This is a genomic window from Candidatus Thermodiscus eudorianus (assembly GCA_015521085.1).
Lineage (GTDB): Archaea > Thermoproteota > Thermoprotei_A > Sulfolobales > Acidilobaceae > Thermodiscus > Thermodiscus eudorianus.
In genome coordinates this window covers 115344-173014 of the sequence record WAOW01000004.1, presented here as the reverse complement: position 1 = coordinate 173014, position 57671 = coordinate 115344, and the positions used below count along the sequence as shown (strand labels likewise).

At 56.6% G+C, this 57671-nt stretch carries 52 protein-coding genes and 4 pseudogenes (2 of these 56 cut by a window edge); 26 read left to right on the top strand and 30 right to left on the bottom strand.

Annotated elements, in window-relative coordinates; translation table 11 throughout:
• The 6 genes in view from F7C38_02565 to F7C38_02540 are tightly spaced (at most 21 nt apart) and all read left to right on the top strand, a layout consistent with a single transcriptional unit that may run on beyond the window.
• Window positions 1–723, top strand: the 3' portion of a protein-coding gene (locus F7C38_02565) for a shikimate kinase (GenBank protein ID MCE4600432.1). It extends 141 nt beyond the left edge of the window; only the last 723 of its 864 coding nucleotides appear in the window; the start codon falls outside the window, past its left edge; its stop codon occupies window positions 721–723.
• Window positions 720–1988, top strand: coding sequence for a 3-phosphoshikimate 1-carboxyvinyltransferase (aroA, locus tag F7C38_02560; protein ID MCE4600431.1), 1269 nt, complete (start codon window positions 720–722; stop codon window positions 1986–1988). The genes F7C38_02565 and aroA overlap by 4 nt, the downstream gene beginning before the upstream one ends.
• Window positions 1985–3088, top strand: a complete 1104-nt coding sequence (gene aroC / locus F7C38_02555) for a chorismate synthase (protein MCE4600430.1) — start codon at window positions 1985–1987, stop codon at window positions 3086–3088. Before aroA ends, aroC begins: the two co-directional genes overlap by 4 nt.
• A complete protein-coding gene (locus F7C38_02550) occupies window positions 3049–4383 on the top strand; it encodes an aminotransferase class I/II-fold pyridoxal phosphate-dependent enzyme (protein MCE4600429.1) in 1335 nt (444 codons plus the stop codon). The genes aroC and F7C38_02550 overlap by 40 nt, the downstream gene beginning before the upstream one ends.
• Window positions 4371–5228, top strand: coding sequence for a prephenate dehydrogenase (locus F7C38_02545; GenBank protein MCE4600428.1), 858 nt, complete (start codon window positions 4371–4373; stop codon window positions 5226–5228). The genes F7C38_02550 and F7C38_02545 overlap by 13 nt, the downstream gene beginning before the upstream one ends.
• A gap of 21 nt (window positions 5229–5249) precedes the next feature.
• Complete coding sequence (locus F7C38_02540) at window positions 5250–6581, top strand: APC family permease (GenBank protein MCE4600427.1); 1332 nt, start codon at window positions 5250–5252, stop codon at window positions 6579–6581.
• Window positions 6582–6701: 120 nt separating this feature from the next.
• Here F7C38_02540 and F7C38_02535 read toward each other — a convergent pair whose 3' ends face one another.
• Window positions 6702–7262 (bottom strand): flavin reductase family protein, encoded by a 561-nt coding sequence (locus F7C38_02535; protein ID MCE4600426.1) that lies wholly within the window; start codon window positions 7260–7262, stop codon window positions 6702–6704.
• An 82-nt stretch (window positions 7263–7344) separates the two neighbouring features.
• Window positions 7345–8541 carry a cation:proton antiporter gene (locus tag F7C38_02530; GenBank protein ID MCE4600425.1) on the bottom strand — a complete coding sequence of 399 codons (1197 nt, stop codon included), beginning with the start codon at window positions 8539–8541 and terminating at the stop codon, window positions 7345–7347.
• Between the two features lie 157 nt (window positions 8542–8698).
• On the opposite strand from F7C38_02530, the gene F7C38_02525 reads away from it, so the two are divergent.
• Window positions 8699–9013: a hypothetical protein gene (locus tag F7C38_02525; protein ID MCE4600424.1), complete on the top strand. Its 315-nt coding sequence runs from the start codon at window positions 8699–8701 to the stop codon at window positions 9011–9013.
• A 187-nt stretch (window positions 9014–9200) separates the two neighbouring features.
• Entirely contained in the window at window positions 9201–9575 is a 375-nt protein-coding gene (locus tag F7C38_02520; GenBank protein ID MCE4600423.1) for an SCP2 sterol-binding domain-containing protein, read from the top strand.
• Window positions 9576–9597: 22 nt separating this feature from the next.
• Here the strand turns inward: F7C38_02520 and ubiA are convergent, their stop codons facing one another.
• The gene (gene ubiA / locus F7C38_02515; protein ID MCE4600422.1) at window positions 9598–10536 is read right to left on the bottom strand and encodes a putative 4-hydroxybenzoate polyprenyltransferase; all 939 of its coding nucleotides are present in this window, start codon (window positions 10534–10536) and stop codon (window positions 9598–9600) included.
• A 22-nt stretch (window positions 10537–10558) separates the two neighbouring features.
• On the bottom strand, window positions 10559–12082 hold the full coding sequence (locus F7C38_02510) for a UbiD family decarboxylase (GenBank protein MCE4600421.1): 1524 nt from the start codon (window positions 12080–12082) through the stop codon (window positions 10559–10561).
• Between the two features lie 119 nt (window positions 12083–12201).
• On the opposite strand from F7C38_02510, the gene F7C38_02505 reads away from it, so the two are divergent.
• The 3 genes from F7C38_02505 (at window position 12202) to F7C38_02495 (ending at window position 15040) form a co-directional block, all read left to right on the top strand.
• On the top strand, window positions 12202–13377 hold the full coding sequence (locus F7C38_02505) for a radical SAM protein (protein ID MCE4600420.1): 1176 nt from the start codon (window positions 12202–12204) through the stop codon (window positions 13375–13377).
• Window positions 13378–13456: 79 nt separating this feature from the next.
• Window positions 13457–14287 (top strand): hypothetical protein, encoded by an 831-nt coding sequence (locus F7C38_02500; protein ID MCE4600419.1) that lies wholly within the window; start codon window positions 13457–13459, stop codon window positions 14285–14287.
• A gap of 3 nt (window positions 14288–14290) precedes the next feature.
• On the top strand, window positions 14291–15040 hold the full coding sequence (locus tag F7C38_02495; protein MCE4600418.1) for a hypothetical protein: 750 nt from the start codon (window positions 14291–14293) through the stop codon (window positions 15038–15040).
• A 154-nt stretch (window positions 15041–15194) separates the two neighbouring features.
• On the opposite strand, the gene F7C38_02490 is transcribed toward F7C38_02495, so the two are convergent.
• From F7C38_02490 to F7C38_02465, 6 genes are all read right to left on the bottom strand, one after another.
• On the bottom strand, window positions 15195–17150 hold the full coding sequence (locus F7C38_02490) for a KamA family radical SAM protein (protein MCE4600417.1): 1956 nt from the start codon (window positions 17148–17150) through the stop codon (window positions 15195–15197).
• Between the two features lie 192 nt (window positions 17151–17342).
• Window positions 17343–18431 (bottom strand): branched-chain amino acid ABC transporter permease, encoded by a 1089-nt coding sequence (locus tag F7C38_02485; GenBank protein ID MCE4600416.1) that lies wholly within the window; start codon window positions 18429–18431, stop codon window positions 17343–17345.
• A 3-nt stretch (window positions 18432–18434) separates the two neighbouring features.
• Window positions 18435–19373: a branched-chain amino acid ABC transporter permease gene (locus F7C38_02480; GenBank protein MCE4600415.1), complete on the bottom strand. Its 939-nt coding sequence runs from the start codon at window positions 19371–19373 to the stop codon at window positions 18435–18437.
• Window positions 19373–20122 carry an ABC transporter ATP-binding protein gene (locus F7C38_02475; protein ID MCE4600414.1) on the bottom strand — a complete coding sequence of 250 codons (750 nt, stop codon included), beginning with the start codon at window positions 20120–20122 and terminating at the stop codon, window positions 19373–19375. The genes F7C38_02480 and F7C38_02475 overlap by 1 nt, the downstream gene beginning before the upstream one ends.
• Before the next feature lie 7 nt (window positions 20123–20129).
• On the bottom strand, window positions 20130–20918 hold the full coding sequence (locus F7C38_02470; GenBank protein MCE4600413.1) for an ABC transporter ATP-binding protein: 789 nt from the start codon (window positions 20916–20918) through the stop codon (window positions 20130–20132).
• 333 nt (window positions 20919–21251) lie between these two features.
• Complete coding sequence (locus F7C38_02465) at window positions 21252–22556, bottom strand: ABC transporter substrate-binding protein (protein MCE4600412.1); 1305 nt, start codon at window positions 22554–22556, stop codon at window positions 21252–21254.
• 384 nt (window positions 22557–22940) lie between these two features.
• On the opposite strand from F7C38_02465, the gene F7C38_02460 reads away from it, so the two are divergent.
• Window positions 22941–24806: a hypothetical protein gene (locus F7C38_02460; protein ID MCE4600411.1), complete on the top strand. Its 1866-nt coding sequence runs from the start codon at window positions 22941–22943 to the stop codon at window positions 24804–24806.
• A 98-nt stretch (window positions 24807–24904) separates the two neighbouring features.
• Here F7C38_02460 and F7C38_02455 read toward each other — a convergent pair whose 3' ends face one another.
• Window positions 24905–25579 (bottom strand): Snf7 family protein, encoded by a 675-nt coding sequence (locus F7C38_02455; GenBank protein MCE4600410.1) that lies wholly within the window; start codon window positions 25577–25579, stop codon window positions 24905–24907.
• 126 nt (window positions 25580–25705) lie between these two features.
• On the opposite strand from F7C38_02455, the gene F7C38_02450 reads away from it, so the two are divergent.
• Window positions 25706–26401, top strand: a complete 696-nt coding sequence (locus tag F7C38_02450) for a CdvA-like protein (protein MCE4600409.1) — start codon at window positions 25706–25708, stop codon at window positions 26399–26401.
• Window positions 26402–26468: 67 nt separating this feature from the next.
• Here the strand turns inward: F7C38_02450 and F7C38_02445 are convergent, their stop codons facing one another.
• The 4 genes from F7C38_02445 to thrC form a co-directional block, all read right to left on the bottom strand.
• Window positions 26469–27533 carry a hypothetical protein gene (locus F7C38_02445; protein MCE4600408.1) on the bottom strand — a complete coding sequence of 355 codons (1065 nt, stop codon included), beginning with the start codon at window positions 27531–27533 and terminating at the stop codon, window positions 26469–26471.
• Between the two features lie 94 nt (window positions 27534–27627).
• Window positions 27628–28272 (bottom strand): LysE family translocator, encoded by a 645-nt coding sequence (locus F7C38_02440; protein ID MCE4600407.1) that lies wholly within the window; start codon window positions 28270–28272, stop codon window positions 27628–27630.
• Between the two features lie 60 nt (window positions 28273–28332).
• Window positions 28333–29301 carry a homoserine kinase gene (locus F7C38_02435; protein MCE4600406.1) on the bottom strand — a complete coding sequence of 323 codons (969 nt, stop codon included), beginning with the start codon at window positions 29299–29301 and terminating at the stop codon, window positions 28333–28335.
• Window positions 29298–30527, bottom strand: coding sequence for a threonine synthase (gene thrC, locus F7C38_02430; GenBank protein ID MCE4600405.1), 1230 nt, complete (start codon window positions 30525–30527; stop codon window positions 29298–29300). The genes F7C38_02435 and thrC overlap by 4 nt, the downstream gene beginning before the upstream one ends.
• Window positions 30528–30696: 169 nt before the next feature.
• Between thrC and F7C38_02425 the strand changes: the two genes are divergently transcribed.
• On the top strand, window positions 30697–32040 hold the full coding sequence (locus F7C38_02425) for a chloride channel protein (protein ID MCE4600404.1): 1344 nt from the start codon (window positions 30697–30699) through the stop codon (window positions 32038–32040).
• 78 nt (window positions 32041–32118) lie between these two features.
• On the opposite strand, the gene F7C38_02420 is transcribed toward F7C38_02425, so the two are convergent.
• The 6 genes and pseudogenes from F7C38_02420 to F7C38_02395 all read right to left on the bottom strand — a co-directional run bounded on the left by F7C38_02420 (window position 32119) and on the right by F7C38_02395 (window position 36074).
• Window positions 32119–32730, bottom strand: coding sequence for a hypothetical protein (locus F7C38_02420; protein MCE4600403.1), 612 nt, complete (start codon window positions 32728–32730; stop codon window positions 32119–32121).
• Window positions 32731–32895: 165 nt separating this feature from the next.
• Window positions 32896–34110 (bottom strand): FprA family A-type flavoprotein, encoded by a 1215-nt coding sequence (locus tag F7C38_02415; protein MCE4600402.1) that lies wholly within the window; start codon window positions 34108–34110, stop codon window positions 32896–32898.
• A gap of 297 nt (window positions 34111–34407) precedes the next feature.
• A pseudogene (locus F7C38_02410) lies at window positions 34408–34862 on the bottom strand (PIN domain-containing protein).
• Window positions 34859–35059, bottom strand: coding sequence for an antitoxin family protein (locus F7C38_02405; GenBank protein MCE4600401.1), 201 nt, complete (start codon window positions 35057–35059; stop codon window positions 34859–34861). Before F7C38_02405 ends, F7C38_02410 begins: the two are co-directional and overlap by 4 nt.
• 347 nt (window positions 35060–35406) lie before the next feature.
• Window positions 35407–35880, bottom strand: a complete 474-nt coding sequence (locus F7C38_02400; protein ID MCE4600400.1) for a type II toxin-antitoxin system VapC family toxin — start codon at window positions 35878–35880, stop codon at window positions 35407–35409.
• A complete protein-coding gene (locus F7C38_02395) occupies window positions 35871–36074 on the bottom strand; it encodes an antitoxin family protein (protein MCE4600399.1) in 204 nt (67 codons plus the stop codon). The genes F7C38_02400 and F7C38_02395 overlap by 10 nt, the downstream gene beginning before the upstream one ends.
• 557 nt (window positions 36075–36631) lie before the next feature.
• Between F7C38_02395 and F7C38_02390 the strand changes: the two genes are divergently transcribed.
• Window positions 36632–37072 carry a hypothetical protein gene (locus F7C38_02390; protein MCE4600398.1) on the top strand — a complete coding sequence of 147 codons (441 nt, stop codon included), beginning with the start codon at window positions 36632–36634 and terminating at the stop codon, window positions 37070–37072.
• A 290-nt stretch (window positions 37073–37362) separates the two neighbouring features.
• A complete protein-coding gene (locus F7C38_02385) occupies window positions 37363–37890 on the top strand; it encodes a hypothetical protein (protein ID MCE4600397.1) in 528 nt (175 codons plus the stop codon).
• A 33-nt stretch (window positions 37891–37923) separates the two neighbouring features.
• Here the strand turns inward: F7C38_02385 and F7C38_02380 are convergent, their stop codons facing one another.
• Both F7C38_02380 and F7C38_02375 read right to left on the bottom strand, forming a co-directional pair.
• Window positions 37924–38148 (bottom strand): PIN domain-containing protein, encoded by a 225-nt coding sequence (locus F7C38_02380; GenBank protein ID MCE4600396.1) that lies wholly within the window; start codon window positions 38146–38148, stop codon window positions 37924–37926.
• On the bottom strand, window positions 38126–38347 hold the full coding sequence (locus tag F7C38_02375) for an antitoxin family protein (GenBank protein ID MCE4600395.1): 222 nt from the start codon (window positions 38345–38347) through the stop codon (window positions 38126–38128). Before F7C38_02375 ends, F7C38_02380 begins: the two co-directional genes overlap by 23 nt.
• Before the next feature lie 362 nt (window positions 38348–38709).
• Here F7C38_02375 and F7C38_02370 point away from each other — a divergent pair, with 362 nt between their 5' ends.
• The 6 genes from F7C38_02370 to F7C38_02345 all read left to right on the top strand — a co-directional run bounded on the left by F7C38_02370 (window position 38710) and on the right by F7C38_02345 (window position 45078).
• On the top strand, window positions 38710–40383 hold the full coding sequence (locus F7C38_02370) for a glutathione ABC transporter substrate-binding protein (GenBank protein MCE4600394.1): 1674 nt from the start codon (window positions 38710–38712) through the stop codon (window positions 40381–40383).
• Between the two features lie 35 nt (window positions 40384–40418).
• Entirely contained in the window at window positions 40419–41366 is a 948-nt protein-coding gene (locus tag F7C38_02365; protein ID MCE4600393.1) for an ABC transporter permease, read from the top strand.
• A complete protein-coding gene (locus tag F7C38_02360) occupies window positions 41366–42220 on the top strand; it encodes an ABC transporter permease (GenBank protein MCE4600392.1) in 855 nt (284 codons plus the stop codon). The genes F7C38_02365 and F7C38_02360 overlap by 1 nt, the downstream gene beginning before the upstream one ends.
• A gap of 14 nt (window positions 42221–42234) precedes the next feature.
• Window positions 42235–43194, top strand: coding sequence for an ABC transporter ATP-binding protein (locus tag F7C38_02355; protein ID MCE4600391.1), 960 nt, complete (start codon window positions 42235–42237; stop codon window positions 43192–43194).
• Window position 43195: 1 nt separating this feature from the next.
• Window positions 43196–44200, top strand: a complete 1005-nt coding sequence (locus F7C38_02350) for an ABC transporter ATP-binding protein (GenBank protein ID MCE4600390.1) — start codon at window positions 43196–43198, stop codon at window positions 44198–44200.
• A 203-nt stretch (window positions 44201–44403) separates the two neighbouring features.
• Window positions 44404–45078, top strand: coding sequence for a hypothetical protein (locus F7C38_02345; protein MCE4600389.1), 675 nt, complete (start codon window positions 44404–44406; stop codon window positions 45076–45078).
• Between the two features lie 14 nt (window positions 45079–45092).
• Here F7C38_02345 and F7C38_02340 read toward each other — a convergent pair.
• The 7 genes and pseudogenes from F7C38_02340 to F7C38_02310 all read right to left on the bottom strand — a co-directional run bounded on the left by F7C38_02340 (window position 45093) and on the right by F7C38_02310 (window position 53718).
• Window positions 45093–45482 (bottom strand): annotated as a pseudogene (locus F7C38_02340) (DNA topoisomerase VI).
• A 57-nt stretch (window positions 45483–45539) separates the two neighbouring features.
• Window positions 45540–46802: pseudogene (locus F7C38_02335) on the bottom strand (hypothetical protein).
• Window positions 46803–46835: 33 nt separating this feature from the next.
• A pseudogene (locus F7C38_02330) lies at window positions 46836–47600 on the bottom strand (DNA topoisomerase IV subunit A).
• Between the two features lie 152 nt (window positions 47601–47752).
• Complete coding sequence (locus F7C38_02325; protein ID MCE4600388.1) at window positions 47753–49102, bottom strand: ATP-binding protein; 1350 nt, start codon at window positions 49100–49102, stop codon at window positions 47753–47755.
• Between the two features lie 131 nt (window positions 49103–49233).
• Window positions 49234–50943, bottom strand: coding sequence for a DNA topoisomerase VI subunit B (locus F7C38_02320; protein ID MCE4600387.1), 1710 nt, complete (start codon window positions 50941–50943; stop codon window positions 49234–49236).
• A gap of 62 nt (window positions 50944–51005) precedes the next feature.
• Complete coding sequence (locus F7C38_02315) at window positions 51006–52646, bottom strand: ABC-ATPase domain-containing protein (GenBank protein MCE4600386.1); 1641 nt, start codon at window positions 52644–52646, stop codon at window positions 51006–51008.
• Between the two features lie 208 nt (window positions 52647–52854).
• The gene (locus tag F7C38_02310; protein MCE4600385.1) at window positions 52855–53718 is read right to left on the bottom strand and encodes an aminopeptidase; all 864 of its coding nucleotides are present in this window, start codon (window positions 53716–53718) and stop codon (window positions 52855–52857) included.
• Window positions 53719–53862: 144 nt separating this feature from the next.
• Between F7C38_02310 and F7C38_02305 the strand changes: the two genes are divergently transcribed.
• The 4 genes in view from F7C38_02305 to F7C38_02290 are tightly spaced (at most 21 nt apart) and all read left to right on the top strand, a layout consistent with a single transcriptional unit that may run on beyond the window.
• Window positions 53863–55278, top strand: coding sequence for an FAD-binding protein (locus tag F7C38_02305; protein MCE4600384.1), 1416 nt, complete (start codon window positions 53863–53865; stop codon window positions 55276–55278).
• Window positions 55279–55299: 21 nt separating this feature from the next.
• The gene (locus F7C38_02300; GenBank protein ID MCE4600383.1) at window positions 55300–55596 is read left to right on the top strand and encodes a (Fe-S)-binding protein; all 297 of its coding nucleotides are present in this window, start codon (window positions 55300–55302) and stop codon (window positions 55594–55596) included.
• A gap of 13 nt (window positions 55597–55609) precedes the next feature.
• Entirely contained in the window at window positions 55610–56563 is a 954-nt protein-coding gene (locus tag F7C38_02295) for a (Fe-S)-binding protein (protein MCE4600382.1), read from the top strand.
• Window positions 56560–57671 carry the 5' portion of a lactate utilization protein gene (locus F7C38_02290; protein ID MCE4600381.1) on the top strand. Its footprint extends 103 nt past the window's final position, so only the first 1112 of its 1215 coding nucleotides appear in the window; its start codon is at window positions 56560–56562; the stop codon falls past the right edge of the window. The genes F7C38_02295 and F7C38_02290 overlap by 4 nt, the downstream gene beginning before the upstream one ends.

Sequence of the window (57671 nt, the reverse complement as noted above, 5' to 3'; positions counted from 1 at the left end):
GAGTCCAGGACTCCCTGGGGCCGGGTGACACCGCCCAGGGAGCTATCAACCGCGCTCCTGGAGCTCGCCAGGGAGATGGGCCACTCTGGGGGCCTGGAGGTGGAAGTCTACTCCAGGGTCCCTCCGGCCTCCGGCTTGAAGAGCAGTAGCGCCCTCGTCAACTCAATCACACTGGGGCTAGCCGACGCCCTGGGCGTGGAGATGAGCCTGGAGGAGGCAGCCCGCCTCGGAGTCACGGTTTCTAGGCGGGCTGGCCTCACGCTTACTGACGCCTACGACGACTCCCTGGCCACCCTCCTCCCAGGTGTATTCATTACAGACAACTGGGGTCTTCGAATCCTCAGGCGCTTCACATTCGACGAGACCCTCTACGCAGTGGCGGCCGTGCCTCCCACAGGGAGGCCGATCCAGGCAGTGGAGCCTGGGGTCTTCGAGTCACTGGGGAGGCACTACTCCAGGGCAGTGGATCTGGCTTTGGAGGGGAGGTGGATGGAGGCAATGGCTGTTAACGCGGTGCTCACGCTCGTGGCCACGGGCCTTGACGAGTGGAGTATAGGGCTCGTAGCTAGGGCCCTGGAGCACGAGGCAACCCTCCTGGCGGGGGTTTCGGGTAAGGGACCCTCCGTCTACGCCCTAACCACCGATCCCCGGGGCGTGGCCGATGCCTGGGGGGAGGCCGGTGTCGAGGTCATAGTGGCTAGGCTCCTGGGTGGTGGCAGGTGATACTCAGGGTATATCCCGTGGAGGGCGAAGTCAGGGGGACCCTCAGGGCACCCCCCTCCAAGAGCTATACCCATAGAGCGGTCTTCGCATCCCTCCTGGCCTGCGGTGTCTCCAGGATAGAGGATCCCCTGGTGGCTGGGGATACCCTGGCGTCCCTGGAGGCGGCTAGGCGTTTCGGAGCGGTCATAGAGGAGGGCGGTGGGTGGCTTAGGGTTGAGGGCGTGTGTGGCAGGGTAAAGCCTCCCATGTGGATTGACTGCCGGGGCTCCGGGACGACTCTCCGGATCGCGACCGCCATCGCAAGCCTCCTGGACGAGCCCGTGCTCCTCTACGGGGACTCCACGCTTAGGAGGAGGCCCATGGCCCCCCTGCTGGAGGCGCTATCCTCCCTCGGCGCCGGCACCCTGTCTAGAGATGGCTACCCGCCCGTGGCCGTGAAGGGCCCGATCTCCCCGGGTACTGTTAGGATTGACGCCTCCAGGAGTTCCCAGTTCGTCACTGGCCTCCTAACAATCGCCCCGCTGGCGGGGCTGAGGGTGGAGACCATGGGCCCCGTGGCCTCCAAGCCCTACGTAGACCTGACCCTGCGGGTCCTGGAGTGGTTTGGCGCCAGGTTCCATAGAGAGGGGTATAGGGTCTACGAGCCCCTATCCCACGGGTATAGGCCTGCCCATGTGAGGATCCCTGGAGACTACTCGTCGGCCTCGTTCATACTAGGCCTCGCCGCCGTGGCCGGGAGGGTTACTGTGGAGGGTTTGATTGAAGATGATGTCCAGGCTGATAGGAGGATCCTAGAGGTGCTCGGCGAGATGGGGGCTAGGGTTAGGGGGTACAGTGATAGGGTGGTCGTCGAGTCGACTGGCAGGCTTGAGGGGGTCGAGGTCAGCCTAAGGGACTCCCCCGACCTAGCCCCGGCCCTCGCCGCCGTGGCCGCCTACGCCGAGGGGAGGACTGTGCTCAGGGACGTGGGCCACCTGGCCTTCAAGGAATCCAACAGGATAGAGTCGATAACCTCGGCGCTCTCCTCCATAGGTGTGAGGGCCTACGCCTCCAACGGGTCGATCATAGTCGAGGGCGGGGGCGTCCGTGGGGGTAGGAGTAGCTCCTTCAACGACCATAGGATCGCCATGATGCTGGCCGTCGCGGCGGTTAAGGCCGATGGACCTGTCGAGATTGTTGGAGCCGAGCGCATAGGGGACTCCTACCCGGGCTTCCTAGAGCACCTAGCCCTGCTAGGGGTGGATACGGAGGTGATCGAGGGTTGATCGGCCGGCTGTTCCGGGTTTCTATATTCGGGGAGAGCCATGGGAAGGGTGTCGGGGCCCTCATAGAGGGGTGTCCCCCGGGGATCCCCGTGGACGAGTCGTACATAGCGGGGGAGCTTGCTAAAAGGAGGCCTGGATGGGGGCTCACCTCCCCCAGGAGGGAGGCCGACTGGCCCGAGATACTCTCCGGGGTGTTCAGGGGCAGGACTACGGGCGGCCCCATACTGGTGTTTATAAGGAATAGGGATGCGGATTCGAGCTTCTACGAGGAGATAAGGGATACTCCGAGGCCCGGGCACGCCGACTATACTGCCCGCGTCAAGTATTGGGGGTTCAACGACTACCGCGGTGGTGGGCACAACTCCGGCCGCCTGACTGCGGGCGTGGTGGCGGCTGGAGCGATCGCCAGGAGGCTGCTCGAAACCGTGGGGGTTAGAGTCTACGCCTACATAACCAGGATCGGGGACGTGGAGGCCCGCATCGACCCGGTTGACAGCGAATCCTTCAGGGAGAGGGTCTACTCAAGCCCAGTAAGGTGCCCCGACCCCGAGGCCTCCGAGAAGATGGCTAAGGCTGTGAGGAGGGTTATGGCGGAGGGAGACAGCCTGGGCGGGATAGTCGAGGCCGTAGCCTATAACCTGCCCGTGGGGCTTGGCGAGCCCCCGATGGACGGTCTCGACAGCGACATCGCCAAGGCCCTAGTCTCAATACCCGGAGTGAAGGGCGTCGAGTTCGGCGCCGGCTTCAGGCTGGCCGGGATGAGGGGGAGCGAGGCGAACGACCACTGGATCATGAGGGATGGCCGCGTCGCCACGGCCTCCAACAACATGGGCGGTGTCAACGGCGGCATAAGCAATGGGATGCCCCTCGTGGTGAGGGTGGTATTCAAGCCCACGTCAACTATCCGGAAGTCTCAGAGGAGCGTGAACCTAGCCACGGGGGAGGAGGCCGTGATTAGGGGGAGGGGGAGGCATGACCCCTGCATAGCGATCAGGGCCGTCCCGGTCGTTGAAGCCTATATGGCCATAGTCCTCGCAGACCATCTACTGAGGTGGATGGCGTGGCAACCCCTGAAATCGAGGATCTTAGAAGGCTCCTAGACAGGGTCGACGAGGAGATACTGAGGCTCCTAGACAAGAGGATGGACCTATGCCGCAGGATGGGCCGTGTGAAGAGGGCTTCGGGCACGCTATTCGTGACTGATAGGGAGAGGGAGAGGCGTGTAATCGAGAGGGCAGGCCCCTATGGGAGCATCTACAGGGCCATAGTCAAGCTATGTAAGCAGGCCCAGGCCGGGCCCCCGGAGAGCGAGTCGTGGTTCGACGTATACGCCTTCTACGAGCGACTGGCCAGGGCGAAGCCATCCATACGCCTCGACGCCGGGGACCCGGATATACCGCCTCCCGAGCCCGTCCTGGAGGCGTTGTCGAGGGGCCTCAGGGAGCCGGGCGGGCTCTCCTACGCCCCCTCCTCTGGTCTCTTAGAGCTTAGGGAGAGGATAGCCGAGTACCATGGGGTTGATGTAAGGGAGGTTGTGGTAACTCCCGGGTCGAAGGCTGGGCTGGCGGGGTCCCTCAGGGGCGTTGATAGCGTGGGCGTTATACTGCCTGGCTGGAGGGGCTACCTGAATATTGCTAGGCTCTACGATGCCTACGTTGAGACGCTCCACACGGACCCCGGCGGGGGGTGGAAGCCTTCTCCTAGCCAGCTTCAGGGGCTTGCGTCGAGCGTGGAGGCGGTCGTGGTTAACTATCCCAATAACCCGACGGGGGCTGTCTTGTCGGGGAAGGAGGCCCGGGGGCTTGTTGAGATCGCTAGGGACTCTGGGGCCCTCCTGGTGTCGGATGAGGCCTATAGGGACCTGGTCTACACGGGGGAGAGGGTTTCCCTGGCAGAGCTGGAGCCTGAGGGTGTTGTATCGGTCTATAGCTTCTCTAAGACCTTCTCCCTGCCGGGGCTGAGGCTGGGCTATGTAGTTGGGGACCCGGCTGTGGTGGGTCGGGTTAGGGAGTTCGTAGCGTCTACCTACACATCCGTCCCGGTTTATGCCCAGAGGGCCGCCTTGGTCGCCTTGGACCTGTTGGACCGTGTCGCGGAGGAGAGAGTCAGGGTCTATCGGGGGAGGCTTGAGGCAGCCCTGAGGGGTATAGACAGGGATGTATTCGAGGTCGTGGAGCCCCAGGGGGCCTTCTACCTCTTCCCCAGGATGAAGTGCGTAGAAGACAGCGTGGATTACACCTTCAAGGCGTTGGAGAGGGGCGTGGGCATATTCCCTGGAGCAGCCTTCGGGGGCGAGAGGTATAACAGGTATATCAGGGTATCGCTGACCAGGCCGGTAGACGAGATCCTACAGGGGCTAGAGATACTGGGGGAGCTGGCGAGGTGCCGGGGCTAGGGGTCATCGGGGCAGGCAGGCTTGGGCTTACGATAGCCCGCTTCGCCAAGGCCTCGGGTATAGAGGTCATAGTCTATGACAGGAGTAGCGACGCCCTTGCACACGCTGAGAGAGGGGGCCTGTCGACGGCTGAGAGCCTGGAGGAGCTGGCTAGGGATAGCGATTATGTGATGATAGCGGTCCCCCACGATGGGATAGCCGGTGTTATCGAGTCGCTCGCCCGGCTGGGGCCGGTGCTTGACGGGCGCCTGGTCTTCGATATAAACACGTTCAAGCTCGACACTATAGGGTACTACAGCCTCCTCGGCCCCGGCGTGGGGGTTGCGAGCGCCCACCCCATGTTCGGGTCCGGTGCGAGGGACCCGGCTAGGCACGCGGTCCTGATAGTCCCTGTGCCGGGCAGAGAGGGCTACCGGGAGCTCCAGGGCCTGTTCGACTCTATGGGTTTCAAGACCTTCCTAGTCGACGCCGAAATGCATGACGAGTTGATGGGAGTCATAGTCGGGCTCCCATACCTCATCGCCACACTGGCCTCACACGCTTTATCGGAGCTAGACAGAGAGGGGCTACTGGAGTACGCTATGGAGTACTCGGGGACGACCTTCAAGCTGTTAACGGTACTGGCCGGGTCTGTGGCCAGGGATAGCGGTGAGTTCATAGAGTACGTGCTCTCCAACAGAAACACGCGTAAGACGATCGAGAGGGTCTACAGGTTCATGGAGAGACTCCTGGGAGACACGCGGGTGGGCGTGGAGAAGCTCAAGGGGCTGCGAGGCCCTCTAGGAGCTGGGTGGGTTGAGGATGCATATAGGCGGCTCTACTGCCTAGTAGAAGAGTGCCTGTAGCACGCTGTGGGGGTGCATGCCATGGGTGGCAAGGAGAAGATGGGGCTGGTGGAGGCCACGGCTATGGCCGTCGGCATAATAATCGGGTCCAGTATATTCTCGCTGATAGGGGTAGGGGCTAGGATCGCTGGAAGGGACCTGCCACTGGCCTTCGCGTTATCCTCCCTGGCAGCGGCTTTCGTCGCCTACAACTATGCGAAGCTGGGGAGCACCTATGTCTCGAACGCCGGCCCCATAGAGTTTATACTGAGGGGCCTCGGCGACAACCTATATACGGGCGTTGCATCCTTCATGCTGTGGTTCATATACGTCTCATCGGTATCCCTCTTCGCGAAGACCTTCGCAGCCTACTTCCTAGCCCTGACGGGATACCCGTTATCCCCTGCCAACATGGCCGTCGTCGAGTCAATCGTCATAGCGTTCTTCGTAGCCCTAAACTTCAAAGGGTCGAAGACCGTGGGCATGGCTGAGACGGCTATCGTCGCTGTGAAGATCGGCATACTACTGTTGTTCGTGGTAGCCGGGCTGTTCACGATCAATCCAGGCTACCTGGCACCAGACCTGTCGGTGAACGGGTTGAAGGGCGCACTATACGCGGCCACACTATTCTTCCTGAGCTACACGGGGTTCGGACTCGTAACCAACGCGTCCGAGGACATAAGGGATCCCAGGAGGAACGTCCCGAGGGCCATCTACCTGAGCCTGGTAATAGTAACCCTAATCTACATAGGCGTCTCTATCGTGGCGGTGGGCAACATGCCTATAGACGAGCTGGTTAGTGCAGAGGAATACGCGCTGGCCAAGGCGGCAGAGCCATTCCTAGGCAACCTGGGGTTCACCCTCGTATCCATAGGAGCCCTGGTATCGGTTAGCAGCGCAATCAATGCCAGCATATACGGGGGCGCCAACGTGGCATACTCCCTGGCCAAGAAGGGCGAGCTACCGCCGATCTTCGAGAGGAAGACCTGGTTCAACGAGCCCGAGGGCCTCTACATAACAGCCCTGCTAGGCCTGGCCATGGCCGTTGCATTGAACCTGGAGGGGGTAGCGGCCGTCACGAGCTCCTCGTTCATAATAATATACATGGGGGTCATACTGGCCCACTACAAGCTAGCCGACGAGACCAGGGGCTCAAGGCCAATCATACTCCTGAGCTTCATCATAGTGGCCTCTATACTGGCCATACTCCTCTACAGCCAGTACAGGAACAACCCCTCAAGCTTCTACGCTATAATCCTAAGCTACGCGGTAGCCGCTATAGGCGAGTACCTCTACAGGGGGAGGACGCGGAGATCCTTCAAGAGGAGACTCCAGTACTGGGAGTCCCAAGGCAGCGGGGAATCACGATATTAAACCCGGGTCCTAGGATATACCCGTGTATGGCGGCGATGAGGACCCAGCTATCGGCTACCCCCAGGGGAGGGACCCTCCCCCCGGGGGCATGGGCTTATTGGCCTTTACCGAGCCCCCTTTCTATTTCCGGGAGGCTTTCATGAAGCGGCCTACCATGTAGAAGGCTCTGCCGGCTCCGTGGAGTAGTATGTTCGTCTTCTTGAAGTCCCATCCCCACCGGGTGTATAGTCCTGGCTTCACCAGGGCCTTGAGGATCTTGAACACGTATAGTGTCACCTCGCCGACTCCGAGCTTGCCCTCGACAGAGGACTCCAGCACTGCTATGGCATCGCTCCACCTGGGAGGCTTCACGGTATCGCTTGGTTCGAGTGATAGCTTGAAGAGGCTTGGCTTATCGACCTCGCGCCCGCTCACGCTCCCCAGCCCGTAGACGGTGTCTATGAGGCTGGCTGGCGGCACGTTGATAGTCGCCTCGGGGTGGTGCTCTAGGCATTCGTGGGTGTAGGATTCCCTATCCACGGCTATGGCTACGGTAGGGGGTTCCTCTGAGACGGGCGTGTTCCATGAGGCTGGCATGGCGTTGATCCTCCCGTTGGGGCAGACTGTGATTAATACTATCGTTGGCCTCGGGTGGAGCGTGTAGTAGAACCTGTAGCCCTCTGGGAGTTCTGTGAAGGCCATGGGCGTAGCCCCCTCCAGGCTATTAGTGGTGGCTTCGGGGGTTTAGAGGGGTCTAGGCGGGCCCGTGAGGGACCCTCTTGTGTCACGTCTCTTCTGGTAGCGGTGCCCCGGCTATCAGGGCGGCCGCTATCGTGGCTATCAGGGCCGACATTATCACTGCCCCTGCTAGGTCTTGGGAGAGTACTCCGGTGGCTTCCCCGGTGAATGCTATCACTGTTGATACCGTTAGGCGTGCGCCGAATACGCTTGACAGGCGGAGTTTCAGGCGCCTCGGGCTCAGCTTGTTCAGCGTGATGTGGGTGGCGAGGATCTTGACTGGGAACGTTGTCGCTAGCAGGAGACCGGCCAGTTTCGCGTAGAGGATTGGGTCTTCGGGGGTCGCGTGTAGCCCGGCGTTGATGAAGAATACCGGGGCTAGTAGGCCGAATGTGAGGGCGACTAGCTTGTCCTCAAGGTACCTGCTCTTCTGCACGGTCTTCTTGTTGGCTATCCCCAGTAGGAAGGCGAAGAGTATCGCGTGTACCCCGACGTACTCGCTTATGAGGGCCGCCGCTATCAGGAACGATAGTATGAGCCTCAGCTCCACCTCGTGCTCCCCGCCGCTGGCCCACTCAAGGAATCTTGAGAGAGCCCACACCGCCACCACCAGCCCGATGAAGTACAGGATGACTGGCAGTGTGATCCCCGCCTGTACTAGGACGAAGGCCAGTATGCTAGTCACATCGGCTATCATGGCGGTGGCCAGTATCAGCTGGCCCAGGGGCCTCCTAGTCAACGCCCTCTTCCTTATGATAGCGTAGACTACCGCGACGCTCGTGGTCGCGGTGCCTATAGCGGCTAGCCATGACTCTGCGACGCCGTAGCCCAGGTAGTAGAGTGCTGCGAAGGCGGTGAGGGCTGGGGCTAGGAAGCTTATGAAACCGGATAGCAGGCTCGGCCCGATCATCCTCCTCAGGAGTCCGGGATCGATTTCGAGCCCGGCCATGTACATTATGAACACGCTCCCAATCAACCCCAACAGCTCGACCGACTCCGCTGTGGGCAGTCCCGAGAGCCCGGCCAGCACGCCTAGTATGATCTCGATCACGGCGGGCGTTATGCCCAGGGACTCGGCTATGAGGGCTCCCGAGGCTAGGAGCAGGCTTACAACGCTGAGCGTGTAGAGTTCGAGGCTGTACTCGAACCGCGACCTCAGAAGCATCGACCCGGCTAGCGCTACCACTGCTATCGTCGATCCCGCTACGAAGCGCTTGGCCCCCCTCCACCGCCTATACAGCAACTACGAGAGACACCTTGTGGATAACCCAAGGATGGAGTGATATAAGTATGAGATAATTACCCGGGCCTAATACACCTGAAGGGCGGGAGGAGGAAGAGGGCCTCCACGACCTAGGAGGATCCACTCTCTACAGGCTCGGTTTACAGGGTGATCCCAGGTGCCATCTATATCGAGGACCTCCATCTTCACGGCAATACTCTTCATATCCTCGGGGCTTGGCCTGATATACGGCGAGTTCGCCGCGGGTGTGCTCATCGGGCTGGGGGCTGGCCTGGTGGCTGTGGGGTTTATTGGCCTCGCCAGGGGCAGGTCTAGAATGTCCAACTCCGCGGCTATAGTGATCGGCCTGTTCTTCCTCCTCGACGGCCTGTGGAAGCTGGGCCTCGTGCCCTTCGCATTGAGCCTGAGATCCGCGGCCGGCGCCCTCCTGGTAGTAATAGGGGTCTTGTTGCTGATAGACGCGTTCAAGTAACACCCACTGCGGCCCTAGACTGTACTGGTTGCCTCGACTGTTATCGGGCGGCGACCCCCAGAGGGGACCCTCTCCCCGTCGCTGGGCGGTGAGAGCAAAGAATAAATTAATACTAAATTAAGCCTATATGAGGAGCGGGGGTTAACGGCTAGCCCCCTAGGAGGATGCGACTTAGATGTTCCCGGACTTGGATTGGGCGCACAGGCTCTGTGACGCGGCGTCTAGGGACGAGTACTTGCGCGAGATAGGCAAAGGGTTCACCGAGGTGATCGGCGTCATCGTTGTGATGAGCGACGGGTCTAGGAGTGCCCTGTTGTTCAACGTGGTCGATGGGAGGTGTAGTGGTGTTAGGGAGGCGGGCGTGGATGAGGCCTTGAGGGAGGCGGACATCGCGCTTGAGGCCTCCCTGGATACCTGGCTCTCTATGCTCAGGTGGCGACTCACCCCTACTAGAGCGTTGTTCACGGGGAAGCTGAGGGTGGTTAAGGGCAGTAGACTCTTGATATTCTCCAGGCCCATCGCCCATTACCAGCTACTCTACCTGGCTTCAAGGATAGAGTAGCCCTGGCTATACCTAAGGGGGGCTAGTGGGCCAGGGCGTGTAACGCGTAGTCTAGTATTATCCCTAGTGATATGAGGATTCCCACGGCCAGGTTCTGGTTGAAGGCCCTCGGGATGTAGTTTTCGTCCCGGAGGCACTTGACGTCTCCGTATAACATTATGGCGATCGCCGCCAGGGTCATCGTGAGAGTGAACCACCCGGTCGTGCCCCAGTACATGGCTACCCCTGCTAGGAGTAGCGCCGAGGCGGCTAGGTGGGTTGCGAGGCCTATGAGCATGGCCCTCTGCTTGCCGTGCTTGGCCGGTACACTGCCTATCCCGTGGCTCTTGTCGAAGTCGTAGTCCAGCACGCTGTAGTATATATCGAAGCCCGCGACCCATAGGGTGACCGCTACAAGGTATATCCATGGGACGCTCCTCAGCACCATCCAGTTGTCCGCGCCCGGCTGGCTCCCTGCCACGGCGACTGCCCCGCCGAATACGGTGAAGCCCAGAACCAGCCCCAGGTGGTAGTGGGGGTAGCTGTGTATCCTCTTGGCGTAGGGGTACGTGTGGGCTAGTAGCCATAGTATGGGGCTGTAGAGTAGCGCGTACTTGTTGAGTAGCGCGGCGCTTAGATAGTAGAGGAGGGAGCCAGCTACTACTACCAGGTAGGCTTCCCTTATGCTCAACGCCCCCGTTACTAGGGGCCTCTTGGAGCTACGGGGGTTTAGCCGGTCTATTGGCAGGTCTGCTATGTTGTTGTAGGCCATTGCAGAGCTCCTTAGGCCTAGCACCGCTGTGAATATGAGGAGCGCCTCCCTCCAGGACAGTGGGTAGCCCGATAGTATTGCCCCTGCATATGCGAAGGGCAGGCTGAAGAGTGTGTGCTCTATCCTTATGAGCCTCATGACTATGCCTAGCTTGCTCCCTCCCTTTACGCTCCCCGGGTCCCAGCTCCCAGCCTCTACCGGCTCCTCCAATGGAGGGACCCTCGCTGGCTCTCTAGGCCCGTGTCCCTGGTAGGTACTTGTCGACTAGCTCTTCTATCCTACTCGATACTGCGGGGTCTTCCTCTACCTGCCTCGGCCATTCTCGGCCGTTGTTCTCCTCGGGGAGTTTTCTTGTTGCATCGATGCCGAGCTTGCTTCCTAGTCCTGGCGCGGTCATTGCCGGGTCTAGGGCGTCTGTGTGTGCGTGTTGTAGGATTACCACGTCTCTCTCGGGGTTTACGTGGCTTGACACGGCCCATATGACCTGGTTCATGTCATGAACGTCTATATCCTCGTCGACAACTACTATTATCTTGGTCAGGCTGGTCTGCCCCAGCCCCCAGAGGGCGCTCATAACCTTCTTCGCATGGCCCGGATACCTCTTCCTAATAGACACAACCAGCAGCCCCTGGAAGACGCCGTAGACGGGGAAATCCATGTCGACGACCTCGGGCAACAGCATCTTTATAATGGGTAGGAAGACCCTCTCAACCGCCTTCCCGATAACCGCGTCCTCCAGGGGAGGCATGCCGACAACGCTACCATAGTATATGGGGTCGTCCCTATAATACATCCTCTCGACGTGGAACACGGGGTACTTTTCGACGGGCTTGTCATAGTAGCCCCAGTGGTCCCCGAAGGGACCCTCCTCCGCCAGCTCGCCCCTCCTAACATAGCCCTCTATGACGACCTCCGCGTTGGCAGGGACCATCAGGCCGCTGGGCAGCTCGTAGAGTTCGAGGCCCCTCCCACGCACTATGCCAGCGAAGAAGTACTTGTCCATCGGGTGCGGGACGGGGGCCACGCCGGTGAAGAGGGTTCCCGGATCGCTCCCCAAGACTATCGCAACCGGCAGCTTATCGCTTGAGTCGAAGTAGGCCTTTGCACCCCTCTTATGGATCTGCCAGTGTATGACGGCCCTAGAGCCGTCGACGATCATAACCCTGTACACGCCAATGTTATACACCCCGTCGACCGGATCCCTAGTGACCACCAGGGGGAACGTGAGGTAGCGGCCCCCGTCCAAGGGCCAGGTCTTGAAGGCCGGGAGCATCTCCAGCGGCCCGGCGCTGGCCTCGACAACGTTACCCGTGAATCTCGCCCTACTCGTTTTCCTAGGTAGCATCTTAGCCAGGCTACCCGCGTCTAGGAGGCCCCTTAGCTTATCCATTAACCCCATCGGAGGCCCCCTACCCATGAGGCCAGTCAGCCTCTCACCGACTTCCTCCAGCCTCTCAACGCCGAGGGCCTCCTTGAACAGCTCTAGGCTTGGGAACAGGTTTCCGGCGATCCTCCAGCCAGGATAGCCCTTGACAGCCTCGAACAAGACCGCCGGGCCACGGCGGTACATTACCCTGCGCAGGAAAGCCGGTATCTCAAGTACCGGGCTCAACTCCTCCCCTACACGGATCAGGGCCTCCCTCTCTTCGAGCCACTCGATGTATGACCTCAAATCTCTCAGCGGATCAGCCAAGTAGAGTCCCTCCACAGCCATGCCCACTAGACGGGCGTCAACAGCGTAATATGCCTGACACATGGAGGCGGCTCCGCTTAACCGTGCCCGGGAGGGAGTATGGCCCGGGAAGAGGGACCCTCCTTGGATCCCCCAGCTAATAGGCCTCGCCAGGGATACACGCTTGTATGGGGCTGGGGGTTTTGGGTAGGTGTAGGCTCTGCGGCCGAGAGAGCCAGCTGGTTTCGGGACGGCTCGGTGTATGTGCTGGGTGCCTCCGGGAGAGGCCGCAGGAGGCCCTTGAGGTGGCTTGGCGTGCTAGGAGGTCTTGGAGGCGTGCTCTAGGGCTCCCCGTCGAGCCTCCTAGCGGGCCTGGAGGGGTCCCTTGTAGGATCTGTGTCAACGAGTGTAGGATCCGGGAGGGTGGCCTCGGCTACTGTGGCGTGTGGAGGAATCGTGGGGGTAGGCTTGAACCGGTGGAGGGTCATGGCGTGCTAGTGGGCTTCACATACCTTGACCCGCTCCCGACTAACTGTGTGTCGACGCCCGTATGCCCGGCCGCGACTTCGAGGGGCTATCCTAGGTACACGGATGTGCCTGGGCCTGAGAGGGGCTTCTATAATCTAGCGGTGTTCATGGGCGGTTGCCCCCTGGACTGTGCCTTCTGCCAGAACCCGGAGCACAAGACTATGCTCGTGGCCAGGCCAGGGTTTGGGAGGAGGCTCTTGACCGTGGAGGAGTTGGTGGAGAGGGCACTGGATCCCAGGGTCAGGTGTATATGCTATTTCGGCGGCGATCCTACTCCCCAGGCCCCACAGCTGGTGGCCGCTTCCAGGCGTATCTTGGAGGAGGCTCGGAGGAGGGGTCAGGTCTTTAAGAGGATCTGCTGGGAGACCGATGGCTTAGCCAATCCCGGTATTATGAGGGCTATGGCCAGGGTCAGCCTTGAGAGCGGTGGCATAGTTAAGGTGGACTGGAAGGCGTGGACGCCCAGTATATACGAGGCTCTCACGGGTGCCCGTGGCGAGAAGGCGGTGAAGAGGCTCATGGAGAATACCAGGATAGTCGCCGAGCTCGCCGGGGAGAGGCCCGAGCCGCCGCTCCTGGTCGTGAGCACGCTGCTCGTGCCGGGCTATGTGGGGCCCGGTGAAGTCTATAGGATCGCCAGCTACCTGGCCACCCTGGACCCTATGCCCCCGTTGGTGCTTTTGGCCTTCCACCCGGACCATTTGATGCCGGACCTGCCCCCGACTAGCAGGGATCACGTTGAGAGGGCTGTGGAGGCCGCTAGGAGGGCTGGCTTGAGGGAGGTCTACGTTGGTAATGAGTGGCTTGTCGGCAACGCGTATAGCGTGGAGGGGTGGTGGGATCCCGGCTAGCCCCGTCTGGGGATACGTGTATTTCTGTCATTAATTTCTATATATCCGGTGCTACAACTGTTTATGCGGTGTGTTTTCTGTGGGGAGCAAGCTCCTGTCCCTTAGGGAGGCCGTGGAGCTCGTCGAGGACGGCGACTCGATAACGATCAGCGGCATAACCTTCTCCCGCAACCCTATGGCCTTCGTGGCCGCCTTGATAGAGGCGGGGAGGAGGGACCTCTACTTCATAGACAGGGAGCCTGGCCTGGCGCTCGACATACTGGTGGCGGCGGGCACCCTCAGGGGTATAAGGGCGGCGATGGCCACGCTGGAGTCCTACGGCTTGGCCCCTAACGTTAGGAGGGCCGTCGAGAAGGGCTCCGTCGAGTTCCTGGAGGATACCTGTGGCGCGGTGATAGCGGGGCTACGAGCCGGCTCCTATGGGCTGCCATTCATGCCGGTAGCCGGGGTCCTGGGGTCCCAACTTGTGGAGTTGCATGAGAGGGCTGGGACGTGGAGGGTCGTGAGGGACCCCTTCAACGGGGGCGAGATAGTGGCTGTGAAGGCTATAACGCCCGACGTGGCGGTTATCCACGCCCACTACTGCGACGAGTATGGTAACTGTGTCATTGAGGGTCCCCGGTATGAGGACGAGCTCAAGATACGTGCCTCGCGCAGGGTGATAATGACGGCCGAGGAGATAGTTGACAGTGATAGGCTGCGGGGCCTCCCCTTCACCCTGTCCTCCATGAGCCTCCACGTAGATGCCGTGGTGCACGTGCCCCGCGGCGCGTGGCCGACTGCGATGTATGGCCTCTACCGGGCGGATTGGAACGCCATAGAGGAGTATGCTATGTTTGCCCGCGAGGAGAGGGCGATGGAGTGGGTTGAGGCCCGCCTCAAGCCTAGGCTACCGGGCTGGGGGTGGTGACAGGTGGCTGGTGTGAGGCCAACGGACGTCATGGTCAAGTGTATGGCCGAGCTCCTCCGGGATGGAGAGAGCGTCTATCACGGCTTGACTAGCCAGTTGCCACTGCTCTCCATGGCCTACGCTTGGAGGAGGCTTGGTAGGAGGTTCCTGTGGCTTAGCGTGAGCGAGTCCAACATGCCCGTGCCCGAGGCTGTCAGGGTGTTGCCCAGCAGTGGGGGTCCCTATACTGAGCCCTACAGCGTTGGGATAGTGACTACCATGGACGTCTTCGACCTTGCAGCCCAGGGGAGAGTTGACGTCATGTTCTTCGGAGCGGCCCAGGTTGATGCGTGGGGCAACACGAACCTTACAGTGATTGGATCCTACGAGAAACCCCGCGTCAAGCTACCGGGAGGAGCAGCTACGGCCTACCTGTTCCCCCTGGTTAAGAGGATCATACTATGGGCCCGGCATGACAGGAGAACGCTGGTCGACAGGGTTGACTTCATGACGGGCCCCGGGAGGATTAGGCTTGAGAGGAACCTGGAGACGTTCTTGTGCACTAATAAGGCGCTTATAGAGTTCACCGGGGAGGGCCCTGTGCTGAGAGCCCTCTTCCCAGGTGTTAGCGTCGAGGAGGCCCGGGCTGAGAGCGGGTTCAAGCTGTTGGTCGAGGGCGAGCCTAGGGTTGTCGAGCCGCCGGATGAGCTGGGGATGACTGTTATCCGGGAGCATGACCCCGAGGGCCTCAGGTATCTCCAGCGCTACGGGTAGGGTATGGGTTCGTAGGGTTGCGATCGTGGGCTGGCTGTCACGGGGGTCCCTCAAGGCTAGTGGCTGTTCTCTTCGACCGGCTGGGACCGCCGCGGGAGGGTGGAGAAACAGGGTGTGGAAAAATAAGGGGTAAGTGTAAGTTTGTAATGGAGGGCTAGTAGTAGTACCAGATGGTCTCGTACTCCTTCGGGTCCTCCCCCGCCTCTTCGAGCCTCTTCAGGTAGTCGTATATCGGCACGTCGATGTATGGCCATGGAGTGATTGGGGCTATGCCCTTCTCCCACGGGTGCCATAGGTAGACTCTGTTGCCGTACTTGGGTGTTACTGCGATCAGCTCGCGGTCCTGCCAGGCCCTTATGTGGTTCTTGCCGAGCGCTGGAACGTTGAAGACCGGCTCGTCGGTCCTGAAGATTCCGGGCAGTAGCCTGGCCTCCTCCTTCCTCTCCTGCATTATCCTGGCTATCGGTACTAGGAAGTCCTTCTGCTCGAACTTGCCCTTGGGGTAGAAGTTGTAGTACGGGTCGATGCCCACCTTCTTGAGGGCTATCCTCAGCGCGACGTACTGGAACCTCCTGCTGGTCCAGAACCTGAATACCTGCTGGTTGTACACGTATACTCCGTTCTTCCTGAGCTTCTTCACGGCCTCCGCTACCTCTGGTGTTACCTCTTCTGCGCCCTCGAAGTGTGTTACGAATGCTAGGTTCCTCTTGCCGGGCTCGATGTAGCTTCCAAGTAGCTCTGCGGTCTCGTCGGTTATCCTCATCGGGACTGTTACGAGGATCCTGCTGCCTATCCTTATGTTCTTGATGTGGTCTACCTCGGATAGCTTGTCTAGTATCCTCTCTAGCCTCTTGTCGCCCAGTATCATTGGCTCGCCGCCGGTTAGGAGCACGTCGATGATCGTCTCGTGCTGTGCCATCCACTCTATGGCCCTCTCTATCCTCCTCATGTTCAGTATGCCCTCGGGGAAGAGGGCTGACTCGATCTCCCAGTTCCTCTGGCAGTAGACGCATATCTGCGGGCAGGTGTCGGCCACCTTGATTATAGCCACCAGCGGGTATCTCCTGGTTATCAGGTCGTGGGGTGAGGTGTCTCCCTCTCTCATGAAGTCGAATACGAAGCGGCGGTCTCTCTTGTGCTTGGCCATGACCTCCACGTACCAGCGTGGGGGTATGACTTGGCTCCTGACTACGGGGTCGTACTTCCTGTCGGCTCTTGTGAAGTCGAAGAGGCTCAGGTAGTAGGGTGTTATGCCGAAGGGTATCCTGTTCTCTAGCGCCGTCTTGATGTTCTCTATGTCCTCCTCTGTGAGCGGGACTAGCTCCTTGAGCATCTCCAGGTGTTTCATGTTCTTGAATATGTTCCTGAACTGCCAGGGGTAGAAGTACCAGTCGTCTAGCGTGGCGCCGAGGTAGTCTAGTATCTTCTGCCTGTTCTTCTTGCGCTCCTCTATGACCTTCGGGTCGAGCCCTGACCTATACCTCTCTACGTAGTCTAGGACGAACTTCCCGACCTTGTCGAGGTAGTTTGACCTCAGCTTTGCTGCCTTGAGCCCCCTGGACTGGAGGAACTCTAGTATGGGCTCCTCCCCGCCGAACTTCTCGCCTAGCCAGCCCATTGAGAACTTGGCTGTCCCGTGTATGGCTTTGAAGAGGTGCTTGAACTCCTCTACGAATCCCTTGCCAACCTCGTTGTAGACCTTGGGGTCGTTCTTAGCCAGCCTGTATAGGTATTCTAGGGTGCTGAACTTTGCTATCTTCTCGTTGCGTTTTGAGAGTATGTTCTTGAAGTTGTTTATAGCCTGTATGGCCAGCCAGTAGTCTATCGGGTGTAGGTCTACTTCGCCGTTGCGTAGTTTCGCCTCCCACTTGCTAAGGTACTCGTATAGCTTCTCGCGGGCCTCCTCAAGGCTAGCGGCTTCTGAGAGTATAGCGTATATGGCCGGGGCTTCTGCCCACATCTTCTCGACGTCTTCCTTGGTCACGGGCTCGTAGCGCCACTGGACTTGTGCTAGGATGTCGACTCTTGCCTCCTCGACGTCTTCCAGGTAGTATCTTACCTTGATAGGAAGAGTCTCGGGCGGCTGCAGGCGGAGGGTCTTTACTGCCAATTTAGATCGCCTCTTACATGGTTGTCTACAGTTTCCCACTAACACCGGGGACGTATAAATGGGTTCGGTGCCTTTGGTATTTACCCGGGTTTTACAGATTAATAAATTAAATTGAAATAATTTTTGTAAGGATGTAATATATTAGGAGTCGATAAAATAAATAAAAATACGATAATAATTCATTCCAAGCCACTAGCCTTTCGACTGGCGAGCCCTCTTCTTAGCCAACTCCACTATAGGCACCTTCAACGGCCTCTCCGGCATGATACCCTGCGGCCTATACAGTAGTATCAAGACGATTATCAGCCCCATTATGACGTACTTCATGTATGGTATGGCCAAGGCCACATTCTCGGGCAACGCCAGGCCCAACGCGTCTAGGGACGTCGGGTTGAAGAATATCTCGACACCAGCTATTACAGCAGTGCCTATGACCACACCCACATTGTTAGCCACACCGCCGAGGAGCGTGGCCACTATTATCGTGAAGGTCAAGTCGGGCTTGTATGTGTTCGCGTTAACGTTCCCCGAGTAGAAGGTTAGGAGCGCTCCAGCCAGCCCGGCAAGGGCGGAGCCGACGGCTAGCGCCTGCATCCTGACCCTCGGGACGTTGTACCCGTATACCTCGGCCGCTATCTCGTCGTCCCTCATCGCCTTCAGGGCCCTGCCCCACGGGCTGTTGGTCGATAACTCCACATAGAAGAACACCGCTATCATTATCGCTAGGGTGAGTATGGCGTATGCGAGGTCAGCGTGCGCAGACATCCAAGAGAAGGGACCCGGTATACCGGATACTCCGTTGAAGCTGCAGACGGGCCACTGGCTGTTGTAGGCCCATATCCTCACTATCTCTCCGAGGCCCAGCAGGCTTATGGCTAGGAAGTCGCCGCCCAGCCTTAGCGCCGGGTAGCTGGCCACTATCCCGGCCACCATCCCGACAATCGCCGCTATCACTAGGCCCGCCAGGAATAGCAGGAAGAGCTCTGGAGGGGATAGGATCCCCTTTGCAACCGACATCGTCATAACAGTCTTGCCAACGCCAGTACAGTATGCCGGCTCTCCTGAGCTCACCACTTCGACGCCTAGGGGCGCCGCGGAGAGTTTGATCACAGTGTATGCTATTATGCTTCCCGCAGCGTATGCGCCTAGGCTAGCGAAGAGCACCTTTCCGAGGTTCGGTATGCCGCCGAAGCCGTATTCTATGTTGAAGCTGAGCGCCATTATAGTATAGACGCTGAAGATGATCAGATACTGTATTACTATACCAGTTATAGCCGCCATCCCTCACGCCCTCCTTACAGCCAGAGCCTCCATCCGGATAACGCCCTCCGGCTTGTAGAGCAGAACGATAAACATGATCGCCAGGGCTATCAGCGGCGAGTACTGTGCTCCAGTGCCTATGGTGTACTGGGCTATGAAGCTGATTATCTGCTCGGCCAGGCCCAGTATGATGCCGGAGATCATGGTCCCGAAGAAGGTGAACCCGCCCATTATGGCTGCGGCGAATATCCAGAGCAGCATCAGCCACCCGCTCTCGGGGTTCACCACGTTGTAGTAGGCATAGACGAAGCCCGAGAAGCCAGCCAGCGCACCGGCTATGAGCCAGGCCAGCCTCCTGATGGCGAATATGTTAATCCCGGAGATCCTGGCCAGGGTCGGGTTGCTGGCGGTGGCCCTCATAGCCTTTCCAATCCTGGTCCTTGTGAACATGAACCATAGCATGCTGGCCAGTATGACCGCGGCTAGAACTGCTAGCACGTGGGCTGTTGTGATGGACACGATCCCGCCTATGTTGACTAGGGATATGCTCCTCTGGGGAGTCGCCACCTCCAGGTATCTAGTGCTGAAGAACAATACGACAACTCCCAGCAGGCCATACCTCAGGATGAATCCCACGCCGATCGACGCAACCAGCAGGTGCAGCGGGCTGGCGCCCCTCCTCCACAGGGGCTTGAACCCCAGCTCGTCTGTGACTAGGGCTATGACCGCGGCTATAGCCAGGGCTGCCAGCGCGCCGGCTGTCACGCCGAGAGAGCCCGCCTTCATAGCTGCTACAGCGGCAGCGGCGTATCCCCCATAGGTTATGTATTCTGCGTAGGCGAAGTTTGGTATCTTGGTGACCCTGTAGATTAGTGTTAGGCCTAGGCCCATCATCCCGTAGAGGCTGCCGACTAGTAGGCCGTTGAAGAAGGCGCCTATGGACCCGTAGATGAATGCACCCATTACATCCCACCTCCTCCCTTGGACGCAGCCTTGACGCCTAGGAAAAGCTGTTGTAGATCTGGGTGTGAGAGGATCTCGTCGCCTGTGCCCTCTAGCACTACTTTGCCGTAGACGAGCACGTATCCCCTGTCAGAGAGTTCTAGCGCCCTCCTGGCATGCTGCTCTACTATTAGTATGGTCACGTTTGCCTCGTCTCGTATCTTCTTTAGGACTCTTAGGAGCTCGAATGCTATCTTCGGCGCGAGGCCTGCCGTCGGCTCGTCTAGGAGTAGTAGTGATGGCCTCGTCATCAGGGCTCTGCCTACAGCTAGCATCCTCTGCTGCCCGCCGCTGAGGCTACCGGCTAGTATCTTTTTGAAGCCTTTTAGGACCGGGAATATGTTGTAGACTATTTCCATGTTTTCGCGTACCTTGTTTTCGTCTTCTATCAGGTAGGCCCCCATCTCAAGGTTTTCCTCGACCGTCATGTCTGGGAACACGTTGTCGGTTTGGGGGACGAAGCCCATCCCTATCTTCGTCTTGTTCTCCGGGGTCAGGTGGGTTACGTCCTTGTTTTCGAATATGATCTTCCCGTCGAATACCTTTGCTACTCCATAGATTGTCTTGAGGAGCGTGCTCTTGCCGGCGCCGTTGGGTCCTACAAGGGCGACTATCTCTCCCTTGTCTATGTATACGTCAACCTCGCTGACTATGGGTATATCCTTGTACCCGCCGCTTAACTTCTGCGTCTCAAGAATCCTAGTGCTCACGTCTCGCTCACCTCGTCACGGGCTCTCCCAGGTAAGCGTCTAGGACCAACGGGTCCTTCGCGACTTCATCGGGGGTCCCCTCGGTCAGCACCTTGCCCTCGTGCATGACTATAACCCTCTCCACATAATCAAAGAGGACCTCTAGCTTGTGCTCTATGACGAAGATCGTCAAACCCTCCCTGTTGAGCACCTTTAACGTCTCGAATATATCCCTTGAGAGGCCGGGCGCCACTCCAGCCGCCGGCTCGTCTAGGAGGAGCAAGCGCGCCTCGCCGACGAGGGAACGTGATATGTCGGTCAGCTTCATCTGCCCCCCGCTGATGCTATGAGCCCAGTTCAGGATGACCCTCGTGAGCCCAAGTTTCTCGATAGTGGAGAAGACCTTAGCGGCGAGTCCCTTCTCCTCATCGCTCTCCCACTGTATCCAGGCTCTCCTACGCAACACAGAGGATACGGGGTCTGCTCCAGGCCTCTCCCTTGACGCGGTAGCAGTATTCTCTACGACGGTCATGTTATACCAGAGCCTGGGTATCTGGAAGCTCCTAACCAGGCCGAGCTTATAGAGGTCGTGCGGAGTGTAACCGGTTACATCACGGCCATAGAAGTATACCTTGCCCGAGTCGGGCTTATACACGCCGGAGATAACGTTGAAGAGAGTAGTCTTACCACTACCATTGGGGCCGATAAGGCCTACAAACTCTCCCTCCCTAATCTTAATATCGACACCGTCTAGGGCCCGGACTCCTCCAAAGTACTTCTTAAGCTTCTCGGTTCGAAGCACCTCAACACTAGGCAAAGGAGGCTACACCCCCAGTTCCAGGGAAGCCTTCAAACATTATACCACGGATGCCAGGCTCCAAGGGGGAGAGGCAACTGCAATTTATGCGTATCCCCGTGGAGGCCTGGCCAGGCATAATAGGTTGCAGGGCCTGTGGGGCCAAGTGTAATACCCTAGGAGGTAATACCTTCTCAGGGGGCTCAGTCGTTCTCCCTATAATAGTGCCCACCCTTTTCCCTGAGCATCAAAAATCGTACTGTACCTAATAAACCTTCTATGGCGGTGAGGAAGTGGGAAGAAAGGGAAAAAGGACAGGAATAATTTTATTTATTTTGAGGAAGGATGGGAGGGCTACTCCTTCCACTCTATAGTCCCGGTAGCGCCCCGGAGTATGCCGACCTGCTTGAAGGCATAGCCGGAGTCGGTCTTCACCACAGTCGATATAGCATAGTCTGCAATGGCAGCGTCACCGTTCTCGTTGAGTATCTTATGGCCAGTAGCACCCATGTAGTGGAACGCCACCGTGGGCAGGACCGCCTTTATCGCCTGCCCGTCGTATTGTCCAGCGGTTAACACGCTCAGCATGGCTACCCAGGCAGCGTCATAGGCGTAGTACGCGTAGGGTGTTGGCGCCTCGCCATACTTGTTCTTGTAGGCCTCCTCGAAGTGCTTCTTCACCGGGTTGTCTGGTATAGCTGGGGTTGTTATGTAGATCTTTACCTTAGCCAGGAACTCGGCTATCTCTGGGGTCTCTAGGAACGTCTTCCTACCCATCGAGTCTGGGCCGAACCACTGGACCTTGCCCAGCACGTCTATCTTAGAAGCCCTCTCTAGGATCTGCCTGCCGTCGTTGTCGAAGGCGATTATCAACACCGCGGTATGCTCGTCGGCGCCGAACTTGGAGACCTCTGTTGCCAGGGAGTTCACCTCCTGGCTTAGATCAGGCTTCTCTGGGTGGTAGAGTATAACTTTCACCTGGCCTCCCAGGTCCTTGAAAGTCTTCTCCACCAGGTCAGCTAGCCCCTTACCATAGTCGTCGTTCCTAGCTATTATCACTAATTTGTCATAGCCTAGCTTGTAGATTAGCTTCGCCAGGGCTGGTCCCTGTGCGGTGTCTGGCGGCGGCATCCTGAAGACGTAGTCGTCTGGGAACGCTGCCGCTTTACCGGTGCTGCTGGGGCTTATGACTACTACGTGGTTGTCGTTGGCTATTGGCATCACGGCCGCTGTCTCGCTCGTGGAGAGCGGGCCTATGATGACCTGGATGCCCTGTGATATGAACCTCTTCACAACGTTAACGGCCTCCTGTGGGTTGGTCTTGGTATCCTCGTGTATCGGCTTGAACTTGAAGGGAGCGTTGACTTGTTCTAGGAGCTGGTTCATCTCCTCTATGGCTAGTAGTGCTCCCTTGAGCCTCCTCGGGCCGTCTACTGCATAGCCTCCGCTTACGGCGATTGCCAGGCCGATTGGGATCTCTTCTGGCAGTCCTTTGGCTTGTCCCGCTGCTGCAGCGGCTGTTGTGGTTGTTGTTAGCGGTGTTGTGGTGGCTGGTGCTGTCTGGGTTGTTTGTCCTCCGCCCTTGGTCATGGCGTAGAGTGCCACGCCGGCTATTATTATTATCACGAGTATTAGGGACGCGAGTGCCGCCTTACTCAAAAATTTCACCTCTACCCTTATCCTTTCGATTTTACTCCCTTTTATAACTTAGGTCGTGGACACGATTCAAACACAAGCCGGGTCGTTCCGGCCTGGTCTTACGGTGCTACAGCGTCTTCGCCTGCAGACCTCGTGTTAGCAGGATTGTAGCCTATGGGAATCTGGTAATTCCAATGGCCAGTATTACCGTCGGGGATCCCCTAGTGTTCCGTACCGTATCATCGAGGCTAACTCTCATTGTCTACCTCGTCCGGAGGTTTACACCGTGAGAACTATCAAAATTATATTAATTAAGTATATATTATTTAAGTCTAGACTAGCATTTATATATTATCTTTACTCAGTAGCTATAATGTGCGATAAGTACAATTAGGGTGCACCGGATTGAAGAGAAACACAAGGAAATCCATCCTACTGGCGGCACTCATCATCTCATCATACATAATGCTAGCGCTAACAACCCTCGCAACGCAAGCCTCAACAAACGGGGAAACCGTGGAGCTACTCTCGTTGGATTTCTCGGATGAGGTTGAGGCTCTCAAGCATCTTGATACCGCGACTGAGAATTATGACTCGGGGAACGACGGCTCCTCCAGGGAGTACGTGGACACAACCAATCAATGGTTCGTATTCGAAGGAGACAACACAGACACCAGCCAAGGATACGACGAACCCATAGCAGTCGTAAAGGGCTATGGAGAAGTTAACGGTTTTGATAGCTACGCTGTGCTACCGTATAACTATACTGTTGACGTCGACTTCTATGTGCCCAGTTCACCTGGCTACGGGAATTTCTATGTGTTCCCAAGGTACAAGACTGTTGCTGACAAGTATGAGGTCGTAGTCGACACCGAGTGGAATAATCTCGTCTTCAACTACGTGAAGAATAATATCTGGCATAACCTCAAGACTGTAGGCTTTGGCGGCGTCTTCACTATACAAAAGGACCATTGGTACCACCTTAGGGTCACAGTAGTTTGGGAGTACAATTCCACCGCGGGCAGATACATGAACCACATCATAGCCACTGTGAGTGATCCTAGCAGTCCCGGTAGCAGTTTCACCGACGACGTGTGGGATGACAACCTGGATCCAGCTAGCTACAATGGCCTAGCGTTTCTAGGGTTCGACAATGACAAGCAGTTCAAGATCTACATGGATAACATCGAGATCTGGAGCATAAGGGACTCAGAGAAGGTACTATCTGAGCCTAGGGAAAGCATTACGCCAGGCGACCTGAACCTAGTCAACCTGAGCGTGGCAAACGATCCGTCCATACTGTATTTCCGTTTGGTGGTTAACGGATCCATCGCTGTCGACTCTTCCAATACCAAGTACTGGGTCCTGCAACTCGACTTAGATAGAGACAGTAGAAGCGGTAGTTCATGGGACTGGGAGTACCAAGTGATAATACAAATAGACCCGGCCGGGACCCCTAACGCCGGTCTCTATGACTCCTCTGGGAACTGGATTAAGAAGGTGCACGTGCTGGGCGGCGGGATAGGATACGATTACTTTGTGGTTGAGGTGAATAGGAGCGACTTAACCGGTCTTGGGGAGGCCCTCTACCTCTACGGCTACACCCAGCTCGGAGGCACTGTCGAGGACTCCTATCCGAGAGACGATATAGACTATAACTCGGGCGACTATGCGATATACTACCTCGACAAGCCCAGCCCCTCATCACCCTGGACCACCGTCACCGACAGTAGTGGAGACGCTACCCCGGCGAGCCTCGACATACTCTATGCTGGATCGGCTTACACGAGCAGCCTCATGTTCTTCAACATAACCCTCAACGGCCCCATAGCGTGGAACGGTGGAAGCGATACCGGGATCTACAGGATCTATATAGATGCCGACAACAACCCCTCGACGGGATACAGCAAGGGCGGAATCGGCGCTGATTACATGCTCGAACACGTAGTCGGGTTCGTGCCGAAGCTATACCAGTACACGGGCTCTGGGTCCGACTGGAGCTGGACCCTGGTGAGTAGGGAGGACTACATTCGTAACCCCGGCGAATCCACCGTGGCGGTCTATGTAGTCCCTAAGAGTGATTTCACGGGCACGCCGCTGGCCTCACAGGTCTCTATATTGGCTGAGACCGGGCAGGATCCGTCTGTAGTCGATTCTACGGCGCCCCAGGTGGTTCCCGTGCCAGAGTACGGGTTGATGGTTGCTCTCTCAGTGTTGGCTGTTGCAGTGATTACTGTAGCCTGGTTCAGCCGCCGTGGCGGCGGGGGCTAGTCTTATTCGGGTTAAACAGTGGAGGACTAGCGCATAAAACACTGTGATTATTAGGATTTAAATGTAAATATGTGAGTGTAATTTGGGGTTGGAGGAGGTTACTTGCCCTCCTCGACGCTGGCCTGTGTGGCGCCCGTGCTTGCCGGTAGGCTGTCGAGTACTGGTAGCTCTGGGAAGTTCTGCTTCAGCTTCTGCTCCGCCACCAGGGCCGCGTCCTTCAGTATCTTCTGCGCCTCCTCCGATACCACTTCTCCGCCGAATACCTCTGGGGCTGCGACTGCGGTCTGCATCATGGTTATCTGTAGGGCCTCGTCTATGTCCATGAGCTCTGTGAATACGTCGGGCATCATGCCCTTTAGGTAGCCTGCCACTCCCTTCAGAGCCACTACTGCAGGCGCTAGGTTTGCCTGGACGTCTCCTACTATGAGGAATGTGTCTAGCCTTATCTTCACCCTCTCAAGGGCGTGTCTCACGGTGAGTATTATCTTGGCCATCTTCCTTATCTCTACTATCTCGTTGGCGTACATCCTGGCCTTGGTCTTGTCGCCCTCTATTAGGGCGTTAACCGTCTTCTCGAATAGCTGCTTGTCATAGGCCTGTAGCTTGGATAGGCTGTAGTCTAGCTTGTGTATCTGGCTTGATATCCTGTATACCGCGTTTACGACCTGCCTCCTCACTGGGCCAGGCGGGTTTATGAAGTTCCTGAACTTCTCCCCTATGGTCTCCCTCTTGCTCGGCCCTCCCCAGTTCTTGGCCCATTTATCGAGACTCATGGGATGGACACCGATAGATTCTATGTGTCCCCCTAGTCATGTATGGGGTGTGGCTCGGTGACCCCTCCCTAACCCCCCTTTATACCGTCTACACTAGTGTAATACCATACCGGTGAACGGGTCTTGTTGAAGATAGAGGAGGTCTCAAGCAACATAGGCAGGGTCGTGTTCGACGAGTACGGCAGGGAGATAGGAATACTCGTCAGTGTAAGCGCCGATGCCGAGGGGTACGTGGAGTACGTGGAGGTCAAGGTTGAAGACCTAAACCTTGAGAAGGTCGAGGGGTCCAGGATAAAGATAGTCGACGGGAAGCTCACGGTAATACCCGAGTGGAAACACGAGGCCATAAAGGTGATCGACAGCCTCGACAGGACCTACAAGAGGAAGAAAGGAGTCGAGGAGATGCTCGCCAAGGGGGAGATACCAGTCGAGGTCCTGAGGGAGATTGAGAGGAAGCTCAGCGACCAGATAAAGAAGCTCAGGATGAAGGCGAAGGAGGTGGAGGCCGAGATAAAGAAGAGGATAGAGAAGATAGACTACCAGAACATGCACGTCGCCAGGGCCATGGCAGTCCTCCAGATGACCTACTTCTCCGGCGAGGTAGGTGAGAGACAGTTCGAGCAGGGGATGACACACCTCAAGAAGCTAAAGGACACCCTCCTGAGGGAGAAGGAGGAGGCAAAGGAGATACTCGACAAGCTGTCGAAGACCCTGGAGCTGGCCAGCGGGGCGAAGATCCAGGAGAAGCCCGCTGCGAAGAAGGAGGAGGCTAGTGCCCCAGCCATCCCGGAGGCCTTCACGGTAAAGGTGGTAGAGGGCTAGCCCCGCCACTCCTAATCCTAAAGAGGGCGGACGAGCCCGCATCTCCACAAAACAATCGGGTTTTAACCTATATGAACACAAACGCGTCGAGCACCAGCGAGACCACGTATAGGACCAGGGCCAGTGGATGCGACAATGGATAGACCGCTACGGCCGCTAGGAGTGTTATGTATGGTAGTGGGTTGAATCTCCTCCCATGCCTCATGCCCAGGATTACTGGGACCATCATAGGGCCATGTATCCATACGTGCATCGAGGCGAATCCCAGGGCTAGCCCGTGTATCACGCATATCACACTACAATGGCTTGGGTACGCCAGCAGCTCTGCCAGGGCAATTGCGGTGACTATGATGACGGCTACGTGGCCCTGTATGAAGTACTCCAGGCCCGCCCTAGCCGGGGTCCTGGGCATAGATGAAACCCTCCTCCAATAAGCTCCAAGCCTATGGAAGCGGGCCGCGTAGAGGTAGAGGATTAGGGACGCGGCTGCCAGGTAGAAGCCCGGCCTCGTGTATCCGAGCCCCACGAGGACGGAGGCCGCTATCGATAGCGTTACCGAGAGGACTGAGGCCGCGGTACTGGGTTTGTCGCTGAAGGTTGATGGGAGCGAGTTCACCGTCACCGAGTATATTAGGGGCACCGGGAAGGCTAGGATTAGCACCAGCGTCTCCGTGAAGATAGAGGACTCCGCGTACGCCTCTACTATGGAGGCCAGAGCTAGTCCCAGCATTGTAATACCGACCAGGTAGAGGCTGAGTCTAACAGCCCCCTTCCTGCCGGGTCCAACCATTAGGGACGAGGCTGCTCCCAGGAAGCCTGCAATGGCAAGGGCAACAAGGACAGTCACCGGGGCTTGGAGGCGTCCATCGGCTAGTATCGGAGTCGGGTATAGTAGGACTGCGCCCACCGATATGGGTAGGAGGCTGGGCCAGGGGTTTCTAGCCACACTGGCCACGTAGGCTACCGCGACCGAGTAGGGGAATAGTATCAGCGAGCCGAGCAGCATTAGGTTCGCGTGGCCAGCGAAGTCGCCCTCGACCGGTAGTAGTATTGAGAGAGCAGCTAGTAGGTAGAATACGCTCACGATTATCCCGGCCGCCGACGTCATCCTAACCATGCTACGCGCATTCAAGACCCAGTCACACCGGGAGTATAGAATTGGCTACTCCCAGGGCATATATCTCGGTAGCTAGGTATCAAAGGGCCTCAAGCCTTCACACCCTACTTTATCCCATCCTGGACAGGTATGGGCTAATCATCTTGTACCCGAAGTACAGCAGTATCGCTGCTAGGACGAACATCAATCCCGCAAGATACCCGGCCCCGGTAGAGGCTATTATACCGCCCAGCATGGATAGGGCCACCAGCCAGACCAGGTCATAGGAATAGTGCACCGCATAGACTATACCGCCACCCCTCCACCCCAGCTCCCTCGCCGAGTCGACTATCGGCTTGCCCACTGTAAACCACCAGGCCAGAAAGTACGCGTTAGCCCCAGTCAACACAATCCCGTTGAAGAGGGCGGTTATGGGGCTGGATATTATGGATCCGGGCGAGAAGCCCTCGCCCCCTAGAAGCGCTACCCCGGATTCCACGAGTAGGACGGCGAAGAATACCATGAAGCCGGCCGCGAACAAGTCGAGGAATACCCTAACCCTGCCCAGCCTCTCCTCAATGATCTCAGACAAGACTACGAGTGCCACAAAATACGGGACCTCGACCACCAAGTGACCCACGGCAGTCAAGAGGCCGCCCAACACGCCTAGACCCGCTCCAGCGGCTATAGCGGAGGCGGATAGCGGCCCCGGGCTCAGGGCCCCCGAAGGAGTGATCAGGGCAGTGTCTACTATAGCCCTCCTAAGCTTGCCCATCACCGGCAACCCTACACTAGTCTGTGAGACCGTCTATCAACCACTAGAGGCATAGTTATGTTAATAAAGATTGACTTCATAGGCAGGCCCAACGCCACACTCGTAGACCTTAACTCCGACGCCACACTCGCTATAGGCCTCCTCTACAACCCTGGACAACTCCCCCGTGAAAGCATCCCCGCCCCCTGGACCACCAGCGAGTATTAATAGCGAGGGACCCGCCCCGCTCACGGCTACTCCAAGCCCACCAGCCTCAACCACCCTCCTACGAACCACGCTATAGCAGGGGACGTACTTAGACCTGGCCCTCTCAACGATCTCATCGGACATCATGAGTGCCCCGAACAACGCCAGGTTCCCGTCTCTCGCAGCCTTGACCATGAGCGCTATACGCCCCCACTGCCTAACAGCACGGGGCAAGGGTACAGTGCTGGGTAAGACCTCCCTCATCAGCCTAGTCTTCTCCCCCGGTATCGAGTAGTCTGGGACCGCGACCAGGAACCTAGCCCTCAACCCGATGTTCTCAACAACCAACTCGTCTCCGAGCCAGCCCACCACGTTGAACCCGCCGAGTATGCTTGAAGCCACGTTGTCATAGTGCGGGGTTCCCGAGACCGCGGCTTCAGCCATTCCAGCCAGTTCTACCATGGACCTAGAATCCACGAGCGCCCCCGATAATAGCGACGCAGCCACCACTCCAGCCGCCGCGCTAGCCCCACTACTGCCCAATCCCTTGCCTGGCGGAACGCCCTTGTATAGTCTCATAACGATGCCGCCCCTGGATGCGTCACCACTATACTTGTTGACTGCGAGCCGAGCCGCCTCCACCAGCACGTTGCTTTTACCTGGCGGTACGTGGTCTCGGTAGGGTCCCTCGACCCCGTCTAGCGTGATCCCCCTACCGTCGTGCTCTACCCAGGCCTCTACCACGTCACTGAACCCGTCTAGTGCCACAGAGAACACGTCATACCCGGGGCCCAGATTGGCGGAGCTAGCATACGTCCTGACTATAACCCTTGAAGGCGTCATCCCTGGGGCACCCGGGCTAGGGCTTCCGCGAGCTCCTCTAGCTCCTCGACAGATGAGACTGTGGTTGTAGCCTTGTCTAGGCGACTCGCTATGCCTGGGTCCTTTAATGCGTGGCCCGTTGCCACCAACACGACCACATCATCACTGGGGATCTCCCCGGCCCGTAGTAGCTTTTTGAGGACGGCGTAAGGCGCGGCGGAGCTAGGCTCGACACCTAAGCCTACCCGCCTAGCCATTTCCTTGAGAGCCTTTATTATCTCCCGGTCGCTCACCGATAGCATCAGCCCCCCGGACTCCTCCAGCGCCTTTAGAGCCTTCCTCCAGTTGACTGGATTCCCAATCCTTATGGCCGAGGCTATCGTCTCGGGCTTCTCCACTGGAGCCAGCTTCTTTGACTGGGACCTCCAAGCGGCTACGAGTGGCGCCGAGCCCTCGGCCTGGACCCCTATCATCCTAGGTAGCTTGCTGGTGTAGCCCCACGCGTGGAGCTCCTTGAACCCCTTCCATATCGCCGATATGTTGCCAGCGTTTCCAACGGGGACTATCACGTGGTCCGGAGCGTCTCCGAGGTCTTCGACGATCTCGTAGGCTATCGTCTTCTGCCCCTCCAGGCGGACCGGGTTGACCGAGTTCATCGAGTAGACTAGGCCCTTCTTCCTCTCCAATAGCTCCAGGACCATTGAGAGACCCCTGTCGAAACCCCCACGCACCTCCACCACGATACTACCATGTAGGATCGCCTGGAAGAGCTTGCCCGGCGCAACCCCTCCCCGAGGCAAAACCACCAGCGGCTTCAATCCAGCCCTGGCCGAGTACGCCGCCATCGAGGCAGCGGTGTTACCAGTGCTAGCTGCTACCGTTAGCCTAGCGCCGCTCCACCTGGCTATGCTGGATGCAACGCTCATGCCCCTGTCCTTGAAGCTCCCCGTGGGGTTGCCTCCCTCGAACTTGACCCACGCCTTACCCCCGTCCACGGAGACCAGGGGGGTCCCTCCCTCTCCCAGGCTCACTACCCCGCCATCCGGGGGCTCTGGGAGTGCCTCCCGGTACCTCCACACGCCTTCTATACTGCGCCTCGGGACCCTGAGCTTGACGGGGTCCCTATAGCCTGTGACGTCGAGGAGGCCGCCGCACCTGGGACACCGGTATAGGAATGGATCGAACTCGTATCGACGCCCGCACACTATGCATTCGAGCTGGAGTCTAGCGGCGTCGAAACTCACCACCTCGATTCCACGCCGCCCCTCGGATTGGTTATTATTAGTTGAGCCGCCCCGTGTAAGTATCTTCATGTTTACATATGTCCCGTGCAGCCCCGTAATCTTATAGGAGCCACGGGGCCCTGTAACCTCCTGGCCCATAATATAAGGGGGCCGCGAGACCCAGTGGTAGACGTTGCCTAGGAGGCCGCAGCCGCGTATACTGGATAGGGCTAGGAGGCGAGTGATCCTAATCTACTTGCTGAGCGCTGTTATTGGCGTGATAGCTGGGCTCGGGGCCGTCGTCTTCAGGTGGATGATATCCCTGAACAAGGCGGTCTTCTTCGACCTGCTCGGCAGCGGCTTAACCAACCTAACCGGGTCCAGGTACGTCCTCCTGGTCCTACCCGCCTTGGGCGGCTTGATAGTAGGCCCCCTGACCGAGATGGTCGCCCCGGAGACCAGGGGCCATGGAGTCCCTGAGGTTATGGAGGCTGTCATGCTTAAGGGCGGGAGGATTAGGAAGAGGGTTGCCCTTGCCAAGATAGTGGCGTCTTCGATAACCATAGGCTCTGGCGGCAGTGCCGGGCGGGAGGGGCCTATAGCCCAGATAGGCGCTGCTTCCGCGTCGGCTATAGGCCAGGTCTTCAAGCTCTCGCGGGACAATCTGAGGCTCCTCGTGACGTGTGGCTTGGCAGCGGGCATAGCTGGGACCTTTAATGCGCCGTTGGGCGGTGCGTTGTTTGGGTTGGAGGTTTTGATGAGGGGTGTGTCCGCGTTTAACGCGATACCGGTGATATTTTCGAGCGTGATAGGTGCTACGACTGCTTCCATATTCCTGGGTAGGCATCCGGCCTTCAGGGTTGTGGGCTTGAGCTATTGGGATCCAAGGGAGATCCCCCTATACATACTGCTGGGCCTCGCCTTCGGCCTACTAGCGGTTGCATGGGTGAGGCTGTTCTATGGTTTCGAGGAGTTCTTCAGGAAGCTGAGCGTCCCTGGCTACCTCAAGCCGGCTCTAGGGGGCCTAGGGGCGGGGGTCCTCATGGTGTTATTCGCCGGGTACGGTGTCGGGGGTGTCGGCTATGAGGGCATTGATAAGGCCCTCTCCGGGTCTATCCCGTTGAGGCTCTTGTTATTGCTCGGCGTTGCCAAGATGCTCTCCACCTCGCTCACGATAGGGTCTGGGGGTAGCGGTGGCGTCTTTGCCCCGAGCCTGTATATAGGTGGCATGTTTGGGTTGTCTCTGGGCCTCGTCTACCAGGGCTTGTTTCCGGGCTTGGTTAGGCAGCCTGCGACCTATGCCTTGGCTGGTATGGCTTCCTTGTTTGCTGGGGCGGCTCAGGCTCCCATGACTGTTATAGTGATGGTTCCCGAGATGAGCGAGGATTATTCCTTGATCGCCCCCTTCATGGCCTCTGCTAGTATGAGCTATCTCGTGGCTTGGCTCTTGTTGAGGGGGTCTTCTATATACACGTTGAAGCTTGAGAGGAGGGGTGTTAGGGTTAGACAGCCTGGGGTCCCCCAGCTTATACGCTAGGCCCCCTTCAAGGGCTTGCGCGGGCTTTGTGGGGATAGGTTATAATAATATAATTGTTTGAAAAATATTGTGTGAGGGCTACTGGAAGGTTACCTTCCTGTCTTTCAGGCTCCTGTTGAGCAGGTCTGCGTGCTCTAGTGTTACGTGGTATTCGGTTAGCTTCTGTAGCTTTATCTCGCCATCCTCTATCGTTGCCTTGTTGACGTAGACCTTGCCCTCGTCGAAGCCGACGGTGTAGACATATAGGTCCTTGCCCTGGAGGTACTCTTTGACCTTCTCGTCCTTCAGCGCCTCCTTGACGCCGCCGGCTGCGAATATCCTCACGTGGAATACTATGGCGCCGGGTACCTGTTTCTCTGCCATGGCCTGTAATAGCTTTACGAAGCTGGCCTTGGTCTCCTCGATGGGGGTCTCACCGCCGAACTGGAGTAGCACTACTTGTGCGTTGAAATCCTTGAGCCTCTCCGCTATTTCCTCCTCGTTGCCGTTGTCTACTAGGAAGTGGTAGGTCACGCCGCCTGAGTTGTCTATGAATGCCGCCTCTGTGGCGGTGGCTATGCTACTGCAGATTATGTTCTTGGGGGCTACTACTGCTAGCTTGTTCACGCCCAGGTCTGCTATGGCCTTGCCTACTAGGCGGCCTGTGAGGGCTCTGAGGTAGATTTCCTCTTCGAATGTTGTGAGGGGCACGGCTCCATCACCGCTTTAACACTGTTAACGCGAGTGTATTTGGCTCTTACGCAAATATCCCCATACATAGAAATATTAACAACCAAACAGCCAGGAAGCCCCAAAGCCCTCCAGAAAAATAATGGAATGCGGAGAACCTAGAGAGGCCTAGAGGAACCCCCTGGGCTATCCACGGAGCGACTCCACAATCCTCCTACTAATCTCCTCGGCCTCCTCTACCGTTATAGCGTTGGGGCCCACCGAGTTGTACTCTATGGACTCCACCACGCTATACTTGCACTTGTCGAAGATCTTCTTGAGGTTCCTAGCCGCCATGCTACCCCATCCGTAGCTCGACACTATCACGATCTTCTTGCCGTCACCAACCTTCCAGCATATCTCCTCTACAACATACCTTATCAGGGGGAATATGTCGGCCTCGTAGGTCGGGGCCGCCACTACTATTGCCTCCGAGTCCACGGCATCGGTCAGTATGTCTGAGACGTTGGGCCTCGTCGAGTCTGTGAAGCTGTAGGTCACCGGGTAGTAGCCGTTCCTCGTCAGGTTGCAGGTTATCCTCCTTATGAGGGTCTCCACCGTCCCGTACATCGAGGCTGAGACTATGAGGATCTTCCCCTTGCGCGGCTTGGCTAGGGCCAGATCCCTGTAGACCGAGATGACCTTCTCGGGGTTGCTCCTCCATATGAGCCCGTGGGCCGGGGCTATCAGTCTAGGGTGGATGTCGAGGCTGGCCAGCTTCTCCAGGTTCCTCGTGATCCAGTCCCTATAGTGGCCTATGACCGTTACAACGTACTTCTGCATGGCCCTCAACGCCTCCTCCCACCTGGTACACTCGTCGTCGAAGAGCCCGTATGGTATACCGTATCCCCCGAAGGCGTCGCACGTCACGAGAATCCTCCGGTCCTCCAGCCACGACATCATGGTCTCCGGCCAGTGCAGCCATGGCGTGTGTATGAACCTTATCCTCTCGCCGCCGACTTCAAGGACCTCACCATCCTTGACAGGCTTGAAGTTATTCATAGCCCTCGGATACGCCTTCATCATCCTACCAGCCATCGGGTGGCCCAGGATCCTGGCATGGGGCGCCCAGCGAGCCACCTCCTCTAGGCTACCCGAATGGTCAGGCTCCATGTGGTCCACGACCACATACTTCAAATCGCCAGCATCAATGACCTGAGACAACGCATCTATGAACAGGCCCGCATACGTCTTCTTCCATCCATCGAATAAGACAGCCCCCTCACCCGTGACCAGCAGATACGCGTTATACGTTATCCCCTCCGGTATCTCCCAAAGAGACTCAAAGAACCTAGTATACCTATCGTTAACCCTCAAGACATAGAAGCCCCTATCAATCTCCTCAACCCTATAAGTCGTCAACCAAACAACACCCCCGCCTAATGGTATCCCATTCGAAGATAAATTGAATAACACCCCCCAGAACCCTTACAAACACATAACAATCACGGAGGAGAGGACCCATAGCTCAACCGACAGAGCGCCGGCCTCCGGAGCCGTGGGGTCCCTCCGGGTCCGCTAATCCCGGCGGGCCCACCACTTAAATACCCGCTATATAAGTCTTTCCCTTTCTCCAAGGCAAGGCCGTGGCTTCTAGTTACAAGAACTAGGATGGTTCTAGCTTCATCGCTGATAATCTCAGCAGATAATCTTAACAGACTAGGGCACAACTTTTAGCCAGGGGATCCTCTTAAAGTCTTCATCGAAGGTTATGATCGTGTCTATGTTATTGCGTTTACATGTTAGGGCTATGATTGCATCGCTTGGCAGGAGTTTTAGTTGGCTAGCGGTCTCTATCATGTCTCGGTATTCCACGTTTTCTACTAGGACTTCTACCTCAAGGTCTTCCAGCAAATTCCTTATACCGTCGACTATGAATTTTGGGTATCCCTTGTTCACTATATTAGTTTTCTTAGGCTGTACGGTCCCTTGAGTTCTTCAGTGGCCTTGTAGTATTTCCTTGTGGATATGTAGAGTAATTCGTTTATCACTGTTAGGCTAGTATAGAACTTGTTTTCTTCGTAATCCTCCAGCAGCTTTCGGGCTTTGCGTGTGAGGCTGGTCTCGAATAGTGTGTTGTAGAATATGTTGGTGTCTATGAAGGTTTTATTCACTGTGCTTGAGCCTCCTCCTCATACCCCCTGAGCTCTTCTACGGAAGCCTTACCGAATAACCCAACATATTTATCGAGCACTTCGCTTACTCTGTGCTTGCGTATGAAGACTACTAGCTCCTCTCCTTCCTGGAGTTCCACCGGCTCTAAAGGCTTCAGCACACCTCTTTCATATCTTACTCTAATGACCTTGGACACGTCCCAGCCCCACCCCTAAGTAATACTCTTCAGAGCAATTAGCCTTTCCCGCAAGGCTTGAATGTTTCCGGATTATCATCAATTATATCCCTAAGGATAATCATCCCTGAAACTTGTTTCCAATTGATGGTTTTTACTAAAAACTTTGTTTCTATATCCTCGGCCTTCAGAGCCGGAGGTCCGGGTCGACTAATCTCGGTGGGCCTGCCACGAATCCCCTTGAGTCATCGCTGGTTCATGCAGGAAACGTGTCGGCAGTCGCGACCGTTAATCTCAGCCGGGCTCTTCGCAGGTTCGATCATCTTGTCTGCATAAGTAAATTATAATTAATGTAATAATCCGCTTATTTAATGGAGCTGTTTCGTTATATCTTCGACGTTTGTGTTGCGTAGTAGGACTACTCTCACTCCCAGTGTTTCTGCATGCTTGCTCATAGGCTCATCGTCAGTAATGAGGAGGGCGTCACGATCCCAGGCTAGAGCTATAATGTAAGCGTCAAAGCCCGAGGAGCCCGTCTGTAGGGCGACCTTCAATGCTTCATCCCTGTACTCCTCTTCGTATACGATAATATAGTTCTTGGTTGTTTTAAGTGATTCAACTACCTTTTCCGCTAATTCTTTGCCCGCAAGTCTTGATGTAACCGCGGCGACCTCTACTATCACTGGATACGGGATGAGAACGATTGTATCACTCGATTTAAGTGCCTTCACAAGGATTCTCGCCTTATGATGTGTTTCCAGCTCTCTACTATAGACTTCCTCGGATAGCCAACGGCCTGGCCTCAGGATGCTTTTGACTAGGACACTAGAGTCTAATACCACCTCTTCCAACGCTCACGAGCCTCCCTAAGAATCTTGTCAACATCCCCGCTAGCCTCTACGCTAACCTTATCCACCAGCTCCGGGAACTCCTCAGGCAGTACTTGGATCCTGACCTCCTCGCCTTCCCGAAGCTCTAAAGGCTCCAAGGGTTTGAGCACACCCTTCTCATACCTGGCTCTGATAACTTTAGACAACCTCCCTTCTCCCTATCCCTAATATGGCTAATAGGGACTCTAAGCCTTTACTCCTGTGGTGTTGCATTTTTATCAGGGCAGGTATGAATCTCTGATTAGCTTATCATGCTGAAGTAGATGTTGCATTTTTACCGTGAAACCGTTCAAGCGTAAGTATTTATTGCATAGGTCTGCGGAGCTGGAGGTCCTGAGTTCAAACTCGCGGTGACTCGCCACAAATACCCTCTAAACCATCACAAAGCTAGGCGTAGAATATATCTCATAAAAGTTATAATTTTACATCTCTGTTATATAAAATTATAACTTGCTATTCACCTATTAAGATAATTTACTGGTAGGATGTTCTCTAAGAGGCTCCTAACTCTCAATGCTAGAGCTTTGTCACAACCAAGGATAAAAGCTTCGAAGTAGCCTCTACGAGGTTTTCCATAGGGCCCTCTAAAACAGCCAGTATAAGCAAAAGGGTTCCAGCCTTAAAGTCCTTCATAAACAGATAACAATAATTATTAAGGTAGACCTTAGGAAAATAAGTTGCAAGTAGGGGGAGATTAAATACGGTGGCACTGGCAAGACTCAAGGATGATAGCTCCCTCATTGGGCTTACATGTTTCGTATTATTAATAATAATGATAGGTGTAACATTATATACCGTTGTGGGTGGAGGGCTTCACCTCTATGTCGCAGAGGCTAGATACGAGGACAAGCTAGTTGGAGTGGGCTGTTGCGTCACGAAACATCCGATAAACCTGACTTTGATCAACCTGACTAGGATTGCGGAGGAGCTACCGAGAGGATCGGCTGAGAGGTCGTTGAAACAAGACTTTTTAGAGATAATCAAGGATCTCGCAAGTAAGGGTAGTGGAAACTCTAGCTCCTGCACCAATGGCATGATTCGCTATAAGCAACTACCTGAGGGTCTTCGGGTTATCGGTATCCATGTAAGTTCTGTAAATCCCAATGCAATCTCTCCTTTTATCCCCACAATCAGCGAGTATTGAGGCAAATAACTCTATCGAACCAACAGTATTGTTTGTAGTCTACACCGATAGTACGCCACCGATCCTTTTAGCTGTCTTCGCGTTAACGATATTGCTAGCTTCCAAGGCTGCTAGTCCTGATCGCAGTGAGAAGGAATTACATCAACATACTTATAAACGCCTGCTAGCACTCTCATATCTATCAATACTTTATATCAATACAATTTATACTCTTACTCTCATCATATCTTGGCACGACTAGTTCATTTTCATTATTGATTGTGAGCATCGCTCTAGCAGCGGCAGTTATAATGCTAGCTATATACTCTCTACCATCAGTTATAACTTGGATGGCTTGTGGTCTTCTTCAGAGACTTAAGGCTAAGTATAGGGAAAAGCGTTGGAACGTGCAGCTGCTTGAGCATTTATTCCTGTCAAACTCCTGCAACAATATAGGAGGCGATGGCCATGAACAACTAGATAAGATTGGTCTACTAATAGTCCTAGTCTTGTTGGTGATTTTCACTCTTTCCATAGTACTTTCTACAGTACCTTTGCTTCTTGAATATATCTTTATAAATCAAGCAGGAGCGGCTTCGTCCCAAGCTCTCAGTGGTATTATAGCTCTTACAATAGCAGTAGTTTATACTGTGCCTTTCACCTTACTGAGCATCACTCATGCTGAGGCGGTAATGGCTGCCTATGACGTTCTACTCTCAACTGCGCTCATCTTCGATGTATTAGAGATCTTTACATACCTGGCTATATTTGGAGTGATGCGCCTCTGGATACTCACGTTCTTGGTTATAATCACTATATTCTATTATGCTACCTGCTAGTATAAATTGTTAAGGACCTCTAGCACAGGCTTGTTAGTGTAACTCCAGATAAGAGCCCTTGCTAGCAGCTTCCCTTATCCTCCTAGCGCTTAGCCCAGTGGCTAAACGCAGATACTCGTAGATGGCCTCGTCAATCACCAGGGGGTTGATATAGCCGGTTATCTCGCGCCTCTCGACTCCCCTAATGATTTCTAGTGCTCTATCGTCCTGGCCTGCGAGGAATGCTAGTATGATACTAGTGTCCACGAAGACCCTCATCCTCTACCTCCTCTAGAACCCTTATGAACTCCTCCCTCCCGAGATCTGGCCTGTGCCTCCTAGCGATGCCATAGAACTTCTTGGCTACAGATTCACTCTGCTGTATGACTATTTGAGCCTCCTCGCCCTCCTTGAGCCTTAGAGGCTCAAGAAGCCTTAGTACTCCCTTCTCATATCTCACACGTATGACCTTTGACAACCGATCTTTCGCAGGGTAAAGATAATCTTCGAGCCTCTAAACGTTTACCTAGTAGAGTTAGAGAGTTTCCGGTGGGTTTACCGCGGGATTGTAGAATTTCTAGGTCATTGATTCGCTTGAGTGTATGGCTACTTGGATCTCCTCATCCTCCTCTAGATTAAGCGAGCCTGAGTAGCCTCAGTACTCCCCTCTCCAGCGGTTCTTCAAAGTTTGTGTCGAGAGGACCCGTCTCCTCTAATATAGTATTAATTATTGGTAGTATTTTTACATGGGATAATATGTATGGTATAGGTTAGTCACATATAAATACATACTCCTATGGTTACATTAATCTGCTAAGATAGAGCGGAGAGGTGGACTTCTTGAATAGGGGTCTATCTAAAACCGCGGCAGTACTCGTAATAATAGTAATCGTCCTGGGCATAATAGGGGCATACTACGCGTTCAAGCCCCAGCAACCCGCTGGCGGCGCCAGCGAGACCGCGGCGACAACAACCACTGCTCCAGAAATGACCCAGACAACAGCCGCAGGCAAGCCCGCTAAGGACACCCTAGTCGTGGCGATGGGGACTGATATAGTCACACTGGACCTGCATGACGCGAGTGATAACCCATCATACATGGTTGGAAGAATGATCTACGAATACCTTGTAGAGTTGGACGAGAACATGAATATAAAGCCGGGCCTCGCGACGAGCTGGGAGGTCAAGGACAATGGAACGGTATGGGTTTTCCACCTACGTAAGGGTGTAAAGTTCCAAGACGGGACCCCCTTCAACGCTACAGCAGTGAAGGTAAACTTCGATAGGCTACTAACCCAGAAGCTAAAGAGGAGCAGCTTGTTCACGCCATTCATAAAAGAGGTGAAGGTTGTAGACGACTATACAGTAGAGTTCATACTAAAGAGGCCCTTCGGCGCCTTCCTCTACCACCTAGCCCATGGCGCGGCCGCGATTATGAGCCCCAAGTCAATACTCTCAGGGGATCCGGCGAAGCATCCTGTCGGGACAGGGCCCTACATGCTAGAGGAGTGGGTCCCCGGAGATAGGATAGTGTTGAAGGCGTTCGACGGATACTGGAACAAAGACAAGGCGCCTAAGTTCAAGAAAGTGATATTCAAGATTGTGCCAGACGACCAGACACGGATGAGACTCCTCCAGAGCGGAGACGTAGACATAGCCCTGAGGATACCCCCACAATACGTCAAGGAGCTCAATGCTACCGAGGGTATAACTGTGCTTGTAAAGCCCACGAACAGGGTAATCTTCATCGGCATGAACAACCTTGTGCCGCCGCTGAACGATAAGAGGGTCAGGCAAGCTCTCAACTATGCAGTGGATAAGGATGCTATAATCAAGAACGTGTTATTCGGATTGGGCGAGCCAGCCACGTCTCCGATAGCCCCGTTGACACACGGTTACTGCAAGGCGGGAGAGTACAAGTACGATCCAGACAAGGCCAAGCAGCTGCTAGCACAGGCTGGATGGACCGACCGGGACAACGACGGGGTACTTGAGAACAGCCAGGGAGAGGAGCTGCACTTAACGCTATGGACCCCTAGAGGCCGCTACGTTGGAGACTATGAGATGGCGCAGGCTGTTCAGCAGTACCTACAGGCTATTGGCATAAAAGTCGACCTACAGGTGTGGGAGTGGGCCAGCTACGTGAAGGAGCTGTTCAAGGGGCCTAATGAGACTAAGAGAGAGCTGTTCCTGATAGGATGGGCTCCGAGCACTGGAGACGCGGATTGGGGGCTTAGACCCCTCTTCTACTCGAAGATGTGGGCTCCAAAGGGCGCTAACATGTGGTTCTACAAGAATGATGCCGTCGACGAGCTGATAGAGAAGCAGATGACTCTGCTGGGAGACCAGAGACTCCAGGCGCTGTGCCAGGTCCAGAAGCTGATATGGGACGATGCACCTACGATATTCATGGTTGTCATGTACGACTCCCTCGGGATGAAGGATAACGTGAAGGGAGTAGTCTATCTGCCGACCGAGATAGTCGTGCTGAAGTACGCCTACTGGGAGGGCTAGGAGTAGGGCTGCTCCCGCTGAGGTGCTGGAAGGTAATGGCATCGATGTCACAATACCTTTTTAAAAGATTTATTTTTCTTATTATAACTCTTATAGGCGCGTCCTTCATAGTCTTCATGATCATCCACCTCCTACCCGGCGATCCAGCCCGTATACTAGCCGGCCCGGAAGCTACAGAGCAGGAGGTGGAAATGATACGACGCCAGCTAGGACTAGACAAGCCCCTCCTAATCCAGTACATCGACTTCATGGAGCGTATAGTTAGAGGCGACTTCGGCAGGAGCATAATAACCGGCAAGCCAGTCGGAGAACTCATACGATACAGGTTCATAAACACGTTGAAGCTGGCGCTCGTCGGCATCACCATATCCTCAATCATCGGCATTCCACTAGGCGTGGTGGCAGCACTCAACAGGAACAAATGGATCGACCAGGCCGTCATGGGCTTCGCAATCCTGGGCGTGTCGACGCCGATATTCGTGATAGCGATATTCCTCATGCTCGTATTCACTGTAAAGTACCACATATTCCCGGCCACCAGCGTTACAGGCGAGATAACCTTCAAGCACCTCATACTCCCGGGTATAGCGTTAGCCCTCTATGGAGCCGCGCCGATAGCGAGGATGACTAGGGCGACCACGCTCGAAGTGCTGGGCCAGGAGCACGTAACCGTGGCCCGCGCATTCGGCTTGCCCGAGAGGCTGGTCATATACAAGTACACGTTGAGGAACGCCTTGATACCGGTTGTTACAGTGATAGGACTGATCTTCGGGTACCTGCTCGCTGGCGCCGTGATAACTGAGACGGTCTTCGCGTATCCGGGGCTGGGTAGGCTGTTGATCGACGCGATATTCTCCAGGGACTATCCATTAGTCCAGATAGGTATATTGTTCGTAGCCGCCACGTTCGCCATAGTCAACACCATAGTAGACATACTCTACATGTTGATTGATCCCAGGATAAGGATCTCCGGTGGTAGGTAATGAAGCTGGAGTTATCACCGCAGACCAGGCTCCTGATGAGAAAGTTATGGCGTAACAGGAGCTTCAAGATAGGCTTCCCACTAGTAATACTATTCATCGTATTGGGCCTGATAGCCCCCTACGTGGCGCCATACAATCCAGTTAAAGGGAACCTCAGCGAGGCACTGCAACCCCCAGGGAGGAGCCACTGGTTCGGGACAGACCAGTTGGGTAGAGACATATTCAGTAGGACCCTGTATGGTGCTAGGGTGAGCTTGATAGTAGCTTTCACAGGCATACTATTGGCTGTGATAGCCGGGGTATTGTATGGCGCGGTCTCGGGTTTCCTGGGCGGGAGCGTGGACGAGGTGCTTATGAGATTCATAGATATACTGCTAGCGTTCCCCGACATACTACTGGCAATCCTTGTGGCGGCCATCGTCGGGCCCGGGCTCCTCAACGTGATAGTGGCTATTGGGGCATACAATTTCCCCCAGTTCGCTAGAATAACAAGGGGCGCCGTCCTGGCGGTTAAGGAGCTAGAGTATGTTGAAGCGGCAGAGGCTATAGGAGAGTCTAGGCTGTCCATACTCTTCAGGTATATCCTTCCAAACAGCATGTACCCTGTAATCGTCCACGGCACGCTGAGGACTGGGGCGAGCATACTTACCGCGGCCGCGTTGAGCTTCCTAGGCCTCGGAGTTCAGCCTCCTACACCGGAGTGGGGCGCTATGATTAACGAGGCAATGAAATACCTGGACATCGCCCCGCAGATGTGGATATTCCCCGGGCTCTTCCTAACGATAACAGTGCTCGGATTCAATCTAATGGGAGACGGGCTCAACGATGTACTGAACCCGAGGATAAAGGAGTAAGGGGGGTGGCGTCCATGGCTCTTCTCGAAGTGAGGAACCTCTCGGTAACATACATCACCGACGAGGGCGAGGTCTACGCGTTAGACAATGCCTCGATAAGCATAGAGAAGGGCGAGATAGTCAGCCTAGTGGGGGAGTCTGGTAGCGGTAAGAGCACTATGGCGCGTTCGATCATGAGACTACTCCCATCCTATGCAAGGGTCGATAGCGGCGTCGTATTGTTTAAGGGCAGGAACCTGCTTGAACTCGACGAGGACGAGATGAACAAGATCAGGGGCTCCGAGATAAGCATGATCTTCCAAGAACCCAATACAGCGTTAAACCCGGTATTCAAAATAAAGGATTTCATGACAGACGTCTACCTTGCCCACAACCCAGACGCAACCAAGAAAGAAGCCATAGAGAGGTCCATCGAGCTACTGAGAGAGGTCCGGATACCGAGCCCTGAGAAGGTGTTAGAGCGGTACCCCCACGAGCTGAGCGGCGGCATGAAGCAAAGAGTACTCATAGCAACGAGCCTCCTGAACAACCCCGACCTGCTGATCGCAGACGAGCCGACCAGTGCCCTAGACGTATCAGTACAAGCCCAGATAATAGCCCTCCTCAAGAGGCTCCAAGAGAGGAATAAGATGAGTGTGCTCTTCATCACCCATAATCTCGCAGTCGCGGCGCAGATCTCGGATAGGATAATAGTCATGTATGCCGGCATGGTGATGGAGGACTCTCCGGTATACGATTTATTCGAGGAGCCACTACACCCCTACACAAAGCTACTCCTCAAGGTAATACCAAGGATAGGATCAGAGAAGCTGGAACCCCTCCCAGGCTCGATACCCGACCTGAGACACAAGATAACAGGGTGCCCCTTCAAGGACAGATGCCCATACGCGAGGGAGGAATGCGGCAAGAGGCCGCCGCCAGTCACCATCGGGGGGAGAAGGAGGGTCTATTGCTGGCTGTACGGAGGGGAATAGCGTGACTGGCGAGCTCTTGGTTGTAAGGAACCTGAAGAAATACTTCACCGTCAAGGAGGGCCTGAGGAAGACTAGGACCCTTAAGGCGGTTGACGACGTCAGTTTCACCCTGGAGAGGGGAAGGACGCTCGGGCTGATCGGCGAGAGTGGAAGCGGCAAGACCACCCTGGGGAAGACGGTCATCAGGCTCTACACCCCAACCAGCGGCAAGATACTATTTGACGGCGACGACATAACCTTCCTGCCCAGGAAGGAGCTGAGGAGATACCGTAAGAGGATGCAGATCGTATACCAAGACCCTTATTCGAGCCTCAACCCCCGTATGAGGATCAAAGACGTCATAGGAAGGCCTATGAAGATCCACAAACTAGTCTCCAGCGAGAGAGAACTCGTCGATAGCGTGAAGAGGCTGTTGGAGGAGGTAGGCCTGCCGAGCGACGTCATAAACAGGTACCCCCACGAACTGTCCGGGGGGCAGAGGCAGAGGGTCGCTATAGCCAGGGCGCTCGCCACAGAGCCGGATCTAATAGTCCTGGACGAGCCGACCAGCGCCCTAGACGTATCAGTACAAGCCCAGATCCTGGACTTGCTCAAAAGGATACAGCGGAAGAGGAAGACCTCCTATATCTTCATAAGCCACGATATAGCTGTCGTCAACTACATGAGCGACTATATAGCGGTAATGTACATGGGGATGGTGGTCGAGTCGGGGCCTTCCGAGGACCTCATATCAAACCCGCTACACCCCTACACGAGGATGCTCATAGGAGTCATACCACGGCCAGACCCGCGGAACAGGATAGAAGTATCCAGCGAAGACCTAGGAGAGCCAAAGCTACCACTAGACCCGCCGCCCATATGCCGGTACCACGATAGATGCAAGTCAAGGCTCCCCGTCTGTGGCGCGAGGATGCCCCCAGAAATCCGAGTCCGCGGAGACAGGATCGTCAGGTGCTGGCTATACTCGGAGAAACAGGAAACCCGGACGACCCCGCCTAGGAGATAGAGCTATCTTTCTCAAGCAATTATAGCAAGATGCGGAGAAAACTACTAGAACTGTCCCCACCGGAAGCTGTCATGCAGGAAACACTACAACCAGGGAGATAAACGAAACGGGGAAAAGAAAACTATAATTCTCTGTAATGTTTCTACTCTCTCGGATGAGGAAGTCATTAAACCCGACTATAACTCGCGGAGGTATCCGTTACCTTGTTAACAACCCAAAGCGAGAAGGGGCTACGACTTACTCTGGTGATAGCAGTACTTGCCCTAGCTATGACATCGTGCCTGGTTGTAGCAGGGTGTGCCGGCTCTCGTGGATCGCCGGTCCGGGCCGCGTGGTATCTGGAGGAGTACGTCTCTGGTGCTGGAGGGTATCCCGTGGGGGATTGCCGGCTTGTCGGAGGCTATAACACCACCCCCACCTACAAGGTCGAATATAGAGGGCTCGTGCTAACTACAAACGGCTCGGTGATAGCCACCACGAGCGAGACTGCGATCATCAACGTCTCCGAGGCGACCCGGCCGGTGCCAGTCCTAATGTACCAGTGTGGAGACCAGGCACTCCTCAAGATAATCGACCCCGCTGCTGTCAACGCGACCCACGTCATCGTAGGTATAAGAGTGTATAGAGGGCCTGGGGTCGAGGGGAACTTCGTCATAGATGGGTCTGGGGTCTACTTCAAGTTCCCAAACAACACGATAGTCCGACTCGACACCAATGAATCGATAAGAGTCAAAGTCGACAGGGAAGGCACCATACTAGTAGGGCCCGGGAAGAACCTAGTGACCATAGAGTTCGAAGCCCACTACAGAGACTCTACTACGAGAACCTACGGATTCACTGCAGCACTCGCCTCTCTAGACTACACAGACCTAAAATAAAATAAATATAAAGACTATTCGAGCCAGTCACCAGTCTGCAGCTTCTCGGGAATATACACGTCCGCCAGGAAACGGAGACCCTTACTAGCCATAGCCTCAATCTCCAACTTAGCCTTCTTCTCCAAAAACATCTTCAACTCCCTCCTCCAACCACGACTCCTAAACCAACTATACCTCATCAACTCACGAGCACGACGCAAGTCAACATCCTTAGCACGAATAATAAAATTCCTCCTCTCCCGCTCACTCAAATAAGGCCTCTTACCACGATAACCAAAAACATCACTCATAGAAACACCCAAAAACCTAGCCCGAGGAGTAGCCAAACGCTCACTCTCATAAGACAACTGAATACTACCAACCTTAAACACACTATAAATATACCAGCCATAAGGATCAGAGTTATGATATAAAATACCAAAATTCCCGATGAATGTGTTGCTCGTCGGAACCGCAAAATCGTAGACGTATCCCTTATACCCTACAGTCCTGACACTCCTCACTCGGACAACGGAGATATCACTGGATACAACAAGGGCATAGTCGTCTGGCAGATAGCCGCTCGCCTCTCTAACGAGCACGAGTTTAGCCTTTGAGATCCTCTTCTGAGTAGGCTTGTAGGATATCCTCCTAGAGTTCATCAACTTGATAAGGAGCTTCTTTAAGCTATCGTTGATTGGTAGACTGTAAGTGGGATCCGTCGGAAGACCCTTCAACCGAGACTCTACAGGTCTACCCGTTAGATACTCGTATATCTCAGGCGGAGTTCTCGCGTTACTTTTGCCTATCCTAATAATGTAGTCATCGCCATTAATTGTTACTGAAGGATTAACGCCTAGAGATAGCAACAGCAAAAACAATTGCTTGACCAGTGTCTCGCTCCTCGATGCATATATTATGTCCCCGTACTTGTCTATCGAGCCGTCGCCATCGATGAGTCCCTTTATGAATGCAAGCTTCACGTTCCTTGTGGCATTGAGTATAACGCCTGGTATCCTCTTTTCGCAGGACGAGGCTATCAGTCCAAGGGAGTCGAATGCTTTATAGAGTGTAGCAGAGTTTATCCATATCCTATACTCCGGCTTGTCTTCTCTTTCAAAGACGTACGGCTTTATATCGAATTTCTCCTTTAGTATATTTATTATCCTCTTAAACTTATCTTCTTCATCCCTGTTTAGACTAATGGTGAGGTGGCGAGTATAGGCTGTTGAGCCCTCGGCAACATAGATACCTATAAACCACGCTAGATCCTCGTCTAATTCGAGTTCGACGGGTATACTTATTCTACTCTCGCCAACAAGGAAGCGATCACCACCTGCCTCTCTAATCTTGAACCGGCCAACAACTTTTCTTGCTAATTCTTTGAAATTAATGTGACTATATGTTTCTGGGAAATCGGGTAGTTTTTCTGTTACTATTATGTGGTCTCCTGGCTTTATGTCTCTGGCCGGTATTACCTGTATTTTCCCGTCTCTGAATACGAATAGGCTGTGGGCCTTGGTGACCCTCACAACCCCGCGGCCATGGGTCTCGATCTCCAGTATCTCGTCATCGATGTAGTGCCTGTAGATGTAGCCCACCGGGGTCCACTCGACCCTACCAGTCACGGGGTTCCAGCTCGGAACCTCTATTGGGAGCTCTATCCTCTCCCTTGAAACGCCCGGGGTGAAGTGTCTCCCGAGCAGCTCGCCGATGGGGGCCGCGTGCACGAGGCCCGTGGCCATATCCCTTACGACCACGACTTCGTCCTCGGGGATGGAGTCGGTCAGGATGTATATTGGGAGGCCGAGCTCCTCGTTGAGGCGGCGGACGAAGCGGCGGGTCGCCCTATCCGGCTGCCCGGCTCCAGTGACTAGGAGCGCCCTATACTTGTCCCAGAACTTTATCCTGTGGAGCTGCTGGAAGACGGCGTCCTTCTCCACGACTAGCACGAACTCGGCGTCAACGTCTAGGAACTCTATGAGGTCGGGGGTAGACTCGATCGCATAGGCGCCATGGCCCATCCGGGAGAGGTCTATGACGTCGCCCCCGCTACGTATGGTCATGCGGCCGACGACCTTACCCTTCTCCTTGGAGAGTATCAGCATGTCCTCGCGGAGGAGGCCCGTGTAGACCTCTATGTCGCGGATCGCAGCGTCGCTCTCACTCTGCTCGTTCCAGGTATTCTCCTCCCTCCTCCTACCCCGGAGGTCCCTATAGACTATAGTGTGCTTCCCCCTGTAGTAGAGGTCCCTTATAGTGGGGTACTCGTTCTCGACGAGGGCCTGGTATATTATGGCGGCCATTAAGAGGGTCTGCATGAACTTACGAGTCTCACCCATGTTGAGGAACTCACGCCTAATCTTCTCCTCGCCCATAACCAGGATACCCTTCTCCGGGTCAAACCGCACGTTACTCAACGTACGCTTAGGAATCTCCAGGACCGGGGGCTTAGACTCCAACAAGTCCCGAAGGATCCTGGAGAACCTCTCGTGGATTACCCGGGCAGCCCTCCTCCTAGCCTCCAAGTCCACCTTGTCGATACCGCTACCGCCGCCCTGCAACTACAGTACCCCTACAATACCCTCTAGCCGGCTCCTCTAGATAAGGCACGCGGGGAGGCAATTAAAGATATAGAGGCCATGGGCCCAGACAACGTAAATAACGTAAAACCATCAAAAGAATAGAGTTCCCGCTACCTGCACTCACCCCACGGTAAATCCCCCGGGGTCACGAGGTGATAACCCCCGCCCCCGCCAGCTCCCCTGAGGTACAGTACCGGGGTCACAGGATAGTGACCATACCTGGCTGGTAGGAGCGAGGGCACAAGGTTCCTCAACCTCCCCGCCAGCCTCTCCGCATCCACCCTGGACATACTGGTCCATTTAGCCTCCACAGCCAGGATCCTCTCATTCTCCTCGTCGATAACGACCCAGTCAACCTCCCCACCCCTATGGAGAACCTTCCCAGCCCTCGAAGCGTTAACCCCAAGCACCCGAGCCAAGTGATACGTTGCATGGTACATGGCTAGCTCCTCCCAGCCCTGGGCTACAATCCTGGCATACCACTGCCTCACCCTAGGCGAGTCCCCCTCAAGGGCGTGAGCCGGATAGCTAAGGAGTGCCCTCAACGGCTTGTCAACTATAGAATACAGCCTCCTCCTACCCGGGGAGAGCAGTGGGACTTCCCTTAACACGCCCAGGGCGACGAGCCTCCTGGCGTATATGCTGGCGTGGCTAGACGGGAGTCCCGCCCTAGCGGCAGCCTTCCCCACGAGAGTCCACGGAGCCGCGGCCATCGCCTGTAGAAGTGCCAGGTAGGGGTGGGGGTCGCGGAACTCGTCCCTGAGGGCGAAGATGGGCTCGTCACCCAGCAGGCCCTGGGGCCCCAGTAGCTCGTGCCAGGCGTCGAGCGGGGTCTTGGAGGGATCTAGGAGGCGTAGATAGTAGGGGGTCCCTCCGAAGAGCGAGTATGTCTCCACTAGCTGGCTCGGCGTGTAGCCCGGGGCAAAGGATGGGATGCACCAGGGGCTCAGCTCCTCTATCCTCAGCCTCAAGCCGGCTCTACCGTAGAGGGGTGCACCCCCGCCTAGCACACTCCTCTCAATAACGCCCAAGAGGCTGCCAGTAAGCACTAGTAGTAGCTTGCTACCGGGTAGTACGTGGTCTACGAACCACTGTATATCGCTGACCACGCCTGGATCCGTCCGGGCCCAGTAGGTGAACTCATCTATTACTACAGCCGCCCTCTCCCGTACAAACCCCGCCGTGAGGCTTAGAAGGCTCTTTAGATCGCCTACGCCGGAGGCTCCAGGTACACCCAGCTGCTCTTCTATAGCCTGTGAGAGGCCCTCTATATTCGCCCTGTGGCCCCAGAGCCCTGCCTGGTAGTATGCGTGCCTCTTCCCGCGGGCCCACTCTAGTATGAGCCTGGTCTTCCCAATCCTCCTCCGGCCGTAGACTACGACCAGCCCTCCCTTCTCCCAGGCCTTGTCCAGCTTCTCAAGCTCGCTGGCTCTATCCACTAGGCGTCCGGGGTCTACCAAACCAGTCCATCCTACATCTACATGTAGGACTTCTAGATTATATAAACTAGGGTGTAGCATGGCGTGTTACAAAGGCTGGTAGGCCTATAGGCCGCGGGCCCGTGGAGGCTTGGGAGGGGTACACGGGCCCGTTACCTGGTCTCGACCTCCTTTATGATGCTCCTAACCACCTCCTCGGGGTCCACATCCTCCTCTCCCGTACCCGTGCTGGGGAGTTCTATCGTCTTAGCCACGAGCTTGACCAGGGCCTCGATCAGCTTCTCCTCGTCCTCGGGCCTGGGAGGACTCCACTTCTCCGGCGGCTTGGAGAGTATCGCGAAGCTCCTCGCGACCTCCGGTATGTACTTGGCCAGCGTCACTATCTTCCTCCGGATCTCGGACTCCCTCCTCTTGCGGGAGAGGAATAGCCTTAGCTTCCTGGCCACATCCCACACGCCAGCCCTTATCTCGGACTCTATCTCCGGCACGTCCCCGATCGACTCCTTGCCAGCCTCCTTGTAGGGTATGCGGGTGCTCGCTATGTGGACCAGCACGGCCAGGGGGGCAGGGAACTCTACATAGTAGTTCTTCCAGTTAACGCTTGACACGACCTTGTAGGACACGTCCTCCCTCTCGCCGTAGAGTAGCGGTATCTTGTTGGCGTACCTCAGCAATAGGGGCTCGTCCCTAGAGGGGATTGAACCGCCATAGGCGAGGCCGACCTCTACAATGAAGGGATGCCCCATATAGGATCTAGCAGGTCTCGTCACAGCGGCGGCGAACTCGGGCCTGAACATCCTCTTCAACCCAATAACTATCAGGTCCTCGCCTATAGGGGACAGGTAGTCGCTCCTAGGCCCCCTGAAGCCCTTGTATTCCCTGAGCCTATCCACGAACCTGACCAGCAGCTGCTGGTACTCCCGCCTCAACAGGGTCTTGGGGCTCACGTTGGGCCTCACGCCCACGCTCTTGAGGAACTCCTCGGCGCTCTTAGCGCCGACGCTCTGGAACTCGGTCACGAGCATGTCCTTAATGGTCTTAGCGGTCGTCGACTGGAGTATCATCTTGAACTGCTCAAGGTTCACCCCGTGGGGATGGGGCTTGGCCTCCCTGGGGGGCCGGGGCATCTTCCTGGTCATACGCGGGAATATGTACACCTCGCCCTCGGGCGTCTCCAGGTAGATATCCGCGTAGGGCGCCACTATCGCCGTCCTCTTAATATACTCTATGACCCTGGAGCGGGCCCTCCTCCAATCCCCCTCTATGGTTATGGAGACCCGGGTCCCGTGCCAGGAGCCCTTCTTCCTCCACTGCCCCTCCTCCACGATCCTAGGCCTGTTCTCGTTTATGTCGATGAACAGCCTCTTCATGTAGACGTAATCGGAGTCTCCAGTCGACGAGATGACCGTGACGGGCCTGCCAGCAGTCTGCTGCCCGTAGATCACCGCCGCCTTGACCCCGAGGCCGAACATGCCCCTAGTCTGCCTTATGACGTACTTGCTCGAATACAACACCCTGCCGAACGCGTCGGCCATAACCGTGGGAGGGACCCCTATACCATTGTCCTCCACTGTAACGGTATACCTGTTCTCCTCGAAGCCCTCGGCGCTACGTATAACCACCCGTATAACGGGGAGTATACCGTGAGTATCAGTGGCGTCGAGAGCGTTCTCCACCAGCTCACGGATAGTCTGGTAGACCGCCCTCGTCGGGTTCGAGAAGCCGGCCAGCTCCTTGTAACGGCTGAAGAACTCCGCCGGGCTCATAGCCCTATACTTCTCCACAACACCCTGACGCTCCGACTCCACGGCGCCCCTAGCAGCGCTCCCGCCAGCGGCCCTGCTAGCAGCTTTCCCCGGCAATCCCCCTATACACCCTCAATCGGCGATTCGACAGTAGTAGTGCGAGGCGATCGACTAAAACCCTAATGCACCACGTGGAGGCCTGGAACCCTGTTGACGAGGTAGAGTATGTCGAGCCAGCGGACCTCCGCAAGACCCGGCCCCGGGGTCCTCTGCACAACACCCCAATCCCCCCGGGCCATTGCGTCAGCCACAGACCTGGCCAACGACACGAGAGGACCCGTCTTGGAGAGGACCGCCTCAGCCCCCGCCACCACTGTGGAGGCTTGACCCTCTTCCTCCAACTGCGTCGCCCCTGACAAGTCGACCCTGTCCCTCAGGTTCCTCGCCTCAAGGAGGGTCCCCCGTAGCTTGGGCTTCTCCAGCCTGAGGGGCTTCACAAGCCTCCTCCCCCTCGGCATCCTGTACTCTACCCGCTCCCCGCCGTCCAGAGCGGCTAGGCTCTCCCTGGCCTTCAACGCGTACCCGGTGGCGTCCCTCGCCCTGTACTCGTCCATTACAACAACGGTATCGGCGGCCTGGAGCAGTGCTATACTGCCGCTAGCCACTATGACCACGCTCACCCCCTTCTCCTTCAGGGCTGGGGCGAGGTCGCTTATCGAGAGGAGCGTCCTCTTACCCGTGACCTCCTCAGTCCACCTATCCCTGTGTATGAAGTTAGTCGCGGTCCAGTCCTCGTCTATAAGCAACACCTTAGCCCCGGCCTCCATAGCCTCCTGCACGCTCGCTATAGCACTCGTGGCACCGCTGGCATCGCTAGTGCTCCAACAGCCAGGGTCCTCCAGGCCGGGGAGGTGCTCCACCCAGGGCCCCATGTCGACGCACGAGACCCACCGGCCGTTCTCGCTCTGAATCCAGACCGCATCCCTACGGGTCACGACTAGCTCCCTGCCATCGCCTGGCACATGGTTCCAGACGCCGTGGGCGATCGCCTCCAGCAGGGTAGTCTTGCCATAGAAGGCCGGGCCCGCTATCAGGGTGAGCCCGGTCCTCAAGCCCATGCCACTGACAACCCTGCCAGTGGGTAGCTCGAACTCGACCCGCAGGCTCGGGGGAGACTCGAAGGGGACCGCATCCCGGAGGGGCTCCTCGCACCCCCCACACGCCCTCGGAAGGATACTGCCGTCTCCTACAAAGGACACGAGCCCCCGAGGCTCCAGCAGGCCCCGGATATACTCCTGCTCCCGCCAGGCGTCGACGTGAGGGCGGAGCCGGGGGTCCCCTAGGGCCCTCACGACCTCGTCAACGAGGCGAGGGACCCTCTCAAGCAGGAGCTCGCCCGCCACTCCTCCCAGGACACGCCTCCTCCTAGAGGGTAGGCCGAGCCAGAGCCTCAGGGTCAGCCTATAGCCTCCCGGGGTCTTGCCTAGGTGGACGGCGCTCCTGCGCAGTATGACGGGGCCCGGCCGGGGGACCCTCAAGAGTCCGCTGTGCCCCTCGCCAGCGCCCCTCATGGAATACCTGCCAGCGATCCTGTGGGCCCGTCGTAGTAGGAAGTCCTCGACCGGTACCGGGTAGCTTTCCAGGCCCCTGGGGATCCTGACCCGAGTCTCTACACGTATAATGCTGGGGGGAGCGAAGGGGTCTCCCTGTACCCTGTCAACCACTACCAGGTGGCCGTCGACCTCTTCCCTGGCCCCGGCGAGATCCTTGTAGGCCTTGTACCCCCTACCGTCTATCCGCTCCAGTATCCGTCTTATCACTACGCGCTACCTCCCCCCATACCGTCCCCCTCCAGCCTCTATTATAGAGCCTGTGCCGGAAGGGGGGCTTGTGTGGAGGGACCCTCCGGGGGTTATAGGTTGATCACTCCATCCCTGACCAGGACCTGGCCCCCTACAATCACGGTGGTTTTGAGCGGGAGCACGTCCACGTGTATCGGGCACTTCCACCCGGCCCCGGTCCTGCCGCCTAGGGGTCGCCGAAGGCGATATGGGCCCCCGGCATTTTCTCGTCGTGGAGCATGTTCCCTATGGGCCTCTCGATGTATGGGTTTCCTCCGATCCCCAGCTCGCCTACCATGAGCCCGCAGTCATGGGCGGCTAGGTATTCTTCTAGCTCAGCCGCTATCCTCCCTCCCTCGACTCTCTCGACCCGGCCCCTGGACACCTCTATCATGACCCTTTCCCGGAGCAGGCCGTATTTCATCGAGAAGTAGTCCCCTATGACGCCGTCGACAACTATCACGCCCTCGGCATTGGAGGGCGTGGTGTAGACCTCTCCCGGAGGCCAGTTACCCCACTCTCCCCGGGGTATGACCCCGTCATCGACAACCCACCTGTAGGATCCGACCTCTAGGGTGACGTCGGTCCCCGCCTTGGATGTGACCCTGACCTTCGACGCGTCCTTTAGGGCCTGGTGGATGTCGTGGATTACTTTCCTGATCGAGCCGCAGTCCCTTACCTTGCTAAGTATATCCATGGTGGCTTTGGGCATGTGCACGTGGCTAGCGCCTTTGCCCGTTGGGGCTTCGATGAGCTTGCTCCGGAAGCTGAGCTCGCCTGGCTTCACCCCTGCCACGTAGAAGCTGGCGTCGAACCTGGTTCCTTCCAGTAGGTCCTGGAGCCCCTGGGGGACCCTCTCCAGTGGCCTCCCATACGTGTCTAGATCCACTTGGTGCGACTCGACGCCTAGTGCCTTGGCCGCATCCACTATGACGCTCGCCACATTACTGCTACCGCCGTCGTATATGACTAGGATCCCGTCGCTCGGCGGCGGGTCTATGCAGGACACCATAGCCTCAGATATCCTCGACACGAGCACGTCCCTGTCCACAGCAGGCCACCCTCCAAGGAGGCCCCTAGCGGGACCCCCGCTGTATGGCTGAACGCGACGGTAAAATCTGGCGTGTACGCCTAAGGTCCGTGTCCAACCGTATTATAGCGCTGGCTGGGCTTAGATGCTAGTAGGTGCCTGTGCTTGGGTATCGCCTCGAAGCTACGCGGAGCACTGGGTAGGGACAAGGTTATCGATGATCCAGGGATTATACGCCTCTACACTAGGGAGCCCAGCGGTCTTGAAGCCGAGGGCGTCGAGGCCGTTGTCTTCCCCGAGGACGCCGGCGACGTTAGGAAGCTAGTACGGCTCGCCTATAAAATGGAGTTCCCCGTCTATCCCCAGGGCAGTGCGACCAGCCTGTCGGGCAACGCGTACCCCGTGGAGGGCGGGGTCGTCGTTAGCTTTGAGAGGATGAGGAGGCTACGCGAGGTGAATATAGTAGATGGGACCGTCGTGGTCGAGCCCGGCTTGAGGCTTGACGAGCTGAACAACGCCCTAGCCAGCTACGGCTACATGTTCCCCGTGGACCCGGCTAGCAGTGCAGTAGCCACGGTTGGAGGAGCCATAAATAATGGAGCCGGTGGCATGAGGGGGGCCAAGTATGGTACTATGAGGGACTGGGTCCTCGGCCTCGAACTCGTGGTGGCCGACGAGGACGCGAGCCTGGTACGCGTCGGCTGTAGAACTGTGAAGTGCAGGCAGGGCTATGACCTGACCCGGCTTATCGTGGGTAGCGAGGGGACCCTGGGCCTCGTCACCGAGGCGGTGCTAAGGATCACCCCCATACCAGAGCAGGTCGTCTACATACTGGCGTTCTACGAGAGGCTCGAAGACCTGGCCCAGACCGTCATCGAGATCAAGCAGGGTAGGGTGACGCCCTACATAGCAGAGTTCATGGAGGCTGAGACCGTTGAGAGGGCCAAGCGCCTGGCCGGGGTAGAGTTGGATGCCAGGGGCCACATGCTGCTGGTCGGCGTCGACGTCTATAGGGAGGCGGCTGGTCGAATGCTCGACTGGCTCTCCTCTATAGCGGTTGACAATGGGGCCCATACACTCTATAGGGCCTGGACCACGGAAGAGGCGTTGGAGAAGGGCCTCTTCTCGATCAGGAAGAACCTGTTCACCGCCCAGGTACACTATACCCGTGAGAGGCTGGGCGGGGCCGGGAAGGTCATGGTCCTCATAGAGGATATCGTGGTGCCGCCCAGCAGGCTGGTGGAGGCCGTGGAGGGCCTCGTGGAGATATCGAAGAGGTACGGGTTCACCATGATGCTCGGGGGCCACATAGGCGATGGGAACCTGCACCCGGCCGTGGGATTCGACCCCAGGGATTCGGAGGAGCGTAGGAGGGTTGAGGAGTGGTACCACGAGGTCATGAGACTAGCCCTAAGGCTTGGCGGTAGCGTGAGCGCGGAGCACGGCATAGGGACCCTCAAGAAGGAGGGCTTGGAATTGGAGGCTAGACACCGGGGGAGTGAGAAGCTCCTGGAACTGATGAGAGGCGTGAAGAGGGTATTCGACCCGAAGGGCATACTCAACCCGGGCAAGGTAGTGTAGGGCCCGGGGAGGGGTGGCGGCTTGCAGAGGGACCCCCGCGAGTATATACTGGCGGAGGCCGGTAAGTGCATGTTCTGCGGCTTCTGCGAGGCCCTATGCCCCACTCTACCATTGGGCCCCCATAGGGGTTATGGGCCCCGGGGCCGGGTGAACCTGGCCCTAGCCATAGCCCGGGGGGAGGCCGGCTATACTGGTGAGGCTATTAACAGCCTCTATACATGCCTCTTATGCGAGGCGTGCCACTTGAAGTGCCCGGCCTCCCTGGATATAGTCGGCGTCGTGAGGGCTGCTAGGGCCCTCTACAGCCGTGGACTCTAGGAGGGTGTCTCGGTTGCTTGACGTTAAAGAGATACTCTTGATGATGGCCGAGGAGACGCGTAGACGGGGCCTCCCGGTCCCCGTCAAGCCCGAAGTCATACATGAGTGGAGCAAGGGCCTAGACCTGCCCCGGGAGGGCGACGCCCTCCTCTACACAGGCGGGCTCTACCAGCTGATGCCCTACATAAACGCCATGGTCAGGTACCTTGAGAGGCTTGAGGGCTCCCGGGCCTCAGGGCTCCTCCTGAGGGCCGCTAGGAGGCTGAAGTTAACGGATCTAGCAGGCGTCTTCGCCAAGCCCAGCAAGGCCGAGGTAGAATACTCTAGGAGGGTCCTCAGGGCCATAGTAGAGCTGTTAGCCGAAGCCGGGGTTAGGATAGCCTATAGACCCGATCTAGACGGGTACAGTGGAGTGCTACTCTACGATCTCGGCCTCGAAGAGGTTTTCCGGGAGCATGCAACGCGGGTCTACGAGGCGCTGAAGGGGACCGGCGCCCCCCTGGTAGTGACTGTTGACCCCCACACCACGCACGTGCTACGGGAAGTCTACCCAGAGTATATCGACGGCTTCGACCTGGAGGTCAAGTCATACCTTGAGGTACTGGATGAGAGAGGCTACAAGCCCGCGTCCAGGAGGGGAGGAGGCGATATCGTTATACACGATCCCTGCCTCTACGCGCGGGGCCTGGGTATCATAGCCCAGCCGAGGAGGCTCCTCGCGGGCGCCGGTTACAGGGTTGTCGAGCCGAAGAGGTCTGGGAGGATGACCTACTGCTGCGGGGGGCCTATCGAGAGTATCGCGCCTAGGCTCTCTAGGAGGATAGCCGAGGCCCGGTTCAGGGAGTTGAGGGAGAGGGGTAGGAGGATCGTTACCCTATGCCCTATATGCCACGCCAACCTGTCACGGGTTGCGGACGATGCCGAGATAATCGATATATCGCTACTGTTAGCCGGTGAGCGGGGTTGACGGGCATACAGGATGTTGTAGATAGGATCTATAGGGTCCTGGGGGACGAGTCCTTCCAGCAGGCCGTGTGGAAGTCTAGTGTACACGCAGAGGAGAGGGTCCCCCGCATACTGGAGGCCTACCAGTATGTTAGGAGGCTCGCCGAGGAGGTCCTGGAGGCTAGGAAGCGTAGCCTTGAGCGGCTAGATGAGTTGATAGAGGAGCTGGTGAAGGCTGGGGAGAGGCATAGGGTTAAGGTCTACCTTGCCGGGGACGCGGTGGAGGCCAGGGAGATAGTAGGGGACATCGTGGGGTCTGGCAAGCTAGTGGTCTTCTCGAAGAGCATGGTCGCCGAAGAGATAGGCCTGAGGGAGTACCTGGCCGAGAAGGGCAACGAGGTGTGGGAGACGGACCTGGGCCAGCTCCTGATACAGCTTGAGGGCTCGAAGCCCATGCACACCACGGCCCCCGCCATACACTTGACCGTTGAAAAAGCCTCTAAACTGGTTAGAGAGAAGCTAGGCCTGGAACTGCCGAGGGACCCCAGGCCCGAGGACATAGTCTCGGCGGTTAGGGGGTTCCTGAGGGAGAAGTTCTCCAGAGCCGACTATGGTGTAAGCGGTGCCAATGCCATCGCCGCCGACACGGCTAGCGTTGTATTGGTGGAGAACGAGGGCAATATACGGCTCGTGACCGGGCTCCCCGAGAGGCACATAATTGTCGCTGGCGTTGAGAAGGTGGTCGACACCCTCGAAACCGCGGTCAAGCAGGCCATTGTCCAGGCCGCCTATGCGGGTCTATACCCGCCCACGTACCTTAACGTGATAAGTGGGCCCTCCAGCACCGCCGACATAGAGCATAGGCGCGTATACGGCGCTCACGGCCCCCGGGAGGTGCACCTGGTTCTCGTCGACAATGGGAGGACTAGGGCTAGAGGGACCCTCCTCGGAGAACAGTTGAGGTGTATAAGATGCGGCAGGTGCCAGTGGGAGTGCCCGGTGTGGAGGCACACCGCCAACGTCTGGGGAGGCCCAGTGTACGGCGGGCCCATGGGGATCAACTGGACTGCGATAACCCATAGCATGGAGGAGGCCGGGGCCCTCAGCCTCCTATGCCTCCAGTGCGGTAG

What these genes read in the sequence shown, in the direction of transcription:
- F7C38_02455 (MCE4600410.1), bottom strand. Translation starts at nt 25,579, where the DNA reads ATGAGTCTCGATAAATGGGCCAAGAACTGGGGAGGGCCGAGCAAGAGG.
- F7C38_02485 (MCE4600416.1), bottom strand. Translation starts at nt 18,431, where the DNA reads ATGGCGGCTATAACTGGTATAGTAATACAGTATCTGATCATCTTCAGC.
- F7C38_02480 (MCE4600415.1), bottom strand. Translation starts at nt 19,373, where the DNA reads ATGGGTGCATTCATCTACGGGTCCATAGGCGCCTTCTTCAACGGCCTA.
- F7C38_02360 (MCE4600392.1), top strand. Translation starts at nt 41,366, where the DNA reads ATGAAGCTGGAGTTATCACCGCAGACCAGGCTCCTGATGAGAAAGTTA.
- F7C38_02380 (MCE4600396.1), bottom strand. Translation starts at nt 38,148, where the DNA reads ATGAGGGTCTTCGTGGACACTAGTATCATACTAGCATTCCTCGCAGGC.
- F7C38_02365 (MCE4600393.1), top strand. Translation starts at nt 40,419, where the DNA reads ATGGCATCGATGTCACAATACCTTTTTAAAAGATTTATTTTTCTTATT.
- F7C38_02435 (MCE4600406.1), bottom strand. Translation starts at nt 29,301, where the DNA reads ATGACGCCTTCAAGGGTTATAGTCAGGACGTATGCTAGCTCCGCCAAT.
- F7C38_02540 (MCE4600427.1), top strand. Translation starts at nt 5,250, where the DNA reads ATGGGTGGCAAGGAGAAGATGGGGCTGGTGGAGGCCACGGCTATGGCC.
- F7C38_02510 (MCE4600421.1), bottom strand. Translation starts at nt 12,082, where the DNA reads ATGTGTCAGGCATATTACGCTGTTGACGCCCGTCTAGTGGGCATGGCT.
- F7C38_02440 (MCE4600407.1), bottom strand. Translation starts at nt 28,272, where the DNA reads ATGGGCAAGCTTAGGAGGGCTATAGTAGACACTGCCCTGATCACTCCT.
- F7C38_02355 (MCE4600391.1), top strand. Translation starts at nt 42,235, where the DNA reads ATGGCTCTTCTCGAAGTGAGGAACCTCTCGGTAACATACATCACCGAC.
- F7C38_02385 (MCE4600397.1), top strand. Translation starts at nt 37,363, where the DNA reads ATGCTAGCTATATACTCTCTACCATCAGTTATAACTTGGATGGCTTGT.
- F7C38_02535 (MCE4600426.1), bottom strand. Translation starts at nt 7,262, where the DNA reads ATGGCCTTCACAGAACTCCCAGAGGGCTACAGGTTCTACTACACGCTC.